Annotated in this window: 41 protein-coding genes; 24 read left to right on the top strand and 17 right to left on the bottom strand. The window is 70.8% G+C overall.

All coding sequences use genetic code 11. The annotated features are described in order from the left end of the window. From G472_RS35195 to glgC, 6 genes are all read right to left on the bottom strand, one after another. The coding region (locus G472_RS35195; RefSeq protein WP_169732850.1) for a HAMP domain-containing protein at nucleotides 1-1,119 on the bottom strand (1,119 nt) is incomplete at its 3' end. Nucleotides 1,120-1,818: 699 nt separating this feature from the next. Continuing rightward, on the bottom strand, nucleotides 1,819-3,621 hold the full coding sequence (gene lepA / locus G472_RS0123390; protein WP_029010313.1) for a translation elongation factor 4: 1,803 nt from the start codon (nucleotides 3,619-3,621) through the stop codon (nucleotides 1,819-1,821). A gap of 98 nt (nucleotides 3,622-3,719) precedes the next feature. Next, complete coding sequence (locus G472_RS0123395; RefSeq protein ID WP_029010314.1) at nucleotides 3,720-4,628, bottom strand: diguanylate cyclase; 909 nt, start codon at nucleotides 4,626-4,628, stop codon at nucleotides 3,720-3,722. A 4-nt stretch (nucleotides 4,629-4,632) separates the two neighbouring features. Beyond that, nucleotides 4,633-7,983 carry a response regulator gene (locus G472_RS37550; protein ID WP_051341187.1) on the bottom strand — a complete coding sequence of 1,117 codons (3,351 nt, stop codon included), beginning with the start codon at nucleotides 7,981-7,983 and terminating at the stop codon, nucleotides 4,633-4,635. A gap of 139 nt (nucleotides 7,984-8,122) precedes the next feature. Then, nucleotides 8,123-9,619 carry a glycogen synthase GlgA gene (gene glgA, locus G472_RS0123405; RefSeq protein ID WP_029010315.1) on the bottom strand — a complete coding sequence of 499 codons (1,497 nt, stop codon included), beginning with the start codon at nucleotides 9,617-9,619 and terminating at the stop codon, nucleotides 8,123-8,125. Beyond that, on the bottom strand, nucleotides 9,619-10,890 hold the full coding sequence (gene glgC / locus G472_RS0123410; protein ID WP_035693542.1) for a glucose-1-phosphate adenylyltransferase: 1,272 nt from the start codon (nucleotides 10,888-10,890) through the stop codon (nucleotides 9,619-9,621). Before glgC ends, glgA begins: the two co-directional genes overlap by 1 nt. A gap of 552 nt (nucleotides 10,891-11,442) precedes the next feature. Here glgC and G472_RS0123415 point away from each other — a divergent pair. Continuing rightward, nucleotides 11,443-12,750: an ammonium transporter gene (locus G472_RS0123415; RefSeq protein WP_029010317.1), complete on the top strand. Its 1,308-nt coding sequence runs from the start codon at nucleotides 11,443-11,445 to the stop codon at nucleotides 12,748-12,750. Between the two features lie 131 nt (nucleotides 12,751-12,881). On the opposite strand, the gene G472_RS0123420 is transcribed toward G472_RS0123415, so the two are convergent. After that, entirely contained in the window at nucleotides 12,882-14,111 is a 1,230-nt protein-coding gene (locus G472_RS0123420; protein ID WP_029010318.1) for a class I SAM-dependent methyltransferase, read from the bottom strand. Between the two features lie 218 nt (nucleotides 14,112-14,329). Further along, on the bottom strand, nucleotides 14,330-14,821 hold the full coding sequence (locus G472_RS0123425) for a DoxX family protein (protein ID WP_084536877.1): 492 nt from the start codon (nucleotides 14,819-14,821) through the stop codon (nucleotides 14,330-14,332). Nucleotides 14,822-15,055: 234 nt separating this feature from the next. Here G472_RS0123425 and G472_RS39100 point away from each other — a divergent pair, with 234 nt between their 5' ends. Next, the gene (locus G472_RS39100) at nucleotides 15,056-15,205 is read left to right on the top strand and encodes a hypothetical protein (protein WP_156927235.1); all 150 of its coding nucleotides are present in this window, start codon (nucleotides 15,056-15,058) and stop codon (nucleotides 15,203-15,205) included. 43 nt (nucleotides 15,206-15,248) lie between these two features. On the opposite strand, the gene G472_RS0123435 is transcribed toward G472_RS39100, so the two are convergent. From G472_RS0123435 to G472_RS35210, 3 genes are all read right to left on the bottom strand, one after another. Continuing rightward, the gene (locus G472_RS0123435) at nucleotides 15,249-16,484 is read right to left on the bottom strand and encodes an argininosuccinate synthase (RefSeq protein WP_029010320.1); all 1,236 of its coding nucleotides are present in this window, start codon (nucleotides 16,482-16,484) and stop codon (nucleotides 15,249-15,251) included. Nucleotides 16,485-16,548: 64 nt separating this feature from the next. After that, nucleotides 16,549-16,791 (bottom strand): hypothetical protein, encoded by a 243-nt coding sequence (locus G472_RS35205; RefSeq protein WP_051341188.1) that lies wholly within the window; start codon nucleotides 16,789-16,791, stop codon nucleotides 16,549-16,551. 17 nt (nucleotides 16,792-16,808) lie between these two features. Further along, the gene (locus G472_RS35210; protein ID WP_035693543.1) at nucleotides 16,809-17,042 is read right to left on the bottom strand and encodes a hypothetical protein; all 234 of its coding nucleotides are present in this window, start codon (nucleotides 17,040-17,042) and stop codon (nucleotides 16,809-16,811) included. Between the two features lie 165 nt (nucleotides 17,043-17,207). On the opposite strand from G472_RS35210, the gene G472_RS37555 reads away from it, so the two are divergent. Then, the gene (locus G472_RS37555) at nucleotides 17,208-20,117 is read left to right on the top strand and encodes a PAS domain-containing protein (RefSeq protein ID WP_029010321.1); all 2,910 of its coding nucleotides are present in this window, start codon (nucleotides 17,208-17,210) and stop codon (nucleotides 20,115-20,117) included. Nucleotides 20,118-20,170: 53 nt separating this feature from the next. Here G472_RS37555 and rlmN read toward each other — a convergent pair whose 3' ends face one another. Then, nucleotides 20,171-21,352, bottom strand: coding sequence for a dual-specificity RNA methyltransferase RlmN (gene rlmN / locus G472_RS0123455; protein WP_029010322.1), 1,182 nt, complete (start codon nucleotides 21,350-21,352; stop codon nucleotides 20,171-20,173). A gap of 77 nt (nucleotides 21,353-21,429) precedes the next feature. Then, nucleotides 21,430-21,966, bottom strand: a complete 537-nt coding sequence (locus G472_RS0123460) for an invasion associated locus B family protein (RefSeq protein ID WP_029010323.1) — start codon at nucleotides 21,964-21,966, stop codon at nucleotides 21,430-21,432. 269 nt (nucleotides 21,967-22,235) lie between these two features. Here G472_RS0123460 and G472_RS0123465 point away from each other — a divergent pair, with 269 nt between their 5' ends. Together G472_RS0123465 and G472_RS0123470 are read left to right on the top strand one after the other, a co-directional pair. Further along, nucleotides 22,236-22,811: a sigma-70 family RNA polymerase sigma factor gene (locus G472_RS0123465; RefSeq protein ID WP_029010324.1), complete on the top strand. Its 576-nt coding sequence runs from the start codon at nucleotides 22,236-22,238 to the stop codon at nucleotides 22,809-22,811. Then, nucleotides 22,808-23,479: a ChrR family anti-sigma-E factor gene (locus G472_RS0123470; RefSeq protein ID WP_029010325.1), complete on the top strand. Its 672-nt coding sequence runs from the start codon at nucleotides 22,808-22,810 to the stop codon at nucleotides 23,477-23,479. The genes G472_RS0123465 and G472_RS0123470 overlap by 4 nt, the downstream gene beginning before the upstream one ends. A gap of 20 nt (nucleotides 23,480-23,499) precedes the next feature. On the opposite strand, the gene G472_RS0123475 is transcribed toward G472_RS0123470, so the two are convergent. Next, nucleotides 23,500-24,072, bottom strand: coding sequence for an RNA methyltransferase (locus tag G472_RS0123475; protein WP_029010326.1), 573 nt, complete (start codon nucleotides 24,070-24,072; stop codon nucleotides 23,500-23,502). Nucleotides 24,073-24,118: 46 nt separating this feature from the next. Here G472_RS0123475 and G472_RS35220 point away from each other — a divergent pair, with 46 nt between their 5' ends. After that, nucleotides 24,119-25,273, top strand: a complete 1,155-nt coding sequence (locus G472_RS35220) for an asparaginase (protein WP_051341189.1) — start codon at nucleotides 24,119-24,121, stop codon at nucleotides 25,271-25,273. Here the strand turns inward: G472_RS35220 and G472_RS0123485 are convergent. Next, nucleotides 25,245-25,649: a rhodanese-like domain-containing protein gene (locus G472_RS0123485; protein WP_029010327.1), complete on the bottom strand. Its 405-nt coding sequence runs from the start codon at nucleotides 25,647-25,649 to the stop codon at nucleotides 25,245-25,247. The genes G472_RS35220 and G472_RS0123485 overlap by 29 nt on opposite strands. 330 nt (nucleotides 25,650-25,979) lie before the next feature. Between G472_RS0123485 and G472_RS0123490 the strand changes: the two genes are divergently transcribed. Beyond that, complete coding sequence (locus tag G472_RS0123490; protein ID WP_156927236.1) at nucleotides 25,980-26,372, top strand: YkvA family protein; 393 nt, start codon at nucleotides 25,980-25,982, stop codon at nucleotides 26,370-26,372. A gap of 15 nt (nucleotides 26,373-26,387) precedes the next feature. On the opposite strand, the gene G472_RS0123495 is transcribed toward G472_RS0123490, so the two are convergent. Further along, nucleotides 26,388-27,317 (bottom strand): DMT family transporter, encoded by a 930-nt coding sequence (locus G472_RS0123495; protein ID WP_035693545.1) that lies wholly within the window; start codon nucleotides 27,315-27,317, stop codon nucleotides 26,388-26,390. Nucleotides 27,318-27,450: 133 nt separating this feature from the next. Here G472_RS0123495 and G472_RS0123500 point away from each other — a divergent pair, with 133 nt between their 5' ends. From G472_RS0123500 to G472_RS0123575, 16 genes are all read left to right on the top strand, one after another. Next, nucleotides 27,451-27,894 (top strand): hypothetical protein, encoded by a 444-nt coding sequence (locus G472_RS0123500; protein WP_029010330.1) that lies wholly within the window; start codon nucleotides 27,451-27,453, stop codon nucleotides 27,892-27,894. A 267-nt stretch (nucleotides 27,895-28,161) separates the two neighbouring features. After that, the gene (ccmA, locus tag G472_RS35225) at nucleotides 28,162-28,854 is read left to right on the top strand and encodes a heme ABC exporter ATP-binding protein CcmA (protein ID WP_035693547.1); all 693 of its coding nucleotides are present in this window, start codon (nucleotides 28,162-28,164) and stop codon (nucleotides 28,852-28,854) included. Then, a complete protein-coding gene (ccmB, locus tag G472_RS0123510; protein WP_029010331.1) occupies nucleotides 28,851-29,516 on the top strand; it encodes a heme exporter protein CcmB in 666 nt (221 codons plus the stop codon). The genes ccmA and ccmB overlap by 4 nt, the downstream gene beginning before the upstream one ends. A 135-nt stretch (nucleotides 29,517-29,651) precedes the next feature. After that, entirely contained in the window at nucleotides 29,652-30,374 is a 723-nt protein-coding gene (locus G472_RS0123515; RefSeq protein WP_029010332.1) for a heme ABC transporter permease, read from the top strand. 97 nt (nucleotides 30,375-30,471) lie between these two features. After that, complete coding sequence (gene ccmD / locus G472_RS0123520; RefSeq protein WP_029010333.1) at nucleotides 30,472-30,690, top strand: heme exporter protein CcmD; 219 nt, start codon at nucleotides 30,472-30,474, stop codon at nucleotides 30,688-30,690. Next, nucleotides 30,687-31,148, top strand: coding sequence for a cytochrome c maturation protein CcmE (gene ccmE, locus G472_RS0123525; RefSeq protein ID WP_029010334.1), 462 nt, complete (start codon nucleotides 30,687-30,689; stop codon nucleotides 31,146-31,148). Before ccmD ends, ccmE begins: the two co-directional genes overlap by 4 nt. Before the next feature lie 7 nt (nucleotides 31,149-31,155). Next, on the top strand, nucleotides 31,156-33,141 hold the full coding sequence (locus G472_RS0123530; protein ID WP_029010335.1) for a heme lyase CcmF/NrfE family subunit: 1,986 nt from the start codon (nucleotides 31,156-31,158) through the stop codon (nucleotides 33,139-33,141). Nucleotides 33,142-33,156: 15 nt separating this feature from the next. Continuing rightward, on the top strand, nucleotides 33,157-33,702 hold the full coding sequence (locus G472_RS0123535; protein WP_029010336.1) for a DsbE family thiol:disulfide interchange protein: 546 nt from the start codon (nucleotides 33,157-33,159) through the stop codon (nucleotides 33,700-33,702). Next, nucleotides 33,699-34,172 (top strand): cytochrome c-type biogenesis protein, encoded by a 474-nt coding sequence (locus G472_RS0123540; protein ID WP_029010337.1) that lies wholly within the window; start codon nucleotides 33,699-33,701, stop codon nucleotides 34,170-34,172. Before G472_RS0123535 ends, G472_RS0123540 begins: the two co-directional genes overlap by 4 nt. After that, nucleotides 34,172-35,551: a c-type cytochrome biogenesis protein CcmI gene (gene ccmI, locus G472_RS0123545; protein ID WP_029010338.1), complete on the top strand. Its 1,380-nt coding sequence runs from the start codon at nucleotides 34,172-34,174 to the stop codon at nucleotides 35,549-35,551. Before G472_RS0123540 ends, ccmI begins: the two co-directional genes overlap by 1 nt. A gap of 171 nt (nucleotides 35,552-35,722) precedes the next feature. Continuing rightward, entirely contained in the window at nucleotides 35,723-35,989 is a 267-nt protein-coding gene (locus G472_RS0123550) for a hypothetical protein (protein ID WP_029010339.1), read from the top strand. A gap of 286 nt (nucleotides 35,990-36,275) precedes the next feature. Then, nucleotides 36,276-37,955, top strand: coding sequence for a putative transporter (locus tag G472_RS0123555; RefSeq protein ID WP_156927237.1), 1,680 nt, complete (start codon nucleotides 36,276-36,278; stop codon nucleotides 37,953-37,955). A 98-nt stretch (nucleotides 37,956-38,053) separates the two neighbouring features. Continuing rightward, the gene (locus tag G472_RS0123560) at nucleotides 38,054-38,854 is read left to right on the top strand and encodes an ABC transporter ATP-binding protein (RefSeq protein ID WP_035693548.1); all 801 of its coding nucleotides are present in this window, start codon (nucleotides 38,054-38,056) and stop codon (nucleotides 38,852-38,854) included. A 75-nt stretch (nucleotides 38,855-38,929) separates the two neighbouring features. Continuing rightward, the gene (locus G472_RS0123565; RefSeq protein ID WP_029010342.1) at nucleotides 38,930-39,769 is read left to right on the top strand and encodes a transporter substrate-binding domain-containing protein; all 840 of its coding nucleotides are present in this window, start codon (nucleotides 38,930-38,932) and stop codon (nucleotides 39,767-39,769) included. A 76-nt stretch (nucleotides 39,770-39,845) separates the two neighbouring features. After that, on the top strand, nucleotides 39,846-40,550 hold the full coding sequence (locus G472_RS0123570) for an ABC transporter permease (protein WP_029010343.1): 705 nt from the start codon (nucleotides 39,846-39,848) through the stop codon (nucleotides 40,548-40,550). 2 nt (nucleotides 40,551-40,552) lie between these two features. After that, complete coding sequence (locus G472_RS0123575) at nucleotides 40,553-41,242, top strand: ABC transporter permease (protein WP_029010344.1); 690 nt, start codon at nucleotides 40,553-40,555, stop codon at nucleotides 41,240-41,242. 30 nt (nucleotides 41,243-41,272) lie between these two features. Here G472_RS0123575 and G472_RS0123580 read toward each other — a convergent pair whose 3' ends face one another. Further along, nucleotides 41,273-42,373, bottom strand: coding sequence for a nucleotidyltransferase family protein (locus G472_RS0123580; RefSeq protein WP_029010345.1), 1,101 nt, complete (start codon nucleotides 42,371-42,373; stop codon nucleotides 41,273-41,275). A 183-nt stretch (nucleotides 42,374-42,556) separates the two neighbouring features. Here G472_RS0123580 and G472_RS0123585 point away from each other — a divergent pair, with 183 nt between their 5' ends. Next, entirely contained in the window at nucleotides 42,557-43,483 is a 927-nt protein-coding gene (locus tag G472_RS0123585; RefSeq protein ID WP_029010346.1) for a restriction endonuclease, read from the top strand. Nucleotides 43,484-43,632: the final 149 nt, after the last annotated feature.

Consider the following 43,632-nt stretch of genomic DNA (forward strand, 5'->3'; position numbering starts at 1 on the left):
GGCGATGTTCTGGATCAGGCTGACCACGTCGCCGATGCGCTGGGCCGCGGTGGCCAGCCCCTCGACGGTGGTGTTGGTGCGCTCCGCGGCACCCTGCGCGTCCCTGGAGATGCGGGCGGACTCGCTGACCCGGCGGCTGATCTCGGTGATGGAGCTGCCCAGCTCCTCCGACGCGGCGGCGACGGTCTGGACGTTGGCGGACGCCTGCTCGGTCGCCGCGGCGACGGCGGTGGACTGGCGGGTGGTCTGCTCGGCGATGGCCGACATGTCCCGGGCGTTGGACTGGAGCTGCACGGCCGCGGCGGAGACCGCCTCGACCACACCCTTGACGCTGGACTCGAACTGGTCGGCCAGCTCCAGCATGGCGCGGCGCCGTTCGGCGCGGGAGCGCTCCTCGGCCTCCTTCGCTTCGCGCTCCATCTCCCGGTTGCGGATCAGGTTGGTCTTGAAGACCTCGGCCGTGGCGGCGATGGTGCCGACCTCGTCGCGCCGGTCCGTGCCGGTGATCGCCACGGCCGTGTCGCCGTCGGCCAGGCGGCGCAGGCAGGCGACGATGGCCCGGATCGGCTGCACCACGCCCTTCTGCGCCACGACCCACCCCAGCGCCAGGCCGAACAGGATTCCGATGGCGGCCACCGTCACCAGCAGCGTGGTGCGGGACTGCGCCAGCTCGTCGGCCGCGACGGCCAGGGCGGAGCCCCGGTTCTCCGTGTGATCAACAAACGCGCTGATGGCGTCGCGCAGCAGGCGGGCGTCCTGTCGGCTAGCGGTGACGGCGTCGACCACCGCCTGCTGGGCTTGGCTGAGCACGACGGCGCCCTGTGCGCCGCGGGCCGTTTGCAGGGTCTGGTCCAGCCTGCCGGAATACCGGGCCAGTTGCCTCTCCACCGCGTCGAGCAGGGCGGCCTGATCGACGGTGGCGCTCTGCCGCAGTTCCTTCAGGGTGTCGGCGACGCGGGCGCGGCGCTCGGTGACCGAGGCGGAGGCTTCGGTGTAGAGAGACGGATCGGCGGCGAGGCTGTACTCGTCACGATTCAGTTCGGCGATCAGCCGGTTCGCACGCGCGCCCAGGCGAATCTCCTGTGAAACAAGAGCGACGGCGTCGGTCGCCACGGTCATCTCCCGGAATCCCGTTATCGACGTGACGGTGATGACGCCACAGACAATCGCCAGGATTCCAATGACGGTGAAGATCTTTGAAGAGATTGTGAACTTTCCGAGGTCCATTTGGTCCCTCCTTCATATTATAGGATGTTTGCCCATCACACAGTGTTCGAGTTTCTGAAGTCTTGATTTCGTAAGTAAGCGAAGGAAATACTGAAGGATCCAGGATTCTTTTGATATATGAGCTTCGTCTTGGCTGTGCTTACGGTCCGCTGAAGCGCTTAAGCCGTGGAAATCCACGGCACATAGGACGGTGGACGCGCACGGACGGCTCCACCGGATGCCGACGGAGCGTCATCGTTGCGTCACGATGTCAGGGAGAAGCCGGCCGACCGGGCGAGCGCGGGCCGCGAATCGGCCCCGCGGCGGGGCATGGCTGAATCAGATCGGAATCGATTCTCGTCCCGCCGCATCGGGTGCGGACGCCGACAGCATCCCGGCCCACCGGCCATGGACCTTCGGCAAGGGGGCAACCGGTCCCGCCGACGCGGCGCCGCGCGGCGGCATCGCGATCTGCGGGAGCGGGTGTGGCGCGGACCTCATACCGACGGCATCAGAACGATGCCGTCGGTATGACCGTATCGATCAATGTTTGCCTGGATCGGTCGGGTTTCACGGCCGGAAACCAATGGAACGGATCTTCTTCCGGCCGTATTACTGGTCGCCCATCTTCAGGGCGGCGATGAAGGCGCTCTGGGGGATTTCCACCTGGCCGAACTGGCGCATGCGCTTCTTGCCTTCCTTCTGCTTCTCCAGCAGCTTGCGCTTGCGCGAGATGTCGCCGCCATAGCACTTGGCGGTGACGTCCTTGCGCAGGGCGCCGATCGTCTCGCGGGCGATGACGCGGCCGCCGATGGCGGCCTGGATGGCGATCTTGAAGAGCTGGCGCGGGATCAGTTCCTTCAGGCGCTCGCAAAGCTGGCGGCCGCGGCGCTCCGCCTGGCTGCGGTGGACGATCATGGCCAGGGCGTCCACGGGCTCGGCGTTCACCAGGATGTTCATCTTGACGAGGTCGCCCTCCTCGTACCCGTCCATCTGGTAGTCGAAGCTGGCGTAGCCGCGGCTGATCGACTTCAGACGGTCGTAGAAGTCGAACACCACTTCGTTCAGCGGCAGGCGGTAGACCAGCATGGCGCGGCTGCCGGCGTAGGTCAGGTCGACCTGCACGCCGCGCCGCTCGGTGCAGAGCTGGAGGATGGCGCCGAGATACTCGTCCGGCACCATGATGGTCGCCTTGATCCAGGGCTCGTCCACGCGCTCGATCTTGACCACGTCGGGCATGTCGGCGGGGTTGTGCAGATCGTGCACCGATCCGTCGGTCATGGTCAGCTTGTAGACCACCGAGGGCGCCGTGGTGATCAGGTCCAGGTCGAACTCGCGCTCCAGCCGCTCCTGGATGATCTCCAGGTGCAGCAGGCCGAGGAAGCCGCAGCGGAAGCCGAAGCCCAGGGCGGCGGAGGTCTCGGCCTCGTAATGGAAGCTGGCGTCGTTCAGCTTCAGCTTGCCCAGGCTGTCGCGCAGCCGCTCGAAATCGTTGGCGTCCACCGGGAACAGGCCGCACCACACCACGGGGATGGACGGCTTGAAGCCGGCCAGGGCCTCGGACGCCGGCTTCTTGTCGTCGGTGATGGTATCGCCGACCTTGGTCAGCGTGATGTCCTTGATGGCCGCGGTGATGAAGCCCATCTCGCCCGGCCCCAGCTCGCCCGTCAGCAGGGCCTTGGGCGTGAACTGGCCGACGCGGTCCACGTCGTGGCTGCTGCCGGTGGACATGAAGCGCACGCGCTGCCCCACCTTCAGCGTGCCGTCCACCACGCGCACCAGGATGACGACGCCCAGGTACGGATCGTACCAGGAATCCACCAGCAGCGCCTTGAGAGCCGCGTCCTTCTCGCCTTTGGGCGGCGGCAGGCGGGTGACCACCGCCTCCAGCACCGCGTCCACGTTGAGGCCGGTCTTGGCCGAGATCTCCACCGCGTCGGAGGCGTCGAGCCCGATGACGTCCTCGATCTGCTGCTTGACGCGCTCCGGTTCGGCGGCGGGCAGGTCGATCTTGTTGAGGACGGGGACGATCTCGTGGCTGGCGTCGATGGCCTGGTAGACGTTGGCCAGGGTCTGCGCCTCCACGCCCTGGCTGGCGTCCACCACCAGGATGGAACCCTCGCACGCCGCCAGCGAGCGCGAGACCTCGTAGGCGAAGTCCACGTGACCGGGGGTGTCCATCAGGTTCAGCGTGTACTGCCGGCCGTCCTTCGCGGTGTAGAGCAGGCGCACGGTCTGTGCCTTGATGGTGATGCCGCGCTCGCGCTCGATGTCCATGCTGTCGAGCACCTGCTCACGCATCTCGCGCGCGTCCAGGCCGCCGCAGAGCTGGATCAGCCGGTCGGCGAGCGTCGACTTGCCATGGTCGATGTGCGCGATGATGGAGAAGTTGCGGATGTGCGAAAGGTCGGTCATCGGAACCCGGAAAGCGCTGGATTTGCCCGGAACATAGGGCGTACCGCAATCCGGCGCAACGACCGTATGGTCATCGCGGCCGGCGTGCGCTGCGGTGCTCAGCCGGTTCCGCCGGCGCTGCGGTTGCGGCCGGCCTTCTTGGCGGCGTAGAGGTACTCGTCGGCCAGCGCCAGCAGGCGGCCGGGGGACCGGCCGGGCTCCGGCACCAGGGTGGCGTGGCCCAGGCTGACGGTGACGCAGGGGGCGGCGGGCGAGTCCGGGTGGGGAATGGCCGCGGCCTCCACGGCGGCGCGCAGGGCCTCGGCGACGCGGGCGGCGCCCTCCGCGTCGGTTTCCGGCAGAAGGCAGACGAACTCCTCCCCGCCGTAGCGGGCCATCAGGTCGCCGGGCCGGTGCACCTGCCCGGCCAGCGTGCGGGCGATGGCGCGCAGGCAGACGTCGCCGGCGTGATGGCCGCACAGGTCGTTGAAGGTCTTGAAATGGTCGACGTCGATCATGATCGCCGACAGCGGCGCCCGGCTGCGGGCGCAGCGGCGCCACTCGCTTTCCAGCACCTCGTCGAAACGGCGGCGGTTGGCGATGCCGGTCAGCCCGTCCAGGAACGAGAGCTGGCGCAACGTGTCGGCCTGGCGCTTCAGCAGGATGTGGTTGCGCACCCGCGCCTTCACGATGGGCGGACTCATCGGCTTGGTTATGAAGTCGATGGCGCCGGCCTCCAGGCCGCGGGTCTCATCCTCCACCTCGCCGCGGGCGGAGACGAAGATAACGGGGATGTCGCGGGTCGCCGGGTTGGTCTTGATGCGCCGGCACACCTCATAGCCGTCCATGCCCGGCATCATGATGTCCAACAGCACCAGGTCGGGCACCCGGGATTCCACCAGCTCCAGCGCCCTGGAGCCATCGGTGGCGAAATAGATGTCGTACTCGTCCTTCAGGATGCGGCTCAGCACCTGCACGTTGCTCGGGACGTCGTCGACCACCAGGATCGCGGGGCGTGTCGGCGCCATCGTCTCACTCCGCCGGCAGCAGCAGATCGAGGGTGCCGGCCAGCCGCTCCAGCAGGATGCCGGCACGGGCGAAGTCGAGCCGGTCGATGGCGTGGCCGAGATCGGCGACCGCCTCGGGGGCGGCGTGCGGAGGCAGCGTCCGGGTGACGGCGGCCCACTCCTCGGCGGCGGCGAAGTTGTTGGACGCCAGCAGGCAATGCAGCCGGCCCAGCGCCGCGGCCAGCCGCTCCCGGTGTTCCGCCGGCATCGGCTCGGCCGCCGCCGCGGCGACCGGGACGGGTGCCGCCGCGTCCAGATGGCGCAGCAGGGTGGCCACCAGCCGGTCCGGGTCGATCGGCTTGGCGACGACGTCGGTCATTCCGGCGTCGCGGCAGCGCTCCCGGTCGGCGGGCCGGATGTCGGCGGTGACGGCGACGATGGGCAGGGCGGCGAGTCCCGGCATGGCCCGCAGGGCCCGCGTCGCCTGCAACCCGTCCATCACCGGCAATTGCACCGCCATCAGCACGCCGTCATAGAGCCGGTCCTGCCGCTGCACCGCGGCCAGAGCCTCGCGGCCGTCGGCGGCGACGGTGACGGCAGCACCGGCCCGGCTGAGGAACTCCCGTGCCACCTCCCGCGAGATCAGGTCGTCCTCCACCAGCAGCAGGCGGCGTCCGGCCAGGAGGCGCCCGGCGGGGGACGACGGGTCCGCCACCGTCGCCGACCCGCCGGCGCGCGCCAGGGTGGCCGCCACCGTATCGAGCAGAGCCGGGGCGGAGACCGGCTTGACGAGGATGCCGTCGACCGGGAGTTCGTCCCACTGCGCCGCCAGCCGTTGGCGCTCGAAGGCGGTGACCATGACGATCACCGGGACGGCGATCGAACGGTCCCGGCGGATGCGGCGGCTGGTCTCCGGGCCGTCCATGCCCGGCATGCGGCGGTCCACCAGCACCACGTCGTACGGGGAGCCGGCGGCGGCGGCGCGGCTCAGTTCGGCAATCGCCTCCGCCCCGCCGGCGGCGGTGACGGCGGTCCAGCCGACCGATTCCATCAGCCGCGCCAGACCGTCACGTCCGGCCGGGTTGTCGTCGGCCACCAGGACGCGCAGGGGCCGCGACAGGGACGGGGGCGGGGGAAGCGCCGCCGGCGCGGCCGGACGATCGAAGCACACCGCGAACCGGAACTCGCTGCCGCGGCCGGGTTCGCTGGTCACCTCCATGGCGCCGCCCATCAGCGCCACCAGGCGGGCGCAGATGGCCAGCCCCAGTCCGGTGCCGCCGAACCGGCGGGTGGCGGAGCCGTCGCCCTGGGAGAAGGCGCGGAACAGGTGGCGCTGCTGTTCGGCGGTGATGCCGATGCCGGTGTCGCGCACGGCGAAGACCAGGGCGGCATGGCCGTCGGTCATCTCGGTCACCGTCACCGACACGACGATTTCCCCCTCGTCGGTGAACTTGATGGCGTTGCCGGTCAGGTTGATCAGGACCTGCCGCAGGCGCACGGGGTCGCCCAGCAGGACCTGCGGCACCTCCGGGGCCACCGAGTACAGGACCTCGATGTCCTTTTCGCGCGCCGAGGCGGCCAGGATGGTGGCCAGGTTGTCCAGCAGTTCGTCCAGGCGGAACTCCACCCGCTCCAGCGCCAGCTTGCCGGCCTCGACCTTGGAGTAGTCGAGCACGTCGTTGAGGATGCCGAGCAGCGACCGCGCCGCGGTGCCGATCCTGCGGGCGCAGTCGCGCTGCGGCGCCGACAGGGGCGTCTGTTCCAGAAGATGGACCAGCCCGAAGATGGCGTTCATCGGCGTGCGGATCTCGTGGCTCATGGTGGCCAGGAACTCGCTCTTGGCGCGGTTCGCCGATTCCGCCGCGGTCGTGGCGTCGCGCAGGCTGCGTTCGTCTCGGACACGGCGGGACACGTCGGTGAAATAGACGACGATCCCCTCCGGCGAGGGGTGGCAGGTGCCCTCGTACCAGGTGTCCCGGGTCGGGTGACGGGCGATGGTGGTGGTCGGCTCGCCCCGCTCCATGGCGGCGCGGAAGGCGCGCTCGAATGCGGTGCCGATGATGTCGGGCAGGGTTTCCCACAGGGTGCGGCCCGTCAGGTCGTCTCCGTCCGCCACCATGTCCCGGGCGCGCTGGTTCATGTAGATGAACCGCCAGTCGCGATCGACCGCGTAGATGCCGTCGGAGGTGCACTCCAGAACCTCCGACAGCCGCTGCGACGCGCAGCGTGCGGCCTGCCCGGCCGCTTCGGCGGACCGGCGGGCCTCCTCCACCTCCCGCTCGCGGGCCGCCAGGCGCTCCGCCATCCGGTTGAACGCGATGCCGACGGCGGCGATCTCCCGCGGTGCCCCGTCCACGTCGACGCGGGCCGCCGATCCGCCGGTTCCGGACGCCGCGGCGCCGATGCGCTCGGCACCCGCCGTCAGCGCCTGCATCCAGTTCAGCACCGAGGCGCGGGTGAAGCTCCAGATCAGGAGGAAGCCCAGCGCCGCCGCCGCCGCGCTGAAGCCGGCCCCGACGAGCAAGTCGCGCCGTGCGGCAGCGGCGATGCCGTCCAGCGGCACGCCCACGGCGAAGGTCGTGTCGGTCCCGGCCAGGCGGCGGAAGCTCCAGGCCCGCCGCACGCCATCGGCGCTCAGATCGATCAGCACGCCGTTCTCGTTGGCCAGCATGTGCTGCACGTGGGGAACGTCGGCCAGGCTGCGGCCCACCCAGTTCTCGGCATCGGGCTGGCGGGCCAGGATGACGCCGCGGGCGTCCACCACGGACAGGCGCATGCCGTCCTCGTTCACGGTCCCGATCAGGTCGGCATACCAGTCCAGGCCGATGCTCACCCCCAGCACCCGCTCCACCGTCCCGTCGCGCATCAGCGGCAGCACCGCCATGATCAGGCGCTCGCCGGACCGGCGGCCGACGATGTAGCCGCTCAGCACGAACTCACCCGTCGTCACGGCGCGCCGGAAATACTCCCGGTCGCCGAGGCCCAGCCCGTCGCCGGCGCCGCTGGTGTCGCAGATGACGGTGCCGTCGGGGCCGGCCACCCAGGCGCCGGTGGTCCACGGCTGCTGTTCGGGCAGACGTCGCAGCAGGGCGGTGCAGCCGCCGGTGTTGGCGGGAGCGGCGTCGCGGATCTCCGGCACCAGCGACAGGACGGACAGCAGCGTGCGGGCGGTGCCGATCAGTTCCTCCTGCCGGCGCACACCCTGGTTGGTCAGGTCCACCGCCAGCGCCCGCGCATCCTCCAGCCGGCGATCGGCTTCCCGGTCGAGATGGAGAAGGCTGCCGCCGAACGGCAGCAGCAGCGTTCCCAGCACGATCACCAGGAGACGCAGGCGCAGGCTGCCGGGCAGGATGCGGCGCAGGGGACGCGAAAGCATGCGAAGCGGACAATAAAGGCGTCTGGACGACGGCGTGCGCGGCAGCACTCCACCATAAACTAATACAAATTCGAGACGCCTTCGGCAAACAATTTGTCGCCGCCCTCCTGTTTCTGAACCGGCCGCAGGAAATTTTTGGTCACGCCGCCCGGCGGTGTCGATCGAATGCTATGGTGTTGTACAACTCCGAATACTCGCGGGCCGGCCCGTCCCAACCGAAGTCGCGGGTCATGGCGCGCTCCTGCAGGGTGCGCCAGCGCTCCGGCCGACGATAGAGAGCCAGCGCGCGGCGCAGGGTGAACAGCAGTTCCTGCGCTTCGCACCGCACGAACTGGAATCCCGTGGCGACGCCGTCGGCCACCGACGCGGGGGTGGCGTCGATCACCGTGTCGGCCAGCCCGCCGGTGCGCCGCACCAGCGGCAGGGTGCCGTATTTGAGCGCATAGAGCTGCGTCAGGCCGCAGGGCTCGGAGCGTGACGGCACCAGCAGCAGGTCCGCGCCCGCCTGGATGCGGTGGGACAGCGCCTCGTCATAGCCGATGCGCACGCCGACCCGGCCGGGGAACCACTCCGCCAGGTACCGATAGCCCCGCTCGAACCAGGTGTCGCCGCTGCCCAGCACCACCAACTGCCCGCCCAGCGCCACCCACTGTCCGGCGGTCTCCAGCACCAGGTCCAGGCCCTTGTGGTGGTTCAGGCGGCTGACCACCGCGGCCAGCGGCGCGTCGGCCCGCCGCTCCAGGCCGAAGGCGATCTGCAGTTCGGTCTTGCAGGCGGCCTTGCCGCCCCGGCGGCCCGGATCCGCGGGGCCGTAGCGTTCGGGGATGTGGGGGTCGGCGGCGGGGTCCCAGATGCCGTAATCGACGCCGTTGAGGATGCCCGTCAGGTCGTCGACGCGGGAGGCCAGCAGGCCTTCCAGCCCCATGCCCTGTTCGTCGGTCTGGATCTCGTGGGCGTAGGTGGGGCTGACCGTGGTCAGGCGGTCGGCGTAAAAGCAGCCGGCCTTCAGGTAGCCGATGCCGCCGTAGTACTCCACCCCGTTCTGGGCGTAGGCGGCGGTCGGCAGGCCGATGGCGCCCAGCATCCAGGGGGCGAACTGGCCCTGGTAGGCGATGTTGTGGATGGTCATCACCGTGCCCGGCCGGAACGGCCCGGCGAAGCGGTCGGGCCGCATGGCCAGATAGGCCGGCATCAGGCCGGCCTGCCAGTCGTGACCGTGCAGCACGTCGGGCCGCCACCAGGGGTCGTAGGGTTCGGCCGCCGCGAAGCCGGCCGCCGCCCAGGACAGGGCGGCGAACCGCTCGGCGTTGTCGGGCCAGTCCTTGCCGTCGGGACCCAGATAGGGGTTGCCCGGCCGGCCGAACAGGGCCGGCGCGTCCAGCGCATAGGCCAGCGTGCCGTCGGGCATGGCGCCGATCACCAGCCGCGCCCGGTCGGTGCCGGGCAGGTCGGTGATCAGGTCGCCCACCTCGTGCAGGTTGGCCAGCCCGTCGAGGACGGCGGGGTAGCCGGGCAGCAGCAGGCGCACGTCGACGCCCAGGCGGGACAGGGCCGCCGGCAGGGCGGCGCTGACGTCGGCGAGACCGCCCGTCTTGACGAGCGGGAAGCACTCCGGAGTGACGAAAAGGACGCGCATCAGGTGGACAGCCGATCGATCATGTCGCGGGTGATGAGGCAGACGCCGTTGTCGGTGCGGAAGAACCGGGCGGCGTCCAGGGCGGGGTCCTCGCCGACGACGAGTCCCTCGGGGATCTCGACGCCGCGGTCGATGACCACCCGGCTCAACCGGCAACGCCGGCCGATGTCGCATTCGGGCAGCACCACGCATTCCGTCAGCTCGGTGTAGGAGTTCACCCGGACCGAGGAGAACAGCAGCGACCGGCGCACCACCGAGCCGGAGATGATGCAGCCGCCCGACACCAGGCTGTCCACCGCCATGCCGCGGCGGTCGCTGTCGTCGAAAACGAACTTGGCCGGCGGAAGCTGCTCCTGGTAGGTGAAGATCGGCCAGTCGCGGTCGTACATGTTGAGGGCCGGCGTGACGCGGGTGAGGTCGATGTTGGCCTCCCAATAGGCGTCGATGGTGCCCACGTCGCGCCAGTAGGGCTCGTCGCCGGGGCCGTCCTGGATGCAGCTGTCGGCGAAGTCGTGGGCCATCACGCGGGCCCGCGGGACCAGATAGGGGATCAGGTCCTTGCCGAAATCGCGCGAGGAGTCGGGGTCGGCGGCGTCGCGCTCGAGCTGGTCGAACAGGAACCCGGCGTTGAAGACGTAGATGCCCATGCTGGCCAGCGCCCGGTCCGGCTTGCCCGGAATGGCCGGCGGGTCGGCCGGCTTCTCCACGAAGTCGATGACCCGGCGGTTCTCGTCCACGTGCATCACGCCGAAGCCGGTTGCCTGCATCCGCGGCACCTCGACGCAGGGCACCGTCACGTCGGCCTTGCGCGCGATGTGGTCGAGCAGCAGCGCCCCGTAATCCATCTTGTAGATGTGGTCGCCGGCCAGGATCAGCACGTATTCCGGCTCGTGGGCGCGCAGGATGTCCAGGTTCTGGTACACCGCGTCGGCCGTGCCCTGATACCAGGCGGTCTCGCTGATGCGCTGCTGCGCCGGCAGCAGGTCGACGAACTCGTTCATCTCGCCGCGCAGGTAGCCCCAGCCCCGTTGCAGGTGGCGCAGCAGGCTGTGCGACTTGTACTGTGTCAGCACGCCGATGCGCCGGAACCCCGAATTGATGCAGTTGGACAGGGCGAAGTCGATGATGCGGAACTTGCCGCCGAAATAGACCGCCGGCTTGGCGCGCCGGTCGGTGAGCTGCTTCAGCCGGCTGCCCCGCCCGCCGGCCAGCACCAGGGCAACCGCGCGCCGGGGCGCCAGACGCAGGTCGCGTTTGTCGAGCCCGTCCATTCTGCCGTTCATCTCGGACCTGTTTTCCACCGTTCCTCCCGTGCGCCGCGGCCCGGTTGCCGTGCCGCCGGACCGCGAGCGCCGGCGTGACGGTGCCACAAAACACGCCACCGGGCCAGCGCGCCCGACGCCGCGGATGCGGGATCGCAGCGAACCGGCCGGCCGGCGGCACGCCTGCCCGCCGGCCGGGCAGTGCCGCTGCGCGGGGCGTATGCTCAAAATTTCATCATATGATCCGCAATCCGGCGGGCATGACGGTATGGGAACGGGCAATCTCCCTCGAAAAGGTTGCAGATCAAGGGGTGAGGGGGGCGCCCGACCTCCGAAATCTGGCTGATTTTTGTGCAGAATGGAGCAGAGACTCGGGAAGCGTGCGCCGTATCGGGGGGCTGCACGCCGGGGCTGCCGTTGATTCTCCACCTCTTTCGGGGTGGCACGGAACTTGTAAGTGAAGGGCCGAGCTGGCCCCGCCCGCCGCCCGAGCGTCTGCCGCTCGCGGGGATCCGTCCGGGCCGGAGACGTTGAGCGATTTTGGAAGAAAAAGGAGCCTCGATGAGCCGTCTGTCCCTTCTCGCTGCGCCCCTCGCGGCGGTGACTCTGGGCTTGGCCGGTCTGCCTGGCGAAGTCCTTGCCCAGGAAGCGGCCGCGGAGCCGACGTTGAGCGCGGGCGATACCGCCTGGATGCTGACGGCCACCGCGCTGGTCCTGTTCATGACCATCCCCGGTCTGGCGCTGTTCTACGGCGGCATGGTCCGCAAGATGAACGTGCTGTCCACGGTGATGCAGAGCTTCGCGATCTGCTGCCTGATGTCCATCCTGTGGATGGTGGCCGGCTACAGCATCGCCTTCACCGAGGGCACGCCCTTCTTCGGCAGCCTGGACAAGATGTTCCTCGCGGGCATCACCACCGACTCCCTGTCGGGCACCATCCCCGAGACGGTGTTCGTCACCTTCCAGATGACCTTCGCCATCATCACCCCGGCGCTGATCGCCGGCGCCTTCGCCGATCGCATGAAGTTCTCGGCCATGCTGGTCTTCATGGCGGTGTGGTCGCTGGTCGTCTACGCGCCGATCACCCACTGGGTGTGGGGCCCCGGCGGTTACCTGCTGGATGACGGTGTGCTCGACTTCGCCGGCGGCACCGTGGTGCACATCAACGCGGGCGTCGCCGGCCTGGTCGCCGCCCTGATGATCGGCAAGCGCAAGGGCTACCCGAACGAGAACTTCGCCCCGCACAACCTGGTGCTGAGCCTGGTCGGCGCGTCGATGCTGTGGGTCGGCTGGTTCGGCTTCAACGCCGGCTCGGCGCTGGCCGCCGACGGCCGTGCGGGCATGGCCATGCTGGTCACCCAGATCGCCGCCGCCACCGCGGGCATGGCGTGGATGCTGGCGGAGTGGGCCGTGAAGGGCAAGCCGTCGGTGCTCGGCATCATCTCCGGCGCGGTCGCCGGCCTGGTCGCCATCACCCCGGCCTCGGGCTTCGTCGACCCGGTCGGCGCGCTGGTCATCGGTGCGGCCTCCGGCGTCATCTGCTACTGGGGCGCCACCGGCCTGAAGCGTGCCATGGGCTATGACGACAGCCTGGACGCCTTCGGTGTGCACGGCATCGGCGGCATCGTCGGCGCGGTCCTGACCGGCGTCTTCGCCCGCGAAGCCATCGGCGGCACCGCCGGCCTGCTGGAGGGCAACTCCGGCCAGGTGATCACCCAGATCTACGGCATCGTCGCCACCATCGTCTGGTCGGCGATCGCCACCGCGGTCATCCTGAAGGTCGTCGACATCATCATCGGCCTGCGGGTGGACGAGGACGTGGAGCGCGACGGCCTGGACCTGGCCCTGCACGGCGAGACCATCCACTGATCTCCGGTACCTGACGATCCTCCCCACTGCCGCCGCCGGGGCTCACCCCCCGGCGGCGCTTTTTTGCGCCCGCGGGGCGCGCCGGGCTCATACGGCTTCCGACAGTTCCTACGGACCTGCCGGAAGCCGTATCAGCGCCGCAGGTACATCTTGCCGCTGCCGTTCAGCGCGGCGAAGAGCTGGTCGAACTGCGCCTTGAAGGTGTCCCACGGCAGCGGGCCGGCGGCCTCCGCCAGCGCGGCGTGCAGGGCGCCCAGGGTGGTGCGGCCGTCGATGCGGGCCAGCATCGGACCGGCGAGGCGCGGCAGCGCGACCGCCAGCGGGGGGCCGCCGGGAAGCTCCACCTCCAGGGTGGCGCCGGGGCGCAGGCCGCGGGCGAACGCCGGTCCGTCCAGGTCGCGCAGCACCGGCACCGCGTCCGGCCCGTCGGCGACGGCGACCGCGGCGCCCTCCCGTCCGGCCGGCACCAGGTAGGCGATGTGCTTGGCCAGGCTGCCGCTCACCCGCTCCGCCCAGGCCGCGCGCTCCAGCCGGTCCAGACCGTCCAGGCGCTTGAGCAGGCGCGGGTCCTTCACCCAGCTCGCGGGGTCGTAGCGCACCGGGTCGACCAGGGCGCTGATCGCCAGCCCGGCCGATGCCGCCAGGGCCGCCAGCTCGCCCACCGTGTAGGGCCGGTCGCAGGAATGCAGCAGCAGATCGTAGAGGTTGGCGTCGGCGGCCCGGTGGTCGGCGACGAAGGGGTTGTGGCGCAGCCAGTTGGTCGGCGGCAGGTGCTGCAACAGGCGGCGTGCCAGGGCCACCCGCTCGGCCGGCGGCAGCCCGTCCGTCAGGGGGCGCAGCGCCTCCTGCACCGGGTAGACGCCGGTGCGGCCATACGGGGCGTAGACCATGATCCCCATGCCGCCGCCGGGCTTCAGCGCGCCGGCCAGGGAACGCAGGCCGGCCGCCGGGTCGTCCAGGTGGTGCAGCACGCCGCAGCAGTCGATGTAGTCGAACGGCCCCAGCCCCTCCAGTTCCAGCAGCGAGCCGCGGCGGAAGTCGATGGCGGTGAGGCCGCGCACCTCCGCCCGCTTGCGGGCGATGGCCATCGCCGCGTCGGACAGGTCCAGGTAGGTGACGCGGCCGGGGATGCCGGCGTCGGCCATCTGCTGGGCGATCATGATCGTTCCGTCGCCGGTGCCGCCGCCGGCCACCAGCACCTCCAGCGGCCGGGCGGAGTCCAGCCGGCCGGCGAAGACGTAATGGTTGACCTCGTCGAGATGGCCCGGCGACCCGGTGACGAGGCGCGTGCGCTCGTCCGCCGGGTCGCGGGCGGGGTAGGGATAGGCTTCGTACTGGGCGCGCAGCGCGTCGGTGCTCATGGGCGTGGCCGGGCGGGTCGTTGCGGGGCGGCCGCGACCATACACCGCCTCTCCGCCCGGTCCTATCCCCGACCCCGTGCCGCCGCCGGGTTCGGGCGGCATCATACCGTCGGCATCGGACCGATGCCGATGGTTAGCCCCTCCCGATCAATGCCACGGCATCGATCTGCCGGATCTGACGGCCGGAACAGAATGGAAGGGATTGTTTTCCGGCCCCCTCAGATCTCCCGCCCGATCAGCCGATCGAGCGACCAGCGGCCACTGCCGGCAAAGAGGATGGCCAGCGCCACCAGCCCGAGGTAGAGCGGATACTCGTAGCCGCCCGCGGTCCACAGGAAGCCGTTGTCCCAATGCACGAGAAAGGCGGCCACGGCCATGAAGCCGACGACCTGGGCGGCCACCAGCCGGGTCAGCAGCCCCGCCGCCATCATCAGCCCGCCCGCGAATTCCAGCAACGCGATGTACACCGCCAGGGCATAGGCCGGCTGCAGCCCTTGCGACGCCATGAATTCCGCCGTACCGGCCAGCCCGCCGCCGAACAGCTTCATCGCGCCGTGGGGCACCAGGATCAGGCCGGTTGCGGCGCGGATCAGCGGGTAGCTCACCCGCGCCAGCGCGTCGCGTGCCGGATCCAGCAGCCAGATGATGGGCTCCGGCCGGTCGGGATCGTATACCCGGTCGTCGCGGTTGTGGTGGTAGTCGTAGGCCATGCCCCATCCCCCGGATTCGTGAGTCCTTTTGGCCGAGCATGAGGCAGGGTGCCGGTTCTGTCGACCCGGCCGAACGGACGGTGCGTGAGGATAGATCACGATCTTGATCTATCTTTGAGAACGGCCGGTTCTTAGGCCACCATCGTGATCTCCATAGACGTGCAATGGAGCGACCGGTACGTCCACCGCCCTTCGGGACCGGCGGCGTTGCCGGCATTCTGCCGTAGCAATGGTGTGGAGCGTGTCCCGGTCACCACGCGCGCCGTCCGCGAGACGGTGACGTACGATGGGATCGCCATCGACTTCATTCCGGCCGCGCGTCTCAGCTACGACCTCGGCCGGCCGGAGGGGGCGTGGTCGTCGTTGCGCCGACGGGACGGGTGACGCGGCCGCGCCGGGTGCGGGGCCCGGCGCGGCGGTGTGCGCCTTACGTCACGTTCTGCTTGGCCATGGCACCCAGGCGCAGACGCAGGGCGTTCAGCTTGATGAAGCCTTCCGCGTCCTTCTGGTTGTAGACGCTGTCCTCCTCGAAGGTGACGTAGTCGAGGCGGTAGAGCGAGTTGGGGGACTTGCGGCCGACCACCGTGACGTTGCCCTTGAACAGCTTCAGCCGCACCGTGCCGTTCACCACCTCCTGCGTCTGGTCGATGAGGGCCTGCAGCGCCAGGCGCTCCGGGCTCCACCAATAGCCGCAGTAGATCAGTTCGGCGTAGCGCGGCATCACCTCGTCCTTCAGGTGCGCCGCACCGCGGTCGAGCGTGATGCTCTCCATGGCGCGGTGCGCCGCCAGCAGGATGGTGCCGCCGGGCGTCTCGTAGACGCCGCGCGACTTCATGCCGACGTAGCGGTTCTCCACCAGGTCGAGACGGCCGATGCCGTTCGCACCGCCCAGCCGGTTCAGCTCGGTCAGCAGGTTCATGGGCGACAGGGGCTTGCCGTCGACCGCCACCGCGTCGCCGCGGCGGAACTCGATCTCCACGTAGGTGGGGGTGTCCGGCGCCTTCTCCGGCGCGACCGAGCGGGTGAACATGTCCTCGTCCGGCTCGACCCACGGGTCCTCCAGCGCCTTGCCCTCGTAGGAGATGTGCAGGAGGTTGGCGTCGGTGGAATAGGGCGCCTCGCCGCGCTTGTCCTTGGCGATGGGGATCTGGTTCTTCTCGGCGTAGTCGATCAGCCGGGTGCGGCTGTTCAGGTCCCACTCGCGCCACGGCGCGATGATCTTGATGTCGGGGCGCAGGGCGTAATAACCCAGTTCGAAGCGGACCTGGTCGTTGCCCTTGCCGGTGGCGCCGTGGGCGACGGCGTCGGCGCCGACCGCGTTGGCGATCTCGATCTGGCGCTTGGCGATGAGGGGCCGGGCGATCGAGGTGCCCAGCAGATAGGTGCCCTCATACAGCGTGTTGGCGCGGAACATCGGGAAGACGAAGTCCCGCACGAACTCCTCGCGCAGATCGTCGATGAAGATGTTTTCGGGCTTGATGCCCAGCATCTCGGCCTTGCGGCGCGCCGGCTCCAGCTCCTCGCCCTGGCCGAGGTCGGCGGTGAAGGTCACCACCTCGCACCGGTAGGTTTCCTGCAACCACTTCAGGATCACCGAGGTGTCGAGGCCGCCGGAATAGGCGAGCACGACTTTCTTGATCTCTTTGCCGGTCGAACCGCTCATGGGACTTGCTCACGCCGAAGGAATAGGTCGGGAGCGGCGACAGTACGGCGTGTCGGCGCGGGCTTCAAGCCCGTCCCGCCGGCTCCTCCGCCGCGCCGGAGTCCGGCCGCTCCATGAAGGGCCAGCGGGCGTAGGCGAACAGCCAGATGCCCAGCAGTTCGGCGAAGGGCACCAGCACCATCAGCCCCCACAGCGGGCTGCGCCCCGCCTTGGCGACGATCCAGCCGGCCAGCACCAGCTTGTAGGTCAGGTAGAGGGCGGCGATCAGGTTGACCACCCAGGGGGCGAGCCCGAAGATCGGGTCCATGGCCGAGTTCCTTCCGCTCAGAGCGTGCGGCGCGTCTTGGGCGTCCGGCGCGGGGCGCGCGCCGGCAGGTTGGGCCAGCGCCGGTGGCCCAGCACCATGTAGACCACCAGCACGCCGACCACCGGTACCAGCACCGCCAGCCCGATCCACGGGTTGAAGCCGGCGCGGCGCAGGATGCGCATGGCCGGCCACAGCGCCAGCGGCCCGAACAGCAGGATGGCGAGGACGGCGGGGGACAGGGACTCCAGCATGGCGTCTTCCGGTGCCGGGTGTCGGGGACGGGCGGACGGCCGCCTTGATGCCCGCACCGCGTGGCCTTGTCGAGCCCCAATGCGGAAAAACCGTTCGGGGGCCGTGCAAAGGGGTGGTCGCCGGGATAGACTGGTCCGCACCCAGCCCCTTCCGACGCGGCGCCCTTGTCCGTTCCCGCCGATCCCCCGTTCTCGGTCCTGCGCGCGCCGGCGACCGGCGGCGGGGCGAACGCGTCCGACTTCGGCCGCTTTCGCTTCGTCGTGCTGGTGCTGGTGGGGCTGGTGATCGCCGGCCTGACGACGCTGGCCGCGGTCGACGTGCTGCGCGGGCGCGAGCAGGCGCAGGCCGACGCGGAGCGCCAGGTGCAGAATCTCGCCAACACCCTGGAGGTGCACGCCCGCGGCGCCTTCGGTACGGCGGAGCTGGCGCTGGCCGCCCTGGCCGAGGCGGTGCGGCCCTTCCTGCGCGACGGGGAGGTCGGCGATCCCGCCGCCGTCGCGGCGATGGTGCGCCGCACGCAGAGCCAGACCTCGGTGATCCGCGTCCTGGGGGTGGCCGATGCCGGCGGACGGGTGCGGGCGGACGGGACGGAGACGGCGGCCGGCATCGGTCTCGACGTTGCCGACCGCCCCTATTTCGCCGTACACCGCGACGATCCCGGCAGCGGCGTGCGCATTTCGCCGCCGCTGCTCAGCCGGGTCGGGCAGGGTTGGTTCGTGGCGGTCAGCCGGCGCCTGGAGGATGATACGGGCACCTTCGCCGGGGTCGTCTGGGCCGCCATCGACCTCAATTATTTCGAGGCCTTCTATTCCACGCTCGACATCGGCCGCGAGGGCACGGTGACCCTGTGGAGCCGCGACGGCACGGCGCTGGTCCGCTATCCCCGCGACGAGGGACTGTTGAGCGACCCGGTGCGCTACGCCGCGCAGGTGTCCGCCGTCGTCGGCGGTGCCCCGGCACGGACGCTGGTCGGTCCCTCGGCCATCGACGGCCGGATGCGCATCCTAGGCATCCGCGCGGTGGCGGGATTTCCGTTGGCGGTCGCCGTTCGCATGGGGGCCGAGGACTATCTCGCCCCCTGGCGCGCCGCCACGGCGCAGCGCCTGATGGCCCTGGCCGGCGTGGTCACCCTGGTGATCGGCCTGACGGTGGTGCTGCTGCGCTTCCTCGGACGGCTGGAGGCCACCGCCGGCGCGCTTCAGGAAAGCGAACGGCGCGCCCGCGCCATCTTCGACAGTGCCTTCCAGTTCATCGGGCTGCTGACGCCGGACGGGCGGGTTCTGTCGATGAACCACGCCGCCGCCGCGTTCGCCGGGGTCGAGCCCGAGTCGCTCATCGGGCGGGCGGTGTGGGACCTGCCGCACTGGCGCCGCAACCCCGACGGTGCGGAGCGCCTGCGCCGCGCCGTGGCGGACGCCGGCGGCGGCGCGTTCACGCGCTTCGAGGTGGAGGCCCGGATGCCCGGCGGGCTGTGCACGCTGGACATCTCCATCAAGCCCGTGCGCGACGAGCGGGGCCGCGTCGTCCAGCTCATCAGCGAGGCGCGCGACATCACCGAGCGCAAGCGCATGGAAGACAGCCTGCGCCGGAGCGAGGCGCGCCTGCGCTCCTACCTGGATGCGGCGATGGAGGGGATCTTCGTCGTCGACGGCGCCGGCCGCTTCGCCGAGGCCAACCCGGCCGCCCGCCGCATGCTGGGCCTTGCCCCGGACGGGCCGGCCGCCGCGGGACCGGCTGACGTGGTGCCCGCCGGACACCCCATGGCGGCGGCCACCGCCGAGGCGTTCGCCGCCGTCGCCTCCGATGGCCGGCTGCGCCGCGAGGTGGTGCTGCGCCACACCTGCGGCGACGTGCTGCTGTGCGAGCTGAGCGCGGTACGGCTGGAGGGAGGCGGCTGGCTCGGCGTGTTCCGCGACGTCACGGCGCGCCGCCGGGGCGAGGAGGCGCTGCGTGCCAGCCGGGCGCGGCTGCGCGCCCTGATCGGCGCCCTGCCCGATCTTGCCTACATCATCGACTCCGATGGCCTCTACCGCGAGGTGCTGGCCACCGGCGCCGCCGGCGACCCGGCCGACCCGGCCGAGCCGATGGTGGGCCGCACCCTGGACGAGGTGCTGCCGGCCGACGTCGCCGCCCGCATCCTGGCGGTGATCCGCCGCACCCTGGACACCGGCCGGCCGCAGGTGGTGGAGTATTGCCTGAACCACGGCGACGGCGGGCTGTGGTACGAGGGGCGCACGGCGGTCCTGCCCGCCGACGTGGCGCCGCGCCCGGAGGTGCTGTTCCTCGCCCGCGACGTCACCGACCGGGTGCTGGCTGCCCGCAGCCTGGCCCGGGCGCGCGACGAGGCCGAGAGCGCCAGCCGCGCCAAGAGCGCCTTCCTGGCCACCATGAGCCACGAGCTGCGCACGCCGCTGAATGCCATCATCGGCTTTTCCGAGATCATGATGCACGAGGTGTTCGGCCCCATCGGCAACCCGCGCTACGGCGAATACGCCGGCCACATCCGCGTCAGCGGCACGCACCTGCTGGACCTGATCAACGACGTGCTGGACATGTCGAAGCTCGAAGCCGGTCGCTACGCGCTGGACGAACGGCCGCTCGACCCGGCGGCGGTGCTGGAATCCGGCTTGGCCGTGTCGGCCGTGCCGGCGGAGCGGGGGCGGGTCGCCCTGCACCTGGACCTGCCGGACCGCCTGCCGCGCCTGCTGGCCGACGAACGGGCGGTGCGCCAGGTGCTGCTGAACCTGCTGTCCAACGCGGTCAAGTTCACGCCGGCCGGCGGCCGCGTCACCCTCGGCGCCGCGGTGGCGCCCGACGGCGGCCTGGCGGTCACCGTCGCCGACACCGGCATCGGCATCGGGGCGGAAGCGCTGCGCCACGTGACGGAGCCCTTCCAGCAGGCCGACGCCTCGATCACCCGCCGCTTCGGCGGCACCGGCCTGGGGCTGGCCATCAGCCGCAACCTCATGGAACTCCACGGCGGCCGCCTGACCATCGCCAGCACGCCGGGCGAGGGCACCACCGTGACCATGCACTTCCCGCCCGACCGGGTGATGGCGGAAGGGGTGGCGTAGGCGGGGGCGTCAGCCCACCGGCGCGTGGTTGCGGATGCGGAAAGCTCCGCCGCTCACAATGACAGAGCGGCGTCCTTTTCGGCAACCACGCGCTCCATGGCGGCGCGCTCGGCGGCGGACAGGCGCAGGCTGTCGCTCTTGAGCTGGCCGCAGGCGGCCATGATGTCCTCGCCGCGGGGCGTGCGCACCGGGCTGGCGTAGCCGGCGGCGTTGACCAGGTCGCCGAACACCTGGATGGCGCGGTCGGTGGACCGCTCGTACGGCGCGCCGGGCCAGGGATTGAAGGGGATCAGGTTGATCTTGGCCGGCACGCCCTTCAGCAGGTTGACCAGCGCGCGGGCGTCGGCCGGGCTGTCGTTGATGCCCTTCAGCATCACATATTCAAAGGTGATGCGGCGGGCGTTGGATAGGCCGGGGTACTCGCGGCACGCCTTCATCAGCTCGGCCAGCGGATACTTCCGGTTGATCGGCATGATGCGGTCGCGCAGCTCGTCCGTCACCGCGTGCAGCGATACGGCGAGGTTGACGTTCAGCTCCTCCCCGCAGCGCTTCATGGCCGGCACCACGCCCGAGGTGGACAGGGTGATGCGCCGCTTGGAGATGGCGATGCCGTCGCCGTCCATCACGATCTTCAGCGCCTTGGCCACGTTCTCGTAATTGAACAGGGGCTCGCCCATGCCCATCATGACGATGTTGGAGATCATCCGCCCGTCCGGCGGGGCGGGCCATTCGTCCAGCACGTCGCGCGCCAGCATCACCTGGGCCACGATCTCCGCGGCGCTCAGGTTGCGCACCAGGCGCTGGGTGCCGGTGTGGCAGAAGCGGCAGGTCAGCGTACAGCCCACCTGGGACGAGACGCACAGCGTTCCGCGGTCCTCCTCGGGGATGTGGACGGTCTCCACCTCCTGGCCGTCGGGCATGCGCAGCAGCCATTTGCGCGTGCCGTCGCGGGACACCGGATCGCGCACCACCGTCGGGCGCAGCACCGCATACGCCTCGGCCAGGCGGTCGCGCACCGGCTTGGCCAGCGTCGTCATCGCCGCGAAGTCGGTGGCCCCGCGGTGGTAGATCCAGTGCCAGAGCTGGCGGGCTCGGAACTTCTCCAGGCCGAAGGCCACCATCTCGGCCTCCAGCTCCGGGCGGGAGAGGCCGACGAGATTCTTGCGGCCGGCCGCGTCGGCGGCCGGAAACACAGCGGGAGCCGCCGACGGGGCAGCGAGGGGGAGCGCGTTCATGGCCCATACTTAGGCCGCGCCCCTCCCGCTGTCAAAAGGACGAGTCGTGAAATTGTCCGGCCGTCGGCGCCGGGCCCTCAGCGCTTGACGTTGCAGGCCTTGACCAGCGCGTCGTAGGCGTCGGAGACGCCCATCAGGCTGTAGGTGTCGGTGGTGTTGGTGCCGCGCGCGGACACCCCTTTCACCACCATGTTGCGGCCGGCCCTCATGGCGTCGACGATGGCGCGGTCGGTGGCGGCGTCGCGGGCCCAGGCGGTCTCGCCGTCGGTGAACAGCGCGAAGTCCTTGCCGTCGATGGCGATCGACGCCTCGCTGTTCTTGCGGAACGGATAGCCGACGATGATGCTGACGACGTCGAAGGTGTTCTCGGCCGGCCGATGGGTGACGAGCGCGTAGATGTCGCCGCGGCGGACATTGCCCGGCTCCTTCTTCTGCGGCTGGCTCGACATGTAGCAGACGGTCTGGCCGCTCTCGTCGAACGAGAAGGCGTTCCAGTCCCGGAAGCTGCCCAGAAATCTGGGTTCGGCCGCCGACGCCACATTGGGCAGGACGGCCAGCGCCAGCGCCAGGGTGGCGGAAGCGGCGGCGCCACGAACGGTGCGGGTTTGCGGCATCGTTGTGCAACTGCGAAGTGGTTTCGGGTGCGGGAGACGTTATCCCAATTCGGATGAGGATTGAACCCAAAACGGGCAACACCGTGGCGGAGTCGGGGTGCTTTCGTGCCGCGCCGGTGATCCAACCCGACGGCACCTGCGTAAAACCGGGCATGATGGGTTTCGTATCGGCCGCCGTGACCGGCGCGGCCACGCCACATTGCTGCCCTGCGACGCCGCCGCGCCACGTGCGACTTGTGCGGTGGCCCGTGTTCGCCTTCAATGCGGTGATGCAGGATTCTTCTTCCCCCGCGGCCGAGGCGGCATCCTCGCTCGACGACCTGCTGCTGGCGGTCGGCCGGCGGCGGGACCGCGCCGCCTTCGCCGCGCTGTTCGAACGGGTGGCGCCGCGCCTGAAGGCGTTCCTGCGCCGCCAGGGCTGCGACGCCGGGCAGGCGGAAGAGCTGGTGCAGGAGGTCATGCTGGTGGTCTGGCGGCGGGCGGAGCTGTTCGATCCCGCCCGGGCCACCGCCACGACCTGGATTTTCACCGTCGCGCGCAACCGCCGGCTCGATGCGCTGCGCCGCGAGTCGCGGCCGGAGATCGACCCCGGCGACCCCATGCTGGTTCCCGATCCCGTGGAATGGGCGGACCACCGGCTGGAGACGGCGCAGAGCGCCGGGCGCCTGCGCGCCGCCCTGGACGACCTGCCGCCCGAACAGGCGGATCTGGTGCGCCTGGCCTATTTCGAGGACAAGCCCCACACCACCATCGCCGCCGAGCGGGGCCTTCCGCTGGGCACCGTGAAATCCCGTGTGCGCCTGGCCCTGGAGCGCCTGCGCAAGGTCCTGAGGGAGCCGTCATGAGCCTGCCGACCCACCATCCCGGCGACGCGCTGCTGATGGACTATGCGAGCGGGAGCCTGGGCGAGGGACCGGCGCTGGTCGTGGCGTCCCACGCCGCGCTGTGCCCCGGCTGCCGCTGCGCCGTCGCCGAGATGGAGGCGGTGGGCGGTGCGCTCCTGGAGAGCATCGAGCCCGACCCCCTGTCGCCCGGCTGCCTCGACCGGCTGCTCGCCCGCCTGGACGAGGACGGCCCCGAGCCGCCGCCCCCGGTCCGCCGGCCGCCGGCCCCGCAGCGCCGCGCGGCCGCCGACGGGCCGCTGCTGCCGGAGCCGCTGCGGTCCTACATCGGGGGATGCCCGGACGCCCTGCGCTGGCGTCCGATGCTGCCGGGCATCCGCGTCGCCGAGATCCCGCTGACCGTCGGCTCCGCCCGGCTGATCCGCATCGCCGGCGGCACCGGCGTGCCGCAGCACAGCCACGACGGCGTGGAGCTGGCCATGGTGCTTCAGGGCGGCTTCAGCGACGCCTTCGGCCATTACCTGCGCGGCGACGTGGCGGTCGGCGACGACACCATCGACCACCGCCCGCTGGCCGACCCGGAAGGGTGCCTGTGCCTGTCGGTGACCATGGGGACGCTGCGCCTGACCGGCCCGGTCGGCCGCTTCCTCAACCCGTTCCTGCGCCTGTAGGAGCCTGAACCGGCGCCGTATCAGAATCCCGTGTCCTCGCCCCGGCGGCGGGCGCTGCGGCGGGCGGCGCGGTTGCGGACCTTCTGCGGGCCGTGCACGTGCACGGGCGCGCCGTCGGTGGGGCCGCCGGTCCGCACCGGGCGTTCGGCGAAGCGGCCCAGCGAGATCATCCGGTCATAGATGACCAGCGCCCCGGCCACGCCGACGTTGACGCAGAAGCGGGTGGGGATTTTCACGACGTGGTCGCAGCGCTCCTGCAACTCTGCCGACAGGCTGCCGCGCTCGGGGCCCAGCACGTAGGCGGCGCGCAGGGGATGGCGGAAGCTGGGCAGGTCGATGGCCTCGTCGGTCAGCTCCACCCCGACCAGCGTGCACGCACGGGGCAAGACCAGCGAGGGCACGTCGGGATAGACGTACAGCGGCAGGTGCACGTCGGCCCCGGAGGTGTCCACGAAGCGCATCTCGCGCAGGTCCGGCTCGGGATCGACGGCGAAGAAGAAGGAGGCCCCGAAGGCGTGGGCGGAGCGGACCAGGTTGCCGACGTTTCCCGGCTTGCTGATGCGCTCGACCCCGATGGCAAAGTATCCACGCATGCGCGCACCTTGCACGGCGGGCCCGCGAAGGGCAAGACTTGCGCTCATGACCCATGACCATACCCACGGCTGCTGCGGCGGCCACGACCATGACCACGCCGGCCACAATCATGCCCCCGCCGCCGCCCCCGGCGGGCGGGCAGCGATCCCCGGCCGGGGCGACACGCCGATCCTGGTGGAGGTGACCCGCGGCGGCATGGTGGAGTCGCGCCACCGCGGCCACGCCTGCGTCGTTGATGCCGGCGGGCGGGTGCTGGCCCGCTGGGGCGAGACCATGGCGCCGGTCTACCCGCGCTCCGCCGTCAAGGCGCTCCAGGCCATCCCCCTGGTGGAGAGCGGCGCCTTCGACGCCTTCGGCCTGGGCAGCGAGGAACTGGCGCTGGCCTGCGCCTCCCACAACGGCGAAGCGGTGCACACCGACCTGGTGGCGCGCTGGCTGGCGCGCATCGGCTGCACCCCCGACGACCTGGAGTGCGGCGCCCACCTTCCCTATGACGAGGAGACGACCCACGCCCTGCTGCGCGCCGGCGCGCCCCCGACGGCGTTGCACAACAACTGTTCGGGCAAGCACGCGGGCATGCTGACCACCGCCCGCCACAGGGGCGAGGCGCCGGCCGGCTATGTGCGCTACGACCACCCGGTGCAGCAGCGCATCCTGGGCGTGCTGGAGCAGATGACGGCGCAGGACCTGACGGGGGCGCCGTGGGGCGTCGACGGCTGTTCGATCCCGACGCTTGCGGTGCCGCTGGGCGGCCTGGCCTTCGCCATGGCCCGCATCGCCGACCCCTCCGACCTGCCCGAGCGCCGCGCCGCGGCGGTGGAGCGCATCCGCGCCGCCTGGGCGGCTCATCCCTACCTGATCGCCGGCCGCAACACCTTCGACACCCGCATGATGGAGACGGCCCGGGGCCGCGTCCTGGTCAAGGCGGGGGCCGAGGGCGTGGGCTGCGCCGTGCTGGTCGAACAGGGCGTGGGCATCGCGCTGAAGATCGAGGACGGCGCCGCCCGTGCCCGCGACGTCGCCATGGCGGCGCTGATCCGGGCATCGGGCGCCCTGGACGACGGGGAGTGGGACGCCGTCCCCGACCTGCTGGTCCAGCCCCAGCGCAACCGGCGCGGCACCGAGACCGGTGCGGTGCGGCCCGCCGCGGGCTGGCCCGTGGAGGAGGAGGCTACGCCGCCGGCGGCTCCGGCATCGTGACGGGCAGGCCGGCGGCCTTCCACGCGGTGAAGCCGCCCTCCAGGTGGCAGACCGGGGCCAGCCCCATGGTCTGCACCGTGTCGGTGGCCAGGGCCGAGCGCCAGGCGCTGGCGCAATAGAAGATGAACCGCTTGCCGGAGGCGAAGACGGGCTTGTGGTAGGGGCTCTCGGGGTCGACCCAGAACTCCAGCATGCCGCGCGGCGCGTGGAAGGCGCCGGGGATCATGCCCTCGCGCTGCAGTTCGCGCACGTCGCGGATGTCGACGAACACCACGTCGGGGTCGCCGTGCAGGGTCAGCGCCTCCTGCGGGCCGATGGTGGCGATGCGTGCGTTCGCCTCGTCCAGCAGGGCCTTGATGCCTTTGGTGATCGCCATGGTGTCTCCTCCCGTTCGGCCGACCGATTGCCTGCGGCGCCCCATGGTAGGGCGCCGCGGCCCGGCGGTCCAATGCCCTGACCGTCCGACCTGCGGAGAGTCCATTTCCGGCAAGGCGATCGCCGGAACCGGACGTGCTGTCCGGGGGCACAAGCCCGCCACGGATGGCGCGGATTTGGACGGATGGCACGGATGCCATGCCCTGCTTCGGCTTCGGCTGCGTCCGGTCGTCGGGCGGAGCGATCAATCCGCGCAATCCCGATGGGTCCGGCTGTTGCAGATGGCGGGTGGAGCCGACATATCATCGGCCAGCGGAACCGGAGGACTCGGATGATGGTGCAGGCGGAACCGGGGGGCATTCCCGACGCGGACGAGCGGCTGGAGGCGGAGGAGCGGATCGTGCGCGGCCGCTTCTGGAGCAAGCTGCGGGCCAATCTGCACCGGCTGCCCTTCCTCGACCATCTGCTGGCCGCCTATTTCTGCGCCCTCGATCCGGCCACCCCGGCGCGGGCCAAGGCGGTGCTGCTGGGGGCGCTGGCCTATTTCATCCTGCCCTTCGACGCCGTGCCCGACATCCTGCTGGTGGCCGGCTTCACCGACGACGCGGCGGTGCTGATGGCGGCGCTGCGCACCGTCCAGGTCAACCTGCGCCCCCACCATTACGAACGCGCCCGCGTCGTCCTGGAAGCCGAACGGGAGGCGGCGGACGCGGCGGCGGCGTGATGCCGGGTTCGTCCTCTATGGCTTGGACGGCGACTCCGCGGCCGCGGCGCCGGCGGTGCGGGCGCTGCGGGCCACCACCGCCTCGCGGTGGGCGATGTAGAGGGTAGAGGCGACGATCACGCCGGCCCCGGCCCAGGCCGAGGCGTCCATCACCTCGCCGAAGGCAAGATAGGCGATCAGCGCCGACAGGGGCAGCTTGACGTAATCATAGGGCATCAGCGCCGACGCCTCGGCCAGGGCAAAGGCGCGGGTCATCGCCAGATGGCCGAAGGTGAGGATGGTGCCGAGCAGGGCCAGCCAGCCGAGTGTCGGCCAATCCGGCCACTGCCAGACGAACAGCGCGGGCACCAGCGACATGGGCGTCAGGAACAGCACCATATAGGTGACCATGGCCGCCGAGGTCTCCGAGCGCGCCAGGGAACGCACCTGGAGCGCGCTCACGGCGGCGAACAGGCAGCTCGCCAGCACCACCAGCGCCGCCACCGACAGGCTGCCCGGTCCGGGGCGCACGATCACCAGCACACCGGCGAACCCCACGGCCACGGCGATCCAGCGCCGGGCCCGCACCACCTCGCCCAGGAACAGGGCCGCCCCAACCGTGGCGAACAGGGGCGTGGTGAAGCTGAGCGCGGTGGCATCGCCCAGCGGCATCACCGACAGACCCCAGAACCAGCAGAGCATGGCCATCAGCCCGGTCGCCGCCCGCGTCACGTAGAGGCCGAGCCGGTCGGTGCGCATCACCCGCACGCCGCGCGTCACCACCCAGGGTAGCATCACCAGCAGGCTGAACAGGTTGCGGAAGAATGCCACCTCGAACGGGTGCAGACTCGCCGTGGTGTGGCGCACCAGCGCGTTGCCCGCCGCGAAGATCAGCGAGGCCAGGATCATCCACAGCGCCGCCTCGACGGGCGCGGACAGGCGGAGCGGGTCGGGGGAGGAACGCACGGGCGGGGAAGGGGGGCAACGGAGCGGTCGCAGGGATGTGGGGCCGCGGCCGGCACCCGACCAGGGGCCCCCCCATCGCGCCTTTGCGCGCGCCGCGCCGGGCTGCCATGCTCGCGCGCAGGAGATACGCGCCATGCTGAAGCTCGCCATGCCGGCCCTGGCCGCCCTGTTCGTCACGATCCCCGCGGCGCGGGGCCAGACGCCGCCCCCCGCGTGGATGGCCGAGGTCCCCAGCGGCCGCGTCGCCGTGACCATCGAGCGCACCGGCGGCCGCGACGCCCTGGTGGTGTCGGTGCAGCCCGCGAACGGGGTGAGCATCCAGCCGGCGGTGCTGCGCATCGACGCCCCGGCGCTGATGCGCGACCGGCTGGCCGGCAAGTTCCCCGCCGCGGTGCGCGGGTCCGGAAGGGGCGGGGCGCTCCGTGTGTCGTTCCCCGTGGCGCGGCCCGGCGCGGTGCGGTTCGGCACCCCCGACAGCAACGACGGCATGCTGCGGGTCGAATACCGCTACTGCCCCCCGGCCCGCCCGACCTGCGCGGTGGAGCGTGTCGACGTCGCCCTGAAGATGGGGGATTGAGGGAGGCACGGGGCAATCGCTTGTCTCGGACGTGCTGACCGGTGGAACAAGAGGCCGGAAAGAACGATCAATCCGTGCCATCCGCGCGGAAATCCGCGCAATCCGCGCCCCGGGGTGCCGGCTGTGGAGCCGCCGGCGGGCACCCCCGGGTCCGGCATCCATTCACCCGATTGCCCTGTCGAGGGGGCAGGTTTCTTTGGCCGTGCCGGCGGGCTGTGCTATAGGTCGCCGGTCCCGCCGCCGACCCTCCCGGATGTCCCGCCGCCCATGCCCGTCTTCGCCGGAACCGACCTCACCTGCCTGCGCGGCGACCGGCTCGTCTTCACCGGGCTCGACTTCCGCGTCGGGTCGGGGGAGGCGCTGCTCCTGCTGGGCCCCAACGGTTCGGGCAAGTCCAGCCTGCTGCGCATCATGGCGGGTCTGCTGCGGCCGTTCCGCGGCCGGCTCGCCTGGGACGACGCGGCGGTGGCCGACGATCCCGACCGCCACCGCGGGCGCGCCCATTACGTGGGCCACCTGGATGCCGTGAAGCCGGTGCTGACGGCGACCGAGAACCTCGCCTTCTGGGCCGCCCTGGGCGGCGCCCCCGTCCCCGAGGAGCGGGCGCGGGCGGCGCTGGCCCGGCTGGGGGTGCCGCACATCGCCGGGGTGCCGGGGCGCTACCTGTCGGCCGGGCAGAAGCGGCGGCTGAACCTGGCGCGCATCCTCGCCGCCCCGGCGCCCCTGTGGCTGCTGGACGAGCCCACGGTGGCGCTGGACCGCGCGGCGATCGGGCTGCTGGAGGCCATCATCGCCGAACACCGGGCCGGCGGCGGCATGGTGGTGGTGTCCACCCACACGGACATCGCCCTGCCCGGTGCCGCCACCCTGCACCTGGACGACTTCACCCCCGCCGGGCCGGACGACGGGGACGACCCCGGTGACGATGCCGGAGACGACGATGAGGACACGCGCCCATGAACCGTTTCCTGACGCTGGTCGGGCGCGACCTGCGGCTGGCGCTGCGCCAGGGCTCCGACGCCACCATCGCGGTCATGTTCTTCGTGCTCTGCGTGGTGCTGTTCCCCTTCGGCGTCGGGCCGGAACCCAACATCCTCGCGCGCATCGCCGCCGGCGTCATCTGGGTGGCGGCGCTGCTCGCCTCGCTGCTGTCCCTGGAGCGGCTGTTCCAGAATGATTACGAGGACGGCTCGCTGGAGCTGCTGGTGCTGACGCCGCTGCCGCTGGAGGCGGTGGTGCTGGCCAAGACGCTGGCCCACTGGCTGGTCACCGGCGTGCCGCTGATCGTCGCCGCACCGCTGCTGGCGGTGCTGCTGAACATGGAGGCCGACGGGTTCGGCGTCCTGGTCCTGACGCTGGCCGTCGGCACGCCGGTGCTCAGCCTGATCGGCGCCATCGGCGCGGCGCTGACCCTGGGCGCGCGCCGGGGCGGCGTGCTGCTGTCGCTGCTGATCCTGCCGCTCTACATCCCCGTGCTGATCTTCGGCGCCGGCGCCATCGACGCCGCCATCCTCGGCCTCAGTCCGCGCCCGCACATCCTGCTGCTGTCCGGCCTGCTGGCCGGCGCCCTGCCGCTGGCCCCGTGGGCCGGTGCGGCCGCGCTGCGCCAGGCGGTGGAATAGCCCCCTCTCCGGCGGGGGCTGACGTTCGGCGGAGGGTTGGACCGGAGATCTGACAAAGATCAAGGCAATGCCTCTCGTCGTCGGGCATCTATGCGCTTATATGGTCCGCAGTTCCGCATAACACCGGCGCACCCCATGCATCGCTTCGCCAACCCCGCCCGCTTCCTGCGCCTCTCGGCCGTGATCCAGCCGTGGGCGGCCGGGGCGACCGTCGTGCTGCTGGTGGTCGGTCTGTACCTCAGCCTGTTCGGTTCGCCCCCCGACTACCAGCAGGGGGACACGGTGCGCATCATGTACGTCCACGTCCCGGCCGCCTGGATGGCGCTGTTCGTGTACGTCAACATGGCGATCGCCGCCGCCGTGGGGCTGGTGTGGAAGCACCCGCTGGCCGACCTGTTCTCCAAGGCCGCCGCCCCGGTGGGGGCGGGCTTCACGGCGGTCTGCCTGGTGACCGGCTCCCTGTGGGGCGCGCCCATGTGGGGCACCTGGTGGGTGTGGGACGCCCGCCTGACCAGCATGCTGATCCTGTTCTTCCTCTATCTCGGCTACATGGCGCTGGTGAACGCCTTCGACGACCCGGAACGGGGGGTGAAGGCGGGCAACGTGCTGCTGCTGGTGGGCGTGGTCAACATCCCCATCATCAAGTTCTCGGTCGACTGGTGGAACACGCTGCACCAGCCGGCCAGCGTCATCCGCATGGGCGGGCCGACCATCGCCGGGGAGATGCTGGTGCCGCTCCTGGTGATGGCGTTCGCCTTCACCGCCTATTTCGTCAGCGTCGTCCTGCTGCGCCTGAAATCGGAAATCCTGGCGCGCAAGATCCAGACGCTGCGACTGAACGACGCACAAGGCCGCTAACCCGTTGATTGTGCATTGCAACATTAGCGGGGCGCCTTGAAACCGCCACACCGGTGGCATTGATTAGAACGAATCCAGGAAACGACCGTCGGGCGTCATGGCAGAGTTCTTCGCGATGGGCGGATACGCCGCCTACATCTGGCCCTCCTACGCGTTGACGGCGCTGGTGATGGTCGGGCTGCTGGTTGCCACGCTGAAGGGGCTGCGGTCCCGCGAGGCGACGTTGAAGGCCTTGGAGGGCAGCCGGCCGCCGCGCCGGCGCGCCCGTCGCGAGGCCGCCGTCCACGAGACGGCCGCTGAGATGGGTGAAGGATGACTCGCAAGAAACGGCGTCTCTACATGCTGGGCCTGGCCCTCCTGGGCCTGGGCACCGCCACCGCGCTCACGCTGACCGCGTTCGAGGACAACCTCGTCTTCTTCTTCAGCCCGACCGACCTGCAGATGAAGGTCGCCGAGGTGCAGGACCGCAGCTTCCGTCTGGGCGGACTGGTGGAGGACGGCAGCGTCAAGCGCCAGCCCGACGGCATTACCACGGATTTCCGGGTGACCGATGGCGTCAACGGCGTTCTCGTCAGCTACCGCGGCCAGCTTCCCGACCTGTTCCGCGAGGGGCAGGGCGTGGTGGCCGAGGGCAAGCTGCGCCCCGACGGCGTCTTCCTCGCCCGCGAGGTCCTGGCCAAGCACGACGAGAACTACATGCCGCCCGAGGTCGCCGACGCGCTCAAGCGTGCCGAGCACTTCCGGGCCGGTGAAACCACGTTGGTGAAGGAGTGACCCGCCGGTGATCCCCGAGCTTGGCCACTATGCGCTGGTGCTGGCGCTGTTCGTCGCGCTGGTGCAGGCGACCTTGCCCATGGCGGGGGCCGCCACCGGCAACGCCGCCTGGATGGCGGTCGCCCGTCCCGCCGCCCTGGCGCAGGTGCTGCTGATCGCGGTCGCCTACCTGGCGCTGACCTGGGCCTATGTGGTGTCCGACTTCAGCGTGATGAACGTGGTGCAGAACAGCCACTCGCTGAAGCCCATGCTCTACAAGGTGTCGGGCGTGTGGGGCAACCACGAGGGGTCGATGATCCTGTGGGTGGCCATGCTGGCGGTGTTCGGCGCGGCGGTGGCCCTGTTCGGGCGCAACCTGCCGCCGACGCTCAAGGCCCGCGTGCTGTCCGTGCAGGCGATGATCGGGGTGGGCTTCTACCTGTTCATCCTGATGACGTCCAACCCCTTCGTGCGCGTCATCCCGGCGCCGCTCGAAGGCAACGACCTCAACCCGCTGCTCCAGGACCCCGGCCTGGCCTTCCACCCGCCGTTCCTCTACCTCGGCTACGTCGGCTTCTCCATGGCCTTCTCCTTCGCCGTGGCGGCGCTGATCGAGGGGCGGGTCGATCCCGCCTGGGCGCGCTGGGTGCGGCCGTGGACGCTGGTCGCCTGGTCGTCGCTGACGCTGGGCATCGCCATGGGCTCCTGGTGGGCCTATTACGAGCTGGGCTGGGGCGGCTGGTGGTACTGGGACCCGGTGGAGAACGCCTCCTTCATGCCCTGGTTGGCGGGCACGGCGCTGCTGCACTCCGCCATCGTGGTGGAGAAGCGCGACGCGCTGAAGACCTGGACGGTCCTGCTGGCCATCGTCACCTTCTCGCTGTCGCTGATGGGCACCTTCCTGGTGCGCTCGGGCATCCTGACCTCGGTGCACGCCTTCGCGGTGGACCCGGAGCGCGGCGTCTTCATCCTCTTCCTGCTGATCATCGCCACCGGCGGCTCCCTGGCGCTCTACGCCTACCGCGCGCCTTCGCTGAAGGCCGGCGGCGTCTTCGCGCCGGTCAGCCGCGAGGGGGCGCTGGTTCTGAACAACCTGCTGCTCTCCACGGCCACGGCGACGGTGTTCATCGGCACCCTCTACCCGCTGTTCCTCGACGTGCTGGACCTGGGCAAGGTGTCCGTCGGCCCGCCCTTCTTCAACGCCACCTTCGTGCCGCTGATGATCCCCATGGTGGCGGTCATGGCCGTGGGACCGCTGCTGGCGTGGAAGCGCGGCGACTTGCCGGGCGCGCTGAAGCGGCTGTGGAGCGCCGCCGCCGCCACGCTCGCGGTGGTCCTGCTCACCGTGTGGGTCTACGGCGGCCCGGTGATGGCCATCGTCGGCATGGGGCTGGCCGCCTGGGCCACCGTCGGCGCGCTGGCCGAACTGGCGGAGCGGGTGCGCCTGTTCCGCATCCCGCTGCGCGACAGCCTGGCACGCGCCGCCGGCCTGCCGCGCGGCACCTGGGGCACCACCATCGCCCACGCCTCGCTGGGCATCGCCATCGTCGGCATGGTCGGCTCCTCCGCCTGGCAGAGCGAGACGATCCAGGCCATGCGCGTCGGCGACACCGCCGAGGTGGCCGGCTACAGCATCCGCTTCGACGGGGTCGACCAGGGCATCGTGGAGAACTTCCGCACCGACATCGGCCGCTTCACCGTGGAGCGCGACGGCGCCTTCGTCGCCACGCTGACGCCGGAGCGGCGCTTCTACCCCTCGCAGCAGATGACCACCACCGAGGCGGCGATCCACACCACCTGGCTGTCCGACGTCTACATTGCGCTGGGCGACCCCAACGAGGCCGGGCAGTGGACGGTGCGCCTCTACCATCACCCCTTCGTGCCGTGGATCTGGCTGGGCTGCATCGGCCTGGTGGCCGGCGGCCTGGTGTCGCTGAGCGACCGGCGCCTGCGCGTCGGTGCGCCGGAGCGGCGCCGGTCGCCGCCCGCGGCGGCCGCCCACGCGGCCGAGTGAGAAAGACCGATCATCATGCGCCGCTTTCTCTTCCTTCTGCCGCTGGTGCTGTTCGTCGGCGTCGGCGTGGCCTTCTTCCTCGGCTTCGGGCGGGACCCGCGCGCCATTCCGTCGGTCCTGATCGACAAACCGGTGCCGGAGTTCGCGCTGGCGGCCCTGCCCGGCCGCGACAAGGCCGACGCGCGCGGGCTGGCCACCGCCGATCTGCGGGGCGACGTCACGCTGGTCAACGTCTTCGCCTCGTGGTGCGTGCCCTGCAAGGTGGAGCACCCCATCATCACCCGCCTGGCGCGGGAGGAGGGGATCACCGTGCACGCCATCAACCACAAGGACAAGCCGGCCGACGCCCTGGCCTGGCTGACGCGCAACGGCGATCCCTACGACCGCGTCGGCGCGGACCCGGACGGGCGCGCCTCCATCGAATGGGGCGTCTACGGCGTGCCGGAGACGTTCCTGGTCGATCGCGAGGGGCGCATCCGCTTCAAGCACGTCGGCCCGCTGACCCCCGCCGTCGTCGAAGAGACGATCATTCCCCTGGTCAAGCAGTTGAGGAAGGGATGAGGGCGCTTCTCCTGGCCGTGATGCTGGCCGTCGCCGCCGCCGTGCCGGCCCCGGTGCGGGCGGTGCAGCCCGACGAGGTGCTGGCCGACCCGGCGCTGGAAGGCCGGGCGCGCGAGATCTCCCGCGATCTGCGCTGCCTGGTCTGCCAGAACCAGTCGATCGACGATTCCAACGCGCCGCTGGCGCGCGACCTGCGGGTGCTGGTGCGCGAGCGGCTGGAGGCCGGCGACAGCAACACCGAGGTGCTGGCCTACGTCACCAACCGGTATGGCGACTACGTGCTGCTGAACCCGCCGTTCAAGGCCACGACGCTGCTGCTGTGGGTGGGACCGTTCGTGCTGCTGGCCATCGGCGCCGTCACGGTGGCCGTCTACCTGCGCCGCCGCGTGGCGCCGGGCGGCGGTGACACGGCGCCGCTCAGCGAGGACGAGCGCCGCCGCCTCGACGCGCTTCTCAAGGACGGGACCTGATGCTGTTCTGGATCGTCGCCGCGGCCATGACCGCCGGCGTGGTGCTGTTGATCGTCCCGCCGCTGCTGAAGACGCGCGGCGCGGCCGGTTCCCGCGCCGCCTATGACCTGGAAGTCTACCGCGACCAGTTGACCGAGCTGGAGCGGGAGCGCGCCCGCGGGGTCATCACCGATACCCAGGCCGCCGCCGCCCGGGCGGAGATCGGCCGGCGCATGCTGGCCGTCGCCGCCGAGGCGGAGCGCACCGCCGCCGCCGCGACCGCCGCGGAGGGCACCGTGGCACCGTGGCGCAGCCGCGCCGTGGCGGCGGTGATCGCCCTGGCGCTGCCCCTCGGCGCGCTCGCCGTCTACCTGCCCCTCGGCCATCCCGACCAGCCCGCCGTGCCCCTGGCCTCGCGCGACCTGCAGCAGGAGCGCGGCGGCCCGCCGCCGCAGGTCATGGCCGCGATGGACCAGTTGCGCGCCCATCTCGCGGCCAACCCCGACGACCGCCAGGGCTGGGACCTGCTGGGCCGCACCTACGCCCGCATGGGCGACTACCCCCGGGCGGCCGACGCCCTGGGGCGGGTGGTGGCGCTGGCCCCGGACGACATGGAGGCGCTGGCGGCGTGGGCGGAGATGCTGACCAACGCCAACAGCGGCATCGTGCCGGAGCAGGCGCAGACCGCCTTCGCCGCGGTGCTGGAGAAGGACCCGCAGGAGCCGCGGTCCCGCTTCTACCTGGCCCTGTCCCGCTTCCAGGCCGGCGACATCCCCGGCGCGCTGGAGCGCTGGCGCACGCTGGCCGCCGAGACGCCGGCCGACGCCCCGTGGCTGCCCGCCGTGCAGGACCGCATCCGCGACGCCGCCGGGCGGATGGGCATCGACGCCGCCTCGGTGATGCCGCAGCCGGCACCGCCCCGCGCCGCCGCATCCGCGCCGGCCGACGATCCGGCTATCCGGGCCATGGTTGATTCGCTGGCCAACCGCCTGCGCGACGACCCCTCCGACGCGGAGGGCTGGCAGCGGCTGGCCCGCTCCTATTCGGTGCTGGGGGAGCACGACAAGGCGGTCGAGGCCGGCCGCCAGGCGGTGGAGCGGGCGCCGGGGAACGTCGGGGCGCTGCTGGCCTACGCCGACGCCCTGCTGGGCCGCGCCCCCCACGGCGCCGCCGGGGCCGGGGGGATGCCCGCCGACGCCACCGAGGTGCTGCACCGCGTGCTCGCCCTCGAACCCGGCAACCCCGACGCCCTGTGGCTGCTCGGCCTCGACGCGGCGCTGGACGGCCGCACCGGCGAGGCGTCGGAGCTGTGGAACCGTCTGCTCGCGGGCATGGCGCCCAACGATCCCAACCGCAGCGCCCTGCTGGACCGCATCGAACGCCTGAAGACGGGCGGCTGACGGCGCGCGGGCGGGCGGGCGGACCCGTCCGCCCGCCCGGCCGGATTCCCGCAACCCTCCCCTTGGACAAGGGGAGGGTTTTTCGTCGCCGCCTTCCCCCTTTCCCCCCGCGCAATCCCCGCTACAGTGAATCACCGGCCCGTTGGCCGGAATTGAAGAGGAGCATCGATCATGTCCACACTCCACAAGCGTGCCATGGAGGCCGTGCTGCAGGCGGCCGAACAGGACATCGCCAGCACGCTGGCCGAGCGTGGCATCAAGGACAAGTTCGACGAGGAAGGCGACGAGGCGGTGCTGGACGTGGCCATCCTGCACGCCTACCGCATCTTCGTGCGGATCAGCGAGGCCAACGGGCTGTCGGTGGACGCCGGTCTGTTCGCCGATCTGGCGGGCGAACTGGCCGACGAGATGGCGGAGGAGCCGGACCAGGAGGACTGACGCCGCGAGCTTTTGCGCGCAAAAGAAACGGCCACCGCAACGGGGGCGTGTGCGGTGGCCGTCGTCCCGGCCGGGGTCTGGCCGGGGGAAAGCCGTGAGGCGTTCCGGGTAGCGAAAACGGCGTCGTGCGCCGCTCTCCGATCGCAGGTTTTATTCCACGATCATGGCGAAAATTTGTTCCGTCCTGCGCCTATGCCCCGGCCGCCCCAACGGACGGGTTGAGACGGACGGCCGCGGCGGTCATTGATAGGACCGATCGACGACACCACCGCGGACGTGCCCGCCCATGCCCCTATTGATCGACCTGTTCACCGGATTGTCCGACGTCGCCCGCGTGATGGTGGTGCTGAGCCTGGTGTCGATCGCCGGGCTGGCGCTGGGGCAGGTGACCATCGGCGGCGTGGGGCTGGGCATCGGCGGCGTGCTGTTCGCCGGCATCGCCGCCGGCCATCTGGCGGCCTCCGCCGGGGTGGAGTTCGACCACCACGTGCTGCATTTCGTGCGCGAGTTCGGGCTGATCCTGTTCGTCTACACCATCGGCATCCAGGTCGGCCCCGGCTTCTTCGCGGCGCTGAAACGTTCGGGCCTCGGGCTCAACCTGATGGCGCTGGCGGTGGTGGGGCTGGGGACGGCGACCGCCGCGGCCATCCATCTCGTCACCGGGACGCCGCTGGCGGCCGTGCTCGGCGTCTATTCCGGTGCCGTGACCAACACGCCCTCTCTGGCCGCGGGGCAGGAGATCCTGCACACCGTGGGCGCCCCCGCCGGCGACCTGGCGCTGCCCGGCCTGGGCTACGCCGTGACCTATCCGTTCGGCATCGCCGGCATCCTGCTGACCATGGCGCTGATTCGCGGCGTCTTCCGGATCGACGCCGCGGCGGAGGGGGCGGCGTACGAGTCGCGCCGACGCGCCGAGGTGGCGGTCATCGAGACCCTGGACGTCGCCGTGCGCAACCCCGCGGCGGCCGGCCGCACGGTGCGGGAGCTGCTGGGGAGCGGCGAGCGCGGGGTCGTCGCCTCGCGCATGATGCGGGGCGGCACGCTGCAGGTGCCGCTGCCGGGGACGGTGATCGAACCGGGGGACGTCCTGCATCTGGTCGGCCCCGCCACCGCGTTGCAGGAGCTGAAGGGCCGCCTGGGCACCGAATCGGACATCACCCTGACCACCCGCGGCACCGACATGCGGTGGGAGCGGCTGGTGGTCACCGCCGACGCGGTGCTGGGCAAGTCCATCGCCGGGCTGGCGGTCAACGACACCTACGGCGTCGTCATCAGCCGCGTCACCCGCGCCGGCGTGGAGCTGGTGCCGTCGTCGGCGCTGAAGCTGCAATTCGGCGACATCCTCACCGCCATCGGAAAGCCGGCTGATATCGCCCGCGTCGCCCAGCTCATGGGCAACTCCCAGCGGCGGTTGCAGCAGGTGGAGTACATCCCCGTCTTCATCGGCATCCTGCTGGGGATCATTCTCGGTTCCATCCCGCTCTACGTACCGGGGATGCCGGCGCCCATGAAGCTGGGACTGGCCGGCGGGCCGCTGCTGGCGGCCCTGGTGCTGTCGCGCGTCGGCCACGCCGGGCCGCTGGTGTGGTTCATGCCGCCGGCCGCGAACGCCGCCCTGCGCGAGATCGGCATCGTGCTGTTCCTCGCCGTGGTCGGGGTGATGTCCGGCGGCCGCTTCATGGAGACGCTGGTGGAGGGCGACGGGCTGGCCTGGATGCTCTACGGTGCCCTCATCACGGTGGTGCCGCTGCTGATCGTCGGCTTCCTCGCCCGCGCGGTGTGGAAGTTGAACTATCTCACCGCCTGCGGCGTGCTGGCCGGATCGATGACCGACCCGCCGGCGCTGGCCTTCGCCAACGGCCTCAGCCCGTCGCAGGCGGCGGCCCTGGCCTACGCCACCGTGTACCCGCTGGTCATGTGCCTGCGCATCCTGGCGCCGCAACTGCTGGTGCTGCTGTTGTGGTGAGCGGCGGATTCCGCGCGTACCCGCCGAAAATCCGCTTTGCCGCCGCGGGCTTGCCGGTCTAGCCTGTGATCCCGATTTCCGCGCACGACATACCCGGTATGCACCGCCACCCGCCGATCAACCCCGATGCCCCCGTCGCCGTCCGAGTGGAGAATCTGCACAAGCGGTTCGGTCCGCTGGAGGTGCTGAAGGGGGTCTCCCTGACGGCGCGCGAGGGGGCGGCGATCGCCCTGATCGGCTCCTCCGGGTCGGGCAAGAGCACGCTGCTGCGCTGCATCAACCTGCTGGAGGTGCCCGACGAGGGGCGCATCACGGTGGGCGGCGACACCATCGGGCTGAAGAAGACGCGCACCGGCCGTACGGTGCCGGCCGATCCCCGGCAGGTGGACCGCATCCGCACCCGTCTCGGCATGGTGTTCCAGAGCTTCAACCTGTGGACCCACATGACGATCCTGGAGAACGTCATCGAGGCGCCGGTCCATGTGCTGGGCGTGCCGAAGGCGCAGGCGGTGGACCGGGCGCGGGCGCTGCTGGACAAGGTGGGCATCCTGGCCAAGGCCGACGCCTACCCCGTGCAGTTGTCCGGCGGCCAGCAGCAGCGCGCCGCCATCGCCCGCGCCCTGGCCATGCAGCCGCGCGTCATGCTGTTCGACGAACCCACCTCCGCCCTCGATCCCGAGCTGGTGGGGGAGGTGCTGCTGGTTATCCGTCAACTGGCGGACGAGGGGACGACGATGATCGTCGTCACGCACGAGATGGGTTTCGCCCGCGAGGTGGCGTCCGAGGTGGTGTTCCTCCACCAGGGCCGCATCGAGGAGCAGGGCCCCCCCGACAAGGTTCTGGTCAACCCCGACTCCGAGCGCGTGCGCCAGTTCCTGGCCCGCCACCTGTCGGGCTGAGGACGGCGCGGCGACGCGTACCGGAAAAGGCCCCCGCCGACACAACCGGGGCCGTGAACAGAGGAGGCATTGGACGTGAAGAAGACCGTTGCGGCGCTGGCATTCGGCGCCATCCTGGCCATCGCGGTGTCCCCCGCCGCGGCGCAGGACAAGTGGAGCAAGATCCGCATCGCCACCGAGGGCGCCTACGCCCCGTGGAACGCCACCGCCCCGTCGGGCGAGCTGATCGGATTCGAGGTGGATCTGGCCCGCGAGCTGTGCCGGAAGATGAACGCCGAATGCCAGATCCTGGCGCAGGACTGGGACGGCATCATCCCGGCGCTCCAGCAGGGCAAGTACGACGTCATCATGGCCGGCATGTCCATCACCGACGAGCGCAAGCAGGTGATCGACTTCGCCGGCCCCTACGGCAGCGAACCCACCGCCTTTGCCACCATCAAGGGCAGCGCGCTGGCCGGGATGACCTTCGACCTGAAGGGCGTCGACCTCGCCACCGTGGAGCCGCAGGAGCAGCAGATCCTCGACGCACTGGCCAAGGCGCTTGAGGGCAAGACGGTGGGCGTGCAGACCTCCACCATCCAGGCCAACTTCATGGAGCGGCTGCTGCCGCAGGTGCGCATGCGCACCTACGGCACGCTGGACGAAGCGGGCATCGACCTGGTCAACGGCCGCCTCGACGCCATGCTCGGCGACCGCTCGGCGGCGCAGGAGATCGTCAAGAAGGAGGAGAGCCTGACCATGTTCGGCCCCAACTTCGTGCGCGGCGTGCTGGGCGAGGGCGTGGGGGCCGGCCTGCGCCAGCGTGACCAGGACCTGAAGGCGAAGCTCAACGCGGCGATCGCCGAGGCCAACGGCGACGGCACCATCGCCCGCCTGTCGGAGCAGTGGTTCGGCTACGACATCTCCGTGAAGTAACCCGAGGACGCCCCCTCCGCCGCCCGGCGCCGGCGCTCCGGCACCGGCGGAGGGGGGGCCCGCTGCCGGACCCCCCATGCTCGAACTCCTTTCCTTCGGCGACCGCGGCTGGGGCGACCAGCTTCTGATGGGCGCCGCCATGACGGTTGCCGTGTCGGTGTCGGCGTTCCTGCTGGGCCTCGTGTTCGGGGCGGCGGGGGCGGCGGCGAAGCTGGGCGGCAACCTGCTGCTGGCCGGCTTGGCGGAGGTCTACACCACCGTCATCCGCGGCGTGCCGGAACTGCTGGTCATCTACCTGCTGTTCTTCGGCGGCAGCGGCATGGTCATGGCGGTGGCCCGCGTCTTCGGCTACGACGGCTATGTGGAGGTGAACGCCTTCACCATCGGCGTCGTGGCCGTCGGGCTGATCTCCGGCGCCTATTCGACCGAGGTGATCCGCGGCGCGGTCCAGGCCGTGCCGCACGGCCAGATCGAGGCGGCCAAGGCGTGCGGCATGGGGCGCTGGCTGATCCTGCGCCGCGTGCTGGTGCCGCAGACCCTGCGCTTCGCCCTGCCGGGGCTGGGCAACGTGTGGCAGCTCACCCTGAAGGATACGTCGCTGATCTCGGTGACGGCGCTGGCGGAGATCATGCGCATGGCCCATGTGGCCGCCGGCTCGACCCGCGAGCCGTTCCTGTTCTACGCCACGGCGGCGGTGCTGTACCTGATCCTGACGTCGGTCTCCACCGCCGTGTTCGAGCGGGCGGAGCGCCACGCCATGCGCGGCGTGCGGAGGGCCTGACGATGAACTGGCAGCTCATGTGGGACAGCCTGCCCACGCTCCTGTCCGGCCTGCCCCTGACCGTCCAGCTCGTCGCCCTGGCCGAGGTGCTGGGGCTGGGGGTGGCCATGGGGACGGCGCTGATGCGCCTGTCCACCAGCCGCATCGCCGACGCCGTCGCCCGCGCCTACGTCTTCGTTTTCCGCGGCACGCCGCTGCTGGTGCAGATCTTCCTGATCTACTACGGGCTGGGGCAGTTCCCGGTGATCCGCGAGAGCGTCCTGTGGGTGTTCCTGCGCGAGCCCTATTGGTGCGCGGTGCTGGCGCTGATGCTGAACACCGGGGCCTACACCAGCGAGATCATCCGCGGCGCCATCCTGTCGGTCCCGCACGGGCAGATGGAGGCGGCGCGGGCCTGCGGCATGTCGCGCTTCCTGATGTTCCGCCGCATCGTCGCCCCCATCGCCGTCCGCCAGGCGCTGCCCGCCTACGGCAACGAGGTGATCCTGATGGTCAAGGCCAGTTCTCTGGCCAGCACCATCACGCTGCTGGAGATCACCGGCTTGGCCCGCCGCCTGATCGCCCAGACCTACGCGGTGTTCGAGATCTTCATCCTGGCCGGCGCCATCTATCTGGCGCTGAACTTCCTGATCACCCGGCTGATCCGCTTCGCCGAATGGCGCCTGACCCCCTACCTGCGGGCGCGGGCGTAACGGCCCCCGCGGCCGGTCGGGTCCGGACGCTCAGGGGCTGCCGTCGATCGGGAATCCGATGTCTTCGGCGTTCCGGGGCCGGTTCCCTCCGGCCCGCCGGACGGCATCGGCCATCCGGTCCCGTTGCGCGTCCGGCAGTCGGGACAGGCCGTCGGCCAGGGCTTCCCGCCATTTCGGCCCCCTCGACCACGCTTCGATCCAGGCGTCCGATAGATCGTGGTGATGCCGGGACGCCATGGCTTCGATCAGCAGCCCGGCTTGGGCCACATCCTTATCGGCCTTCGATCGACCGTTCGGGTCCGCTCGCCGCCGCGCCGCGACGATCAGCTTGTGTACGGCATACCGTTCCGGTGCCGGCACGCGGACCGGAACGCCGCCGGCGTGAAGCAGCACCGACCGGATCGGATCGTGGATCAGAAAATCGAGGAACCGCAGGGGCTGGGCAGCGGCCCCGCCGAGGGCCGGCATGGTGGCGGGCTTGCCCGGATGCTCATCCTTGCCTGTGTTGGGCACCAGGAATTCCACCAGAAAGCCTTTGCGGTTTCGGAACGCCGTGGCCTTCCGGGCGTCGGCGTGGTGCGGCACCTCCCGGAAGCTGTCGTCCGCCTGCCGGAGCACGTCGAGAATGGGCGGCAGGCTGTCCTCAACGGAGATGGACACCGAGTGGAACTGCGCGATGTCCACGTCCCCTGTGCGGAGATGAGCGGCGGGCAGCCGGACGCCCAGCAGGCCGGCGTAACACTGGAAGGCCAGCGTACCGACCAGCACACCGCGCAGCCGGAACACGCCGGCCCGCCCCAGCGCCCCGACGAGGTCGCCGGTGAAGGCGTCCGGCGCCGGCAGCCCGGCGGCCTTGAGGGCGGACACCATCCGCCGCCGCTCGGTGAAGTCCGCCTTGAGGTCGCGGAACCGCTCGACGCGGGCGGCGATTCCCGGGTCGTCGGCGGGGCCGACGTAGCGGCTGTAGCGGTGGCCGTCCGCATACCCCTGGAAGTACCAGTAGCCCCGACCTTTCCGTTCCTTCTTCGAGAAGCTGCCGGACGCGGGGAACGCCTCGTCGAACTCGGCATCCAGGCATCGCTGTTCGAGGTCGGCGAACATGGTCTGGATCGCCAGCCCGAGGTCCCGCATGCGGCTCTCCGATCCCGGTTGCCTTCAAAATAAGAATTTACAGACAACGGAACCGGCCGGCAACACGGGATGCCGAGAGACGGCTCCCGGACGGCGTCGCCTCGGCAATCGCCCTTGTTTCCCGCACCCGGTCCGGTAGAATTTCGTCGGCCGATACGCCTTGAGGAACTCGGTGAGCCCGCAATGACCATCCCCGATTTCCAGACCCTGATGCTCCCCGTGCTGACAACCGCCGCCGGGGGTGGCGAGGTCCGCATCGGCGATGTGGTCGACCAGCTTGCCGACACGTTCGCTTTGACCGACGAAGAGCGAGCCCATCTTCTGCCGTCGGGCCGGCAGACGACCTTCGCCAACCGGGTCCACTGGGCGAAGAGCTACCTGACCAAAGCCGGGCTGGTGAACCTCACCCGGCGGGCACATTTCCGCATCACGCCGGCCGGTCGGGATGTACTGAAGTCGCCGCCGGAGCGAATCACCATCCGATTCCTGGAGCAATTCCCGAGCTTCAAGGGCTTCCGCGATGGCGAGGCCGGAGCGGCCGAGTCTGCCGAAGCCGGCGAGGTCGTGCTGTCGGCTGCCGAAAGCCCTCTAACCCCCGATGAGGTGATGCGGCAGGCCCACCTGCGGATCGAAGCGTCGCTGGCGGAGGAGATCCTCCAGCGGCTGCGGTCCGGCACGCCAGCCTTCTTCGAGAAGACGGTGGTCCGCCTGTTGATCACCATGGGCTACGGCGGTTCCGTGGCGGAACTCGACAAGGCCCTGGTCGGCAAGTCGGGTGATGACGGCGTGGACGGCGTCATCGACCAGGACCCGCTCGGGCTGGATCGGGTCTATGTCCAGGCCAAGCGGTACGCCGACGGGAACACCGTCGGGGCGGGGGCGATCCGCGACTTCTTCGGCAGCCTGAACCTGTTCAAGGCGACCAAGGGGCTGTTCGTCACCACCTCCGCCTTCACCGCGTCGGCCAGGGAGACGGCCGACCGGCTCGGCACCCGCATCGTGCTGATCGACGGAATCCAACTGGCCAGGCTGATGATCCGGCACGAGGTCGGATGCCGGATCGAGGAGACTCTGCACATCAAGAGGGTGGACGAGGACTTCTTCGAATAGACGTCGGACGCGCACAACAGAGGTGCGCCGCGCACCGGGCCCGACGCCCCGTCAAGATCCGCAACCACAGGCCGTCCGGGGTGTCGCACGTCCGCGTCGCCCAAGCGGCGTCCAATCGGTCTGTGGCTCCGGGGAACGGTGTGGCAGTT

Source organism: Azospirillum halopraeferens DSM 3675, from assembly GCF_000429625.1.
GTDB lineage: Bacteria > Pseudomonadota > Alphaproteobacteria > Azospirillales > Azospirillaceae > Azospirillum > Azospirillum halopraeferens.

Bases quoted from the DNA above. Each gene is read 5' to 3' on its own strand.
- G472_RS0123550 (WP_029010339.1), top strand. From the start codon at position 35,723: ATGTCCACACTCCACAAGCGTGCCATGGAGGCCGTGCTGCAGGCGGCC.
- ccmB (WP_029010331.1), top strand. From the start codon at position 28,851: ATGAACCGTTTCCTGACGCTGGTCGGGCGCGACCTGCGGCTGGCGCTG.
- ccmI (WP_029010338.1), top strand. From the start codon at position 34,172: ATGCTGTTCTGGATCGTCGCCGCGGCCATGACCGCCGGCGTGGTGCTG.
- G472_RS0123515 (WP_029010332.1), top strand. From the start codon at position 29,652: ATGCATCGCTTCGCCAACCCCGCCCGCTTCCTGCGCCTCTCGGCCGTG.
- glgA (WP_029010315.1), bottom strand. From the start codon at position 9,619: ATGCGCGTCCTTTTCGTCACTCCGGAGTGCTTCCCGCTCGTCAAGACG.
- lepA (WP_029010313.1), bottom strand. From the start codon at position 3,621: ATGACCGACCTTTCGCACATCCGCAACTTCTCCATCATCGCGCACATC.
- G472_RS35205 (WP_051341188.1), bottom strand. From the start codon at position 16,791: ATGGACCCGATCTTCGGGCTCGCCCCCTGGGTGGTCAACCTGATCGCC.
- ccmE (WP_029010334.1), top strand. From the start codon at position 30,687: ATGACTCGCAAGAAACGGCGTCTCTACATGCTGGGCCTGGCCCTCCTG.
- G472_RS0123490 (WP_156927236.1), top strand. From the start codon at position 25,980: ATGATGGTGCAGGCGGAACCGGGGGGCATTCCCGACGCGGACGAGCGG.
- glgC (WP_035693542.1), bottom strand. From the start codon at position 10,890: ATGGACGGGCTCGACAAACGCGACCTGCGTCTGGCGCCCCGGCGCGCG.
- G472_RS0123580 (WP_029010345.1), bottom strand. From the start codon at position 42,373: ATGCGGGACCTCGGGCTGGCGATCCAGACCATGTTCGCCGACCTCGAA.
- ccmA (WP_035693547.1), top strand. From the start codon at position 28,162: ATGCCCGTCTTCGCCGGAACCGACCTCACCTGCCTGCGCGGCGACCGG.
- G472_RS0123395 (WP_029010314.1), bottom strand. From the start codon at position 4,628: ATGGCGCCGACACGCCCCGCGATCCTGGTGGTCGACGACGTCCCGAGC.
- G472_RS0123425 (WP_084536877.1), bottom strand. From the start codon at position 14,821: ATGGCCTACGACTACCACCACAACCGCGACGACCGGGTATACGATCCC.
- G472_RS0123570 (WP_029010343.1), top strand. From the start codon at position 39,846: ATGCTCGAACTCCTTTCCTTCGGCGACCGCGGCTGGGGCGACCAGCTT.
- G472_RS0123465 (WP_029010324.1), top strand. From the start codon at position 22,236: ATGCAGGATTCTTCTTCCCCCGCGGCCGAGGCGGCATCCTCGCTCGAC.
- rlmN (WP_029010322.1), bottom strand. From the start codon at position 21,352: ATGAACGCGCTCCCCCTCGCTGCCCCGTCGGCGGCTCCCGCTGTGTTT.
- G472_RS0123485 (WP_029010327.1), bottom strand. From the start codon at position 25,649: ATGGCGATCACCAAAGGCATCAAGGCCCTGCTGGACGAGGCGAACGCA.
- G472_RS0123500 (WP_029010330.1), top strand. From the start codon at position 27,451: ATGCTGAAGCTCGCCATGCCGGCCCTGGCCGCCCTGTTCGTCACGATC.
- G472_RS0123435 (WP_029010320.1), bottom strand. From the start codon at position 16,484: ATGAGCGGTTCGACCGGCAAAGAGATCAAGAAAGTCGTGCTCGCCTAT.
- G472_RS0123460 (WP_029010323.1), bottom strand. From the start codon at position 21,966: ATGCCGCAAACCCGCACCGTTCGTGGCGCCGCCGCTTCCGCCACCCTG.
- G472_RS0123560 (WP_035693548.1), top strand. From the start codon at position 38,054: ATGCACCGCCACCCGCCGATCAACCCCGATGCCCCCGTCGCCGTCCGA.
- G472_RS35210 (WP_035693543.1), bottom strand. From the start codon at position 17,042: ATGCTGGAGTCCCTGTCCCCCGCCGTCCTCGCCATCCTGCTGTTCGGG.
- G472_RS0123475 (WP_029010326.1), bottom strand. From the start codon at position 24,072: ATGCGTGGATACTTTGCCATCGGGGTCGAGCGCATCAGCAAGCCGGGA.
- G472_RS0123535 (WP_029010336.1), top strand. From the start codon at position 33,157: ATGCGCCGCTTTCTCTTCCTTCTGCCGCTGGTGCTGTTCGTCGGCGTC.
- G472_RS35220 (WP_051341189.1), top strand. From the start codon at position 24,119: ATGACCCATGACCATACCCACGGCTGCTGCGGCGGCCACGACCATGAC.
- ccmD (WP_029010333.1), top strand. From the start codon at position 30,472: ATGGCAGAGTTCTTCGCGATGGGCGGATACGCCGCCTACATCTGGCCC.
- G472_RS0123415 (WP_029010317.1), top strand. From the start codon at position 11,443: ATGAGCCGTCTGTCCCTTCTCGCTGCGCCCCTCGCGGCGGTGACTCTG.
- G472_RS0123555 (WP_156927237.1), top strand. From the start codon at position 36,276: ATGCCCCTATTGATCGACCTGTTCACCGGATTGTCCGACGTCGCCCGC.
- G472_RS0123585 (WP_029010346.1), top strand. From the start codon at position 42,557: ATGACCATCCCCGATTTCCAGACCCTGATGCTCCCCGTGCTGACAACC.
- G472_RS0123420 (WP_029010318.1), bottom strand. From the start codon at position 14,111: ATGAGCACCGACGCGCTGCGCGCCCAGTACGAAGCCTATCCCTACCCC.
- G472_RS0123540 (WP_029010337.1), top strand. From the start codon at position 33,699: ATGAGGGCGCTTCTCCTGGCCGTGATGCTGGCCGTCGCCGCCGCCGTG.
- G472_RS37550 (WP_051341187.1), bottom strand. From the start codon at position 7,983: ATGCTTTCGCGTCCCCTGCGCCGCATCCTGCCCGGCAGCCTGCGCCTG.
- G472_RS0123470 (WP_029010325.1), top strand. From the start codon at position 22,808: ATGAGCCTGCCGACCCACCATCCCGGCGACGCGCTGCTGATGGACTAT.
- G472_RS0123575 (WP_029010344.1), top strand. From the start codon at position 40,553: ATGAACTGGCAGCTCATGTGGGACAGCCTGCCCACGCTCCTGTCCGGC.